Genomic DNA, 57671 nt, shown 5'->3' with positions numbered 1-57671 from the left:
ACGGCCTTCGATCAGGGGCAGGCGGCGACAACGGCGCTTAATGCAGCCAATGAAGTGACCGTTGAAGCATTCCTGAATCAGCAGATCCGCTTTACTGACATCGCCGCGTTGAATTTATCCGTGCTGGAGATAATGGATTTGCGTGAGCCGCAGAGCGTGGAAGAGGTGCTGGCCGTGGATGAACAGGCACGCATTGTTGCGCGTAAACAGGTGACACGTCTCGCAAGCTGGTGATAAAGCAAGCACTAGTCGTCGTGCTATTTGTTAGCGTTGGGCTTCAGTGATATAGTCTGCGCCACCTGATCGCAGGTATTTGGCTTTAAGTGGTCAGGTAAGCCGTGGTTTGACACGGCTTTTTTATGTATAGGCTTCAGTATTCCTGTGTACCGTTAAATCCTTTCAGGGACTAAAAACGCGTTATGTTGTCTGCGAATCAACCAATAAGCGAAAACTTGCCAGCACATGGCTGTCGCCATGTTGCAATCATCATGGATGGCAATGGCCGCTGGGCGAAAAGACAAGGGAAGATACGAGCCTTTGGGCATAAAGCTGGGGCGAAATCTGTTCGCCGCGCCGTCTCTTTTGCCGCCAATAACGGCATTGATGCGTTAACGCTCTATGCTTTTAGCAGTGAGAACTGGAATCGACCTGCGCAGGAAGTGACTGCGTTGATGGAACTGTTCGTGTGGGCGCTCGATAGTGAAGTAAAAAGCCTGCACCGCCACAACGTCCGCTTGCGTATTATTGGCGAAACCAGTCGTTTTAACTCACGTTTGCAGGAACGGATTCGCAAAGCAGAAGCGCTGACGGAAAATAATACCGGCCTGACGCTCAATATCGCGGCGAATTACGGCGGACGCTGGGATATTATCCAGGGGGTTCGGCATTTGGCTGAGCAGGTTCAGGAAGGGCTGTTAAGACCCGACCAGATTGATGAAGAGGCGCTGAGTCAGCAAATCTGCATGAATGAACTGGCACCCGTGGATTTGGTTATAAGGACAGGGGGGGAACATCGCATAAGTAACTTTTTGCTGTGGCAAATTGCCTACGCCGAACTTTACTTTACGGATGTTCTTTGGCCAGATTTTGATGAACAAGACTTTGAAGGTGCGCTGCATGCCTTTGCCAATCGAGAGCGTCGTTTCGGCGGCACCGAGCCTGGTGGCGATAACGCCTGATGGGGGTAGCTTTTGCTGAAGTATCGCCTGATTTCCGCTTTTGTATTAATACCCGTCGTCATCGCAGCGCTGTTTTTACTGCCTCCGGTGGGATTCGCTATTGTTACGCTGGTGGTGTGTATGCTCGCCGCGTGGGAATGGGGGCAGCTTAGCGGCTTTACCTCGCGCACTCAGCGGGTATGGCTGGCGGTACTCTGTGGTTTTTTACTGGCCCTGATGCTGTATACCTTGCCTGAATATCATCATGATGTTCACCAGCCGCTGGTTGCCGGATCCTTATGGATATCGCTGGCCTGGTGGATTGCTGCGCTTGTTTTAGTGCTTTTCTATCCGGGCTCTGCGGCGATCTGGCGTAACTCTAAAGTGTTGCGCCTTATTTTTGGTCTGCTCACGATTGTTCCGTTTTTCTGGGGGATGGTTGCGTTGCGCGCCTGGCACTATGACGAAAACCACTACAGCGGCGCGATATGGCTGCTTTATGTGATGATTCTCGTCTGGGGGGCTGACTCCGGGGCCTATATGTTTGGTAAACTGTTCGGCAAACATAAACTGGCGCCAAAGGTTTCTCCGGGCAAAACCTGGCAAGGCTTCATCGGCGGCCTGTTTACGGCAGCGATTATCTCCTGGGGCTATGGCGTCTGGGCGAATCTTGAGGTTGCCCCCTCGACGCTGCTGGTATGTTCGATTTTCGCGGCGCTGGCATCGGTGCTGGGTGATTTAACCGAGAGTATGTTTAAGCGTGAAGCAGGGATTAAGGACAGTGGTCACCTGATTCCAGGACATGGCGGAATACTGGATCGCATTGACAGCCTTACCGCGGCTGTTCCCGTATTTGCTTGCCTGCTTTTACTGGTGTTTGGGACGATATAACGGAAGGTTTTATGCTGAGCATTCTCTGGAATCTGGCGGCGTTCATTGTTGCACTGGGTGTACTGATTACCGTGCATGAATTTGGCCATTTCTGGGTTGCCCGGCGCTGTGGTGTGCGGGTGGAGCGATTCTCGATTGGCTTTGGCAAATCGCTCTGGAAGCGCACCGATAAGCATGGCACCGAGTTTGTCATTGCTCTGATTCCCCTGGGCGGCTATGTCAAAATGCTCGACGAACGCGTTGAGCCTGTCGCCCCGGAACTTCGCCATAGCGCGTTTAACAATAAAACTGTTGGACAACGTGCTGCCATCATCGCTGCCGGCCCGGTAGCCAATTTCATCTTCGCTATCTTCGCTTACTGGCTGGTGTTTATCATCGGTGTGCCTGGCGTGCGCCCGGTCGTGGGCGAAATCACTACGGGTTCTATTGCGGCAACGGCGCAAATTACACCGGGAATGGAACTTAAAGCGATTGATGGTATCGAAACCCCTGATTGGGATGCCGTGAGGTTACAACTGGTTGCCAAAATTGGTGATGAGCAGACAACCGTCAGCGTATCACCTTTTGGTTCCGACCAGCGGCAGGAAAAAGTGCTGGATTTACGCCACTGGCGCTTTGAGCCAGACAAAGAGGACCCTGTCGCCGCACTCGGGATTCGACCGCGCGGCGCGCAGATCGAGCCGGTATTAGCCGAAGTACAGGCCAAATCGGCAGCGAGTAAAGCAGGTTTACAAGCGGGTGACAGGATCGTTAAAGTCGATGGTCAGCCATTAACACAATGGATGACCTTTGTTACTCTGGTGCGCGATAATCCAGGCAAGCCGCTCGCGCTGGAAGTGGAAAGGCAGGGGAGTTCGCTCTCACTGACTCTCACCCCGGATACCAAATCGGGCGGCGGTAAGGCGGAAGGGTTTGCAGGCGTTGTGCCGAAAGTGATCCCACTGCCAGATGAGTACAAGACAATACGCCAGTATGGGCCGTTTAGCGCCATCGTTGAGGCCACGGATAAAACATGGCAGCTGATGAAGCTTACGGTCAACATGTTGGGGAAATTGATAACCGGTGATGTGAAACTGAACAACCTCAGTGGGCCAATTTCGATTGCTCAGGGGGCTGGGATGTCAGCGGAGTTCGGGGTGATTTACTATCTCATGTTCCTTGCGCTGATTAGCGTGAACCTGGGGATAATCAACCTGTTCCCGCTTCCCGTATTAGATGGGGGCCATCTGCTGTTTTTAGCGATTGAAAAGCTAAAAGGCGGACCGGTATCCGAGCGAGTTCAAGACTTTAGTTATCGCATTGGCTCGATTTTGCTGGTGCTGTTAATGGGGCTTGCACTTTTCAATGATTTCTCTCGGTTGTAAGAGAGTTAGTTAGGAAGAACGCATAATAACGATGGCGATGAAAAAGTTGCTCATAGCGTCGCTGCTGTTTAGCAGCGCGACCGTATACGGTGCTGACGGGTTCGTAGTGAAAGATATTCATTTCGAAGGCCTTCAGCGTGTCGCCGTTGGTGCGGCCCTCCTCAGTATGCCTGTGCGCCCCGGCGATACGGTTAATGATGAAGATATCAGTAACACCATCCGTGCTCTGTTTGCCACTGGCAACTTTGAGGATGTCCGCGTCCTGCGCGATGGTGATACGCTGGTGGTTCAGGTAAAAGAACGTCCAACGATTGCCAGCATCACTTTCTCCGGTAACAAATCGGTGAAAGATGACATGCTCAAGCAGAACCTTGAGGCATCGGGTGTTCGTGTGGGGGAATCTCTGGACCGCACAACCCTTGCAGACATTGAAAAAGGTCTGGAAGATTTCTACTACAGCGTCGGTAAATACAGCGCGAGCGTTAAAGCGGTTGTTACACCGCTGCCACGTAACCGTGTTGACCTGAAACTGGTCTTCCAGGAAGGTGTTTCTGCGAAGATCCAGCAGATCAACATCGTGGGTAACCACGCGTTCAGCACCGACGAACTGATCTCCAACTTCCAGCTGCGTGACGAAGTGCCGTGGTGGAATGTGGTAGGCGATCGTAAATACCAGAAACAGAAACTGGCGGGTGACCTTGAAACCCTGCGCAGCTACTATCTGGATCGCGGTTACGCCCGTTTCAACATCGATTCAACTCAGGTGAGTCTGACTCCGGACAAGAAAGGTATCTACATTACCGTTAACATCACAGAAGGCGATAAGTACACGCTTTCGGGTGTTGAAGTCAGCGGCAACCTGGCAGGACATTCAGCTGAAATTGAATCTCTGACCAAAATTCAGCCGGGCGATCTGTACAGCGGATCTAAAGTCACCAAAATGGAAGACAGCATTAAGAAGCTGCTCGGCCGTTATGGTTATGCGTATCCGCGTGTGCAAACGCAGCCGGAAATTAACGACACGGATAAAACCGTTAAGCTGCACGTTAACGTTGATGCGGGCAACCGCTTCTACGTGCGTAAGATCCGCTTCGAAGGTAACGATACCTCTAAAGACTCCGTTCTGCGCCGTGAAATGCGCCAGATGGAAGGGGCATGGCTGGGAAGCGATCTGGTAGATCAGGGTAAAGAGCGTCTGAACCGTCTGGGCTACTTCGAAACGGTCGATACCGATACTCAGCGTGTACCAGGTCGTCCGGATCAGGTTGATGTTGTTTATAAAGTTAAAGAACGTAATACCGGTAGCTTCAACTTCGGTATTGGTTACGGTACTGAAAGTGGCGTGAGCTTCCAGGTCGGTGTTCAGCAGGATAACTGGCTGGGTACGGGCTACTCTGTCGGTATCAACGGGACGAAAAACGACTACCAGACCTACTCTGAGTTCTCCGTTACCAACCCATACTTCACCGTTGACGGTGTAAGCCTGGGCGGTCGTATCTTCTATAACGACTTTAAAGCGGACGATGCGGACCTCTCCTCGTATACCAACAAGAGTTACGGTCTGGATGGTACGCTTGGCTTCCCGGTTAACGAATACAACACCTTGCGCGCAGGTTTAGGGTACGTGCATAACGACCTGTCCAACATGCAACCGCAGGTGGCGATGTGGCGTTACCTGGACTCCATCGGTCAGTCGGCGAGTACGTCCAGCGATGACAACGGTTTCGCCGCGGATGACTTCACCTTCAACTACGGTTGGACCTACAACCGTCTTGACCGTGGCTACTTCCCGACGGAAGGTTCACGCGTCAATCTGAACGGTAAAGTGACTATCCCGGGCTCGGATAACGAGTTCTACAAGGTCACGCTGGATACGGCGTCCTACTTCCCAATTGATGAAGATCACAAGTGGGTTGTTCTGGGTCGTACCCGTTGGGGTTATGGTGACGGTATTGGAAGCAAAGAACTGCCGTTCTATGAAAACTTCTACGCCGGTGGTTCAAGCACCGTGCGTGGCTTCCAGTCCAATAACATTGGTCCGAAAGCGGTTTATTACGGCGGTAATGACGAAGATAACTGCGCAAGCCGTGATCCTAAGCAAGTATGTAGCTCTGATGACGCAGTAGGTGGTAACGCTATGGCCGTGGCGAGCCTCGAGTTCATCACGCCTACGCCGTTTATCAGTGATAAGTATGCGAACTCCGTGCGTACCTCCTTCTTTATGGATGCAGGTACGGTGTGGGACACCAACTGGGAGAACACCGCCCAGATGCGTGCGGCGGGGGTTCCGGACTACAGCGATCCGAGCAACATTCGCATGTCCGCAGGTATCGCATTACAATGGATGTCACCGCTGGGGCCGTTGGTCTTCTCTTACGCCCAGCCGTTTAAGAAATACGATGGAGACAAAGCGGAGCAGTTCCAGTTTAACATTGGTAAAACCTGGTAATAATCCGCTGCAATGGAATGCGTTGGCAGTGTAGCGCTGACAACCGGCGATCGGTAACACGGTCGCCTTGCCACGCAAAGAACGGTACCCCTCGGGTGCCAATGGGATGGTAAGGAGTTAATTGTGAAAAAGTGGTTATTAGCTGCAGGTCTCGGTTTAGCGATGGCAACTTCTGCTCAGGCAGCGGATAAAATTGCAATCGTCAACATGGGTAATTTGTTCCAGCAGGTTGCACAGAAAACCGGTGTTTCTGCAACGCTGGAAAACGAATTCAAAGGCCGTGCGAGCGAACTGCAACGTATGGAAGGTGATCTTCAGTCCAAGATGCAGCGTCTTCAGCGTGATGGTTCTACCATGAAAGCGAGCGAGCGCAGCAAACTGGAAAAAGACGTCATGTCTCAGCGCCAGACCTTCTCTCAGAAAGCACAGGCTTTCGAGCAGGATCGTCAGCGTCGTTCTAACGAAGAGCGTGGCAAACTGGTGACGCGTATTCAGTCTGCCGTTAAAGCAGTAGCAGCCGATCAGAGCATCGATCTGGTTGTTGATGCGAACGCCGTTGCATTCAACAGCAGCGATGTTAAAGACATCACCGCTGATGTTCTGAAACAGGTTAAATAAGTAATGCCTTCAATTCGACTGGCTGATTTAGCTCAGCAGTTGGATGCAGAATTACACGGTGATGGCGATATCGTCATCACCGCTGTTGCGTCCATGCAATCTGCTAAAGCAGGCACTATTACCTTCATGGTAAGCCCTAAGTACCGTGAACACCTGGCCCAGTGCCAGGCGTCTGCCGTTGTGCTGACGCAGGACGATCTTCCGTTTGCCACTAGCGCTGCACTGGTAGTGAAAAATCCCTACCTGACCTATGCGCGCATGGCCCAAATTCTTGATACCACGCCGCAGCCGGCACAGAACATTGCAGCCAGTGCTGCGATTGATCCGACGGCTCAGCTGGGTAACAACGTATCAGTCGGCGCAAACGCCGTTATCGAATCCGGCGTTGTTTTGGGTGATAACGTGGTGATTGGCCCTGGCTGCTTTGTTGGAAAAAATACGAAAATTGGCGCAGGGACTCGTCTGTGGGCCAATGTCTCTGTCTACCATGAGGTTGAGATTGGCGAGAATTGTCTCGTTCAGTCCAGCACGGTGATTGGTTCTGACGGATTTGGTTACGCCAACGATCGGGGTAACTGGGTTAAGATCCCTCAGCTGGGTCGCGTGATTATCGGCGATCGTGTGGAGATCGGCGCTTGTACAACTATCGACCGCGGTGCGCTTGACGACACCATTATTGGTAACGGTGTTATCATAGACAACCAGTGCCAGATTGCACATAACGTTGTGATTGGCGACAATACCGCAGTTGCGGGTGGTGTTATCATGGCAGGCAGCCTGAAAATTGGCCGTTACTGCATGATTGGCGGTGCCAGCGTGATCAATGGCCATATGGAAATATGCGACAAAGTCACGGTGACGGGGATGGGTATGGTGATGCGTCCAATCACTGAGCCTGGCGTTTATTCCTCAGGTATTCCGCTGCAACCGAACAAGGTCTGGCGTAAAACAGCTGCACTGGTGATGAATATTGATGATATGAGCAAGCGACTCAAAGCGATTGAGCGCAAAATCGATCAACAAGACTAAGCGTTCATCCGTTTAACGCTAAATTTCCCGGCCTGTCGGCTTTGTTTATAAACCGGCAGGCCGTGTTATTATTGCTACTTAGTACATTTGACAGGAAGAGTATTTTGACTACTGACACTCATACTCTGCATATTGAAGAGATTTTAGAACTTCTGCCGCACCGCTATCCGTTTTTACTGGTAGACCGTGTGCTGGATTTTGAAGAAGGTCGTTTTCTGCGCGCAGTGAAAAATGTCTCCGTTAACGAGCCGTTCTTCCAGGGGCACTTCCCTGGTAAGCCTATCTTCCCGGGTGTATTGATCCTGGAAGCGATGGCACAGGCTACCGGTATTCTGGCGTTTAAAAGCGTAGGTAAACTGGAACCGGGTGAACTCTATTACTTCGCGGGTATCGATGAAGCGCGCTTCAAGCGTCCGGTCGTGCCTGGTGATCAAATGATCATGGAAGTCACTTTTGAAAAAACGCGTCGCGGCCTGACTCGCTTCAAAGGCGTAGCTATGGTTGACGGCAAAGTTGTTTGCGAAGCGACAATGATGTGTGCGCGTAGCCGGGAGGCCTGATACGTGATTGATAAATCCGCCTTTATTCATCCTACCGCCATTGTGGAAACGGGTGCCATCATTGGTGCCAATGTCCACATTGGCCCGTTTTGTATTGTTGGACCCCATGTCGAAATTGGTGAGGGTACAGTACTGAAATCTCACGTTGTCGTGAATGGTCATACCACCATTGGCTGCAACAATGAGATCTATCAGTTCGCCTCCATCGGCGAAGTTAACCAGGATCTCAAGTATGCTGGCGAACCGACCCGCGTGGAAATCGGCGATCGTAACCGCATTCGCGAAAGCGTCACCATTCATCGTGGTACAACGCAAGGCGGTGGATTGACGAAGGTGGGCAGCGACAACCTGTTTATGGTTAATGCGCATATTGCGCACGACTGTACCGTGGGTAGCCGCTGTATTCTCGCCAACAACGCAACGCTGGCGGGACACGTATCGGTTGATGATTTCGCCATTATTGGCGGCATGACCGCAGTCCATCAGTTCTGCATCATTGGTGCACACGTGATGGTCGGCGGATGCTCCGGTGTGGCGCAGGATGTCCCACCGTTTGTGATTGCGCAGGGCAACCATGCCACGCCGTTTGGCGTGAACATCGAAGGTCTCAAGCGTCGTGGTTTTAGTCGCGAAGCGATTACTGCCATCCGCAACGCGTACAAACTGCTGTACCGTAGCGGTAAAACGCTGGAAGAGGCTAAGCCGGAAATTGCCGAGCTGGCGAATAAGCACCCTGAAGTGAAAACGTTCATGGAATTCTTTGAACGTTCAACCCGTGGTCTGATTCGTTAATGGTCGACAGTCGTCCGCTTACCATCGCCCTGGTCGCCGGAGAAACCTCCGGCGATATTCTTGGTGCAGGTCTTATCCGCGCGCTTAAAGCCCGTGTACCCAATGCCCGCTTTGTGGGCGTGGCTGGGCCGCTGATGCAGGCCGAAGGCTGTGAAGCCTGGTATGAAATGGAAGAGCTGGCTGTGATGGGCATCGTCGAGGTGTTGGGGCGCTTGCGTCGCCTGCTGCATATTCGCGCCGACCTTACCCGCCGCTTTACCGACCTTAAGCCCGATGTATTTGTCGGCATTGATGCGCCTGATTTCAATATTACCCTTGAAGGGAACCTGAAAAAGCAGGGGATCAAAACTATCCATTACGTCAGTCCGTCCGTATGGGCGTGGCGACAGAAACGCGTTTTCAAAATCGGACGATCCACTAATCTGGTGCTGGCTTTTCTGCCTTTCGAAAAAGCGTTTTACGACAGATTTAATGTCCCGTGCCGTTTTATCGGTCATACCATGGCGGATGCCATGCCGCTGGATCCGGATAAAAACGCGGCGCGTGACGAACTGGGCATCCCGCATGATGTGCACTGTCTGGCGCTGCTGCCAGGGAGCCGGGGTGCGGAAGTTGAAATGCTCAGTGCCGATTTCCTGAAAACGGCGCAAATTCTTCGCAAGACTTATCCCGATCTTGAAGTGGTCGTGCCGCTGGTGAATGCCAAACGCCGCGAGCAGTTTGAGCGTATCAAAGCCGACGTCGCCCCGGATCTTCACGTCCGCCTGCTGGACGGAAAAGGGCGGCAAGCCATGTTTGCGAGTGATGCCGCACTACTGGCTTCCGGCACGGCTGCGCTGGAGTGTATGCTGGCAAAATGCCCAATGGTGGTCGGTTATCGCATGAAGCCGTTTACCTTCTGGCTGGCAAAACGTCTGGTAAAAACAGATTACGTATCCCTGCCAAACCTGCTTGCGGGTCGCGAACTGGTGAAAGAGCTCTTGCAGGATGAATGCCAGCCGCAGGCACTGGCTGATGCATTACTGCCGCTGCTGGCCAACGGTAAAACCAGCCACCAGATGCATGATACCTTCCGTGAACTGCATCAACTGATCCGCTGTAATGCTGATGAGCAGGCGGCCGATGCGGTGCTGGAGTTAGCACAATGATGGAATTTATTTATCCCCATACCCACCTCGTTGCAGGTGTGGATGAAGTCGGTCGTGGCCCGTTAGTGGGTGCCGTTGTGACCGCGGCGGTGATCCTCGATCCAGCCCGCCCGATCGTTGGCCTGAACGACTCGAAAAAACTGAGTGAAAAGCGTCGCCTGGCGCTGTTCGATGAAATTAAAGAAAAGGCACTGGCCTGGAGTCTCGGGCGCGCAGAGCCGGATGAGATCGACGATCTGAACATTCTGCACGCCACCATGCTGGCGATGCAGCGTGCCGTTGCTGGCCTGAAGATTGTGCCTGAGTATGTGCTGATCGACGGTAACCGTTGCCCGGCGCTGCCGATGCCTTCCATGGCTGTTGTTAAAGGCGATAGCCGCGTCGCAGAAATCAGTGCGGCGTCAATCATTGCCAAAGTGACGCGCGATGCCGAAATGGCCGCGCTGGACCTCACTTATCCCGCGTATGGTTTCGCCCAGCACAAGGGATATCCAACGGCTTTCCATCTGGAAAAGCTGGCTGAACATGGCGCAACTGAACATCATCGGCGCAGCTTTGGCCCGGTGAAACGCGCGCTTGGACTGGTGTCCTGAATCAAGACGCAAGCAATTAAGTAACGCGGGATCTGAAGATGGCTGAACCACGTTTCGTACACCTGCGGGTGCATAGCGACTACTCCATGATCGATGGGCTGGCAAAGACCGGGCCGCTGGTAAAAAAGGCGGCCTCGCTTGGCATGCCTGCGCTGGCGATCACCGATTTTACCAACCTGTGTGGCCTGGTGAAGTTCTACGGAACGGCGCATGGCGCAGGATTAAAGCCCATCGTCGGCGCGGATTTTCATGTGCAGAGCGACCTGCTCGGCGATGAGATGACGCAAATTTCCGTGTTAGCCATGAATAACACGGGTTATCAGAACCTCACTCTGCTGATCTCAAAAGCCTACCAGCGCGGTTACGGCGCACTGGGTCCATGGATTGACCGCGACTGGCTGGCGGAGCTGAACGAAGGTTTGCTGCTGATCTCCGGTGGCCGTATGGGAGATGTCGGCAAATGTCTGCTACGCGGTAATAACGCGCTGGTGGATCAGTGCGTCTCGTTCTACGAAGAGTATTTCCCGGATCGTTATTACCTGGAGCTGATCCGTACCGGGCGTGCGGATGAAGAGAGCTACCTGCATGCGGCCGTCGCCCTGGCGGAAGCGCGTGGCCTGCCTGTGGTGGCCACCAACGATGTGCGCTTCCTTGAGGCGGGTGATTTTGACGCGCATGAAATTCGCGTCGCCATCCACGACGGCTTCACCCTCGACGATCCGAAACGTCCGCGCAACTACTCATCGCAGCAGTACATGCGCAGCGAAGAGGAGATGTGTGAGCTCTTCTCGGACATCCCGGAAGCGCTGGAAAACAGCGTAGAGATTGCCAAGCGCTGTAACGTCACCGTGCGTCTCGGCGAATACTTCCTGCCGCAGTTCCCGACGGGCGACATGACCACCGAAGATTTCCTGGTCATGAAATCGAAAGAGGGTCTGGAAGAGCGTCTGGAATTCCTCTTCCCGGATGAAGCGGTCCGTAAAGAGAAGCGTCCTGAATATGACGAGCGCCTGGATATTGAACTCCAGGTGATCAACCAGATGGGGTTCCCAGGCTACTTCCTGATCGTGATGGAGTTCATCCAGTGGTCGAAAGATAACGGCGTGCCGGTAGGTCCGGGCCGTGGTTCTGGTGCCGGCTCGCTGGTGGCGTATGCCCTGAAAATCACCGATCTCGATCCGCTGGAATTTGACCTGCTGTTCGAACGTTTCCTCAACCCGGAACGTGTCTCCATGCCCGACTTTGACGTCGACTTCTGCATGGAAAAACGCGACCAGGTGATTGAGCACGTGGCCGATATGTACGGTCGTGATGCGGTTTCGCAGATCATCACCTTCGGTACGATGGCCGCGAAAGCGGTTATCCGCGACGTGGGCCGCGTTCTGGGCCACCCGTACGGTTTTGTCGATCGTATCTCTAAGCTGGTGCCGCCCGATCCGGGCATGACGCTGGCGAAAGCCTTTGAAGCTGAACCTCAGCTGCCGGAAATCTACGAAGCCGACGAAGAGGTCAAAGCGCTGATCGACATGGCGCGCAAGCTGGAAGGCGTCACGCGTAACGCCGGTAAGCATGCGGGGGGTGTGGTTATCGCCCCGACCAAAATCACCGACTTTGCGCCGCTGTACTGCGACGAAGCGGGTCAGCATCCGGTCACCCAGTTCGACAAGAACGACGTAGAATACGCCGGGCTGGTGAAGTTCGACTTCCTCGGTCTGCGTACGCTGACCATCATCAACTGGGCGCTGGAGATGATCAACGCCCGTCGCGAGAAGAACGGCGAGCCTCCGCTGGATATCGCGGCTATCCCGCTTGATGACAAGAAAAGTTTCGACATGCTGCAACGCTCGGAGACGACAGCCGTCTTCCAGCTTGAATCCCGCGGCATGAAAGATTTGATTAAGCGTCTGCAACCAGACTGCTTCGAAGATATGATCGCGCTGGTGGCCCTGTTCCGTCCGGGGCCGTTGCAGTCGGGGATGGTAGATAACTTTATCGACCGTAAACACGGGCGCGAAGAGATTTCCTACCCGGACGTGCAGTGGCAGCATGAAAGCCTGAAACCGGTACTGGAGCCAACCTATGGCATCATCTTGTATCAGGAACAGGTCATGCAGATCGCCCAGGTGCTTTCTGGTTATACCCTTGGCGGCGCAGACATGCTGCGTCGTGCGATGGGTAAGAAAAAGCCGGAAGAGATGGCCAAGCAACGTTCCATCTTTGAGGATGGGGCGAAGAAAAACGGCGTCGATGGCGAACTGGCGATGAAAATCTTCGACCTGGTGGAGAAATTCGCCGGGTACGGATTTAACAAATCCCACTCCGCCGCCTATGCTTTGGTTTCGTATCAAACGCTGTGGCTGAAGGCTCACTATCCCGCTGAGTTTATGGCGGCGGTAATGACCGCCGATATGGACAACACCGAGAAGGTGGTTGGCCTGGTGGACGAGTGCTGGCGCATGGGGCTGAAGATCCTGCCGCCGGATATTAACTCTGGCCTGTACCATTTCCACGTTAACGATGACGGGGAAATCGTCTATGGGATCGGCGCGATCAAGGGCGTGGGTGAGGGGCCGATCGAGGCGATCATCGAAGCGCGTAACAACGGCGGCTATTTCCGCGAGCTGTTCGATCTGTGCGCCCGCACCGATACCAAAAAACTGAACCGCCGCGTGCTGGAAAAACTGATCATGTCCGGCGCGTTTGACCGGCTGGGGCCACACCGCGCCGCGCTGATGAACTCGCTCGGCGATGCGCTGAAAGCAGCCGATCAGCACGCGAAAGCGGAAGCCATTGGCCAGGCTGATATGTTCGGCGTGCTGGCGGAAGAGCCAGAGCAGATTGAGCAGTCTTATTCCAACTGCCAGCCCTGGCCAGAACAGGTGGTGCTGGATGGGGAGCGTGAGACGTTAGGCCTGTACCTGACGGGGCACCCGATCAACCAGTATCTGAAAGAAATTGAGCGCTATGTCGGCGGCCACAGGCTTAAAGACATGCATCCGACAGAACGTGGTAAAATCACCACGGCTGCGGGGCTCGTGATTGCTGCAAGGGTAATGGTCACCAAGCGCGGCAATCGTATCGGCATCTGTACCCTGGATGACCGTTCCGGGCGTCTGGAGGTGATGTTGTTCACCGACGCGCTGGATAAATACCAGCAATTGCTGGAAAAAGACCGCATACTTATCGTCAGCGGACAGGTCAGCTTTGATGACTTCAGCGGGGGGCTTAAAATGACCGCCCGCGAAGTGATGGACATTGACGAAGCCCGGGAAAAATATGCTCGCGGGCTTGCTATCTCGCTGACGGACAGGCAAATTGATGACCAGCTTTTAAACCGACTCCGTCAGTCTCTGGAACCCCACCGCTCGGGGACCATTCCAGTACATCTCTACTATCAGAGGGCGGATGCACGTGCGCGGTTGCGCTTTGGTGCAACGTGGCGTGTCTCTCCGAGCGATCGTTTACTGAACGATCTCCGTGGCCTCATTGGTTCGGAGCAGGTGGAACTGGAGTTTGACTAATACAGGAATACTATGAGTCTGAATTTCCTTGATTTCGAACAGCCGATTGCAGAGCTGGAAGCGAAAATCGATTCTCTGACAGCCGTGAGCCGTCAGGATGAAAAACTGGATATTAACATCGACGAAGAAGTGCATCGTCTGCGCGAAAAAAGCGTAGAACTGACGCGCAAAATCTTTGCCGATCTCGGCGCATGGCAGATCGCCCAGCTGGCGCGTCATCCACAGCGTCCGTACACCCTGGATTATGTCCGCCTGGCGTTTGACGAATTTGACGAACTGGCAGGCGACCGCGCATACGCTGACGATAAAGCTATCGTCGGCGGTATCGCGCGTCTGGATGGACGTCCGGTGATGATTATTGGTCATCAGAAAGGCCGTGAAACCAAAGAGAAAATCCGTCGTAACTTCGGTATGCCAGCGCCAGAAGGCTACCGTAAGGCCCTGCGTCTGATGGAGATGGCTGAGCGTTTCAATATGCCTATCATCACCTTCATCGACACGCCGGGTGCTTACCCGGGTGTTGGCGCTGAAGAGCGCGGTCAGTCTGAAGCCATCGCACGCAACCTGCGTGAGATGTCTCGCCTGAAAGTGCCGGTCATCTGTACCGTTATCGGTGAAGGTGGGTCCGGCGGTGCGCTGGCAATTGGCGTGGGCGATAAAGTGAATATGCTACAGTACAGTACCTATTCCGTTATCTCTCCGGAAGGCTGTGCCTCCATTCTGTGGAAAAGTGCCGATAAAGCGCCGCTGGCTGCTGAAGCGATGGGCATCATTGCCCCACGTCTGAAAGAGCTGAAGCTGATCGACACCGTTATCCCTGAACCGCTGGGCGGCGCGCACCGTAAGCCGGAAGTGATGGCTGCTTCCCTGAAAGCGCAGCTGCTGGCAGATCTGGCGGACCTGGACGTGCTGAGCACAGAAGATCTGCTCAACCGTCGTTATCAGCGTCTGATGACCTACGGTTACGCGTAAACCTCACAATTATCCTAAAAGCCGCACATTGTTGCGGCTTTTTTTATACCTGCCGTTTACCTTAACTATGCTTATCTGATGTTTTTCAAGGAGGTAAACCATGAACATCATTGCCATCATGGGGCCACACGGCGTCTTTTATAAAGACGAACCCATCAAGGAGCTGGAGCAAGCCCTTAAAGCACGCGGATACCAGCTGATCTGGCCGCAAAACAGCGCCGACCTGCTGAAATTTATCGAACACAATCCGCGCATCTGTGGCGTGATATTCGACTGGGACGAATACGACATGGAGTTGTGCAGCGATATCAATAAGCTCAACGAATATCTTCCGCTGTACGCGTTTATCAACACTCACTCGACCATGGACGTGAGCGCGCATGATATGCGTATGGCGCTGTGGTTCTTCGAATACTCACTCGGCGTTGCCGAGGACATTGCGACCCGCATTCAGCAGTACACCGGTGAATACCTCGATAACATCACACCGCCGTTCACGCGCGCGCTGTTCACCTATGTGAATGAAGGGAAGTACACCTTCTGTACGCCAGGCCACATGGCGGGAACAGCCTATCAAAAAAGCCCGGTGGGATGTCTGTTCTACGATTTCTTTGGCGGTAACACGCTGAAGGCGGATGTGTCGATTTCGGTCACCGAGTTAGGCTCTCTGCTGGATCATACCGGCCCGCATCTGGAAGCCGAAGAGTACATCGCCCGGACCTTTGGCGCCGAGCAAAGCTACATGGTGACCAACGGTACCTCAACCTCGAACAAAATCGTCGGGATGTACGCCGCGCCTGCCGGCAGTACGCTGCTGATTGACCGCAACTGCCATAAATCACTGGCGCATTTGCTGATGATGAGCGACGTGGTGCCGCTCTGGCTGTCGCCTACGCGTAATGCGCTGGGTATTCTCGGCGGCATTCCTCGCCGTGAATTCGCGCATGAAGCCATTGAAAATAAGATCGCGGCGATCCCCGAGGCAAGCTGGCCTGTGCACGCGGTGATCACCAACTCCACCTATGACGGGCTGCTTTACAACACGAACTGGATCAAGCAGACGCTCGACGTGCCGTCGATCCACTTTGACTCCGCGTGGGTGCCTTACACCAATTTCCACCCGATTTACTCGGGTAAAAGTGGGATGAGCGGCGAGCGGGTGCCGGGCAAGGTGTTCTTCGAAACGCAGTCGACGCACAAAATGCTGGCCGCGTTTTCCCAGGCGTCTCTTATTCACATCAAGGGCGAGTACGACGAGGACACCTTCAACGAAGCCTTTATGATGCACACGACCACGTCGCCGAGCTACCCGCTGGTGGCGTCCATCGAAACGGCGGCGGCGATGCTGCGCGGTAATCCGGGTAAACGCCTGATCAATCGTTCGGTGGAACGGGCGCTGCATTTCCGAAAAGAGGTTCAGCGACTTAAAGATGAAGCGGACGGCTGGTTCTTTGATATCTGGCAGCCGGAAGAGATTGATGAGGCAGAATGCTGGCCCGTCGCGCCGGGGGAGAGCTGGCACGGTTTTCGGGATGCCGATGCGGACCACATGTTCCTCGATCCGGTTAAGGTGACGATCCTGACGCCGGGCATGGATGAGCAGGGCGTGATGGGTGAGGAAGGGATCCCGGCTGCGCTGGTGGCGAAGTTCCTTGATGAGCGCGGCGTGGTGGTGGAGAAAACCGGCCCCTATAATTTGCTGTTCCTGTTCAGCATCGGGATCGATAAAACCCGCGCGATGGGGCTGTTGCGCGGACTGATGGAGTTTAAGCGCGCATATGATCTGAACCTGCGGGTAAAGAATATGCTGCCGGATCTCTACGCGGAAGATCCTGACTTCTATCGCAATATGCGTATTCAGGATCTGGCCCAGGGGATCCACAGGCTGATCCGCCAGCACGATCTGCCGCGCCTGATGTTGCAGGCATTTGATGTTCTGCCTGAAATGAAGCTGACGCCGCACAGGGCGTGGCAACGCCAGGTGAAAGGGGAGGTTGAAACCGTTGAGCTGGAGAATCTGGTCGGGCGGGTATCGGCCAACATGATCCTGCCTTATCCGCCGGGCGTGCCGCTGCTGATGCCGGGTGAAATGATCACCGAGGAGAGCCGGGCGGTGCTCGATTTCCTGCTGATGCTCTGTTCGGTAGGGCGCCACTATCCGGGCTTTGAAACGGACATTCATGGCGCGAAACGCGATGATAACGGCGTGTACTGGGTGAGAGTCCTAAAATAAAAGGGTCTGCTTGCCAGGGGCGGGTTGTCGGTTGTAACGTTCAGAGCATCATAAAAAGGAGAAACTATGCTGGGTTTAAAAGCGGTTCATCATATTGCGATCATTGCCACCGATTACGCGAAAAGTAAGGCATTCTACTGCGACGTTCTCGGCTTTACGCTGTTGAGCGAGGCTTACCGTGAGGAGCGCGACTCCTGGAAAGGCGATCTGGCGTTAAACGGACAATATGTGATTGAACTGTTCTCTTTTCCTTTCCCGCCAGCGCGTCCTTCACGCCCGGAAGCCTGCGGCCTGCGCCACCTGGCCTTCAGCGTCGATGACCTGGACAGCGCGGTAAAACATCTGGATGCCCACGGCGTGGCCTGCGAAGCGATTCGTGTCGATCCCTTTACCGATAAACGTTTCACTTTTTTCAACGATCCGGACGGCCTGCCGCTGGAGCTTTACCAGCAGTAATCGCCGTCATGTGTGATAATGCCCGTTCAGTTCGGGCATTTTTTATGTGTAATTTCCTATGACCTTACCTGCTATCGCGCACGCCGTTTCACCCTATCGCCAGCTGCTGGTGGGGTTCAGCGGTGGCCTGGATTCCACCGTTTTGCTGCACCGCCTTAAGCTCTGGCGCGACCGTGAGCCTGACGTCCAGCTGCGGGCGATGCATATCCATCACGGCTTAAGCCCCCATGCCGACGACTGGGTAGCGCACTGCGAAGCGGTGTGTTCAGGGTGGGCGATCCCGCTGATCGTTGAACGCGTCACGCTTGAGGATGAGGGGCTGGGTATTGAGGCGCAGGCGCGGAAAGCCCGCTACGCCGCGTTTTCCGGCGCATTACAGCAAGGGGAAGCGTTGGTCACCGCGCAGCATCTGGACGATCAGTGCGAGACGTTTTTACTGGCGCTCAAGCGGGGCAGCGGGCCTGCGGGTTTATCCGCCATGCCTGAGCGCGCTGATTTTGCTGAAACAGAGCTCATCCGCCCGCTACTGGGTGAGACGCGCGCATCACTGGAAGCCTGGGCGCAGCAGCATCATCTGTGCTGGATTGAAGACGAGAGCAATCAGGACGACAGTTACGACCGTAACTTCCTGCGCCTGCGCGTCTTACCGCTGCTGAGTGAGCGCTGGGCGCATTTTTCCGAAGCGGCGGCCAGAAGCGCCATGCTGTGTGCTGAACAGGAAAGCTTGCTGGATGAGTTGCTGAGCGGGGAGCTGGATACGCTGATTACCGCTGACGGTGCCCTGAACATTGCGCCGTTGATGGTGATGAGCCCCGTGCGTCGGGCTGCTCTGATTCGCCGCTGGCTGGCTTCCCAGCGTGCGGTTATGCCGTCCCGGGCGATGCTCAACCGTATCTGGGAGGAAGTTGCACAGGCGAGGGAAGATGCCGCCCCGTGTATACACCTGAATGGTTATGACGTCAGGCGCTATAAAGGGCAACTCTGGTGGGTAAAATCTGTGCCGTCGCTGGCTGACGTTGTGCTCGACTGGCCGTCGCCGGAAAAAGCATTAACGCTACCGATGAATGCCGGTGTCGTTGCGTTAAGCCATTCGGGCAATGTGCGTCTACCTGAGCCGGACGAGAACGTTACCATACGCTTCAGGGCCAGCGGCATGCTGCATATCGTCGGGCGTAACGGCGGGCGTAAGCTGAAGAAAATCTGGCAGGAACAGAACGTTCCGCCCTGGCGACGTGATACCACGCCGCTTCTGTTTTACGGCGACACGCTCATCGCGGCGGCAGGGGTTTTCATCACTGAAGAGGGATGGGCTGAAGCGGGAGTTAATTTTGAATGGAAAGCGTAACGGGCAGCCTGGCTGCCCGTTGGTTATCAGGATTCGCTCACCACAACGGTGCCGATTTCCGGATGGCTGAAACTGGCAATTTTGTCGAGGCGTAGCTCACGCGTTGCACCTGCATCTTCCACAACCAGGTATTCCACATTTTTACGGGAAACCAGATCGCTGGCCTTTGCCTTTAGCACTTCGCCATCTTTTAGCTCCAGCGTCAGTATTAAATGATGCTGGCAGGCGAGTTCGAGGTTGTCATAGTCATCACAATTGATGGGTTGATAGGTATCATTCATCGACATAATCGCTCACCAGTAAATTCGCCGCAGCATACGCTGCTTTTTCCCTGACCGATTCAGAAAGGCTCTCATCAGAGGCCACTTCATTTAGCACGTTCAATACACAGCCCAACGCATCCGGAATGTACCCCAGATCTCCGCTGGCGATCTCCGCATACCGTCTGCGAATCAACTCACAATAATTATTCACATCACCTCCTGCCAGCGTACTGACTTACTGTGAGATATCATTAAGCCTACGAAGTTAAACTCGGTTTAGCAAGGTGACTATACCATACTCATTTAAGCAATATCAGCGCCTTGATAAGAGGGAGCCACCACCTCGTAACAGCCTTTTGCCGCGGTTTTCGCTACAATGTATGCCTGATTCGAAAGGAGTTCTCTCATGGCGCTGAAAGCGACAATTTATAAAGCTGTGGTCAATGTGGCGGATCTTGACCGTAACCAGTTTCTGGATGCGTCATTGACGCTGGCGCGTCACCCTTCTGAAACCCAGGAGCGCATGATGCTGCGCCTGCTGGCGTGGATTAAGTATGCCGACGAGCGTCTGCAATTTACCCGTGGTTTAAGCGCGGAAGATGAACCGGAAGCCTGGCTGCGCAACGATCATCTGGGTATCGATTTATGGATTGAGCTTGGCCTGCCGGATGAACGCCGGATCAAAAAGGCCTGCACCCAGTCTGCTGAAGTGGCGTTGTTTGCCTACAACCAGAGAGCGGCGGAGATCTGGTGGCAACAAAATAAAAATAAATGTGCGCAGTTCAAAAATCTTACCGTCTGGTATCTGGATGATGAACAGCTGGCGCAGCTGAGTGCGTTCGCCAGCCGGACGATGGCGCTACAGGCGACGATTCAGGACGGCGCCATCTGGCTTTCCGGTTCTCAGAATAATCTGGAAATTCATCTCGCGGCCTGGCAGCCCGCATCATGATTGTATTGTCCCGAAACGTCAGCATCCCTGATAACGAGCTGGAGATCACCGCCATCCGGGCCCAGGGAGCAGGGGGACAGCACGTTAACAAGGCCTCAACGGCTATCCATTTGCGCTTTGACATTCGGGCCTCCAGCCTGCCAGAGTATTATAAAGAAAGCCTGCTTGCCGCCAGCCATCACCTGATCACCAGCGAGGGTGTGATGGTGATTAAAGCGCAGGAGTATCGCAGCCAGGAGCTTAACCGGGAAGCGGCAATAGCCCGGCTGGTCGCGGTCATTAAAGAGCTGACGGCTGTACAAAAAAGTCGCCGGGCAACACGTCCAACGCGGGCATCGAAAGAACGTCGGTTGTCATCGAAGGCGCAGAAATCCACTGTAAAATCACTGCGTGGCAAAGTCCGTCACCCATAATGTGACGAAAGGGATACCCTTTTTCATAAGGAAAGTATTGTGAAAAAAGCATTATTATCAGCGCTGGCCGTGACAAGCCTGTTCGCGCTTTTTGGCTGTAATAACCGTTCAGAAACGCAGGTACTACAGCCAACGCAAAATGAAGAATTAAAGCCGATGCAGCAAAGCTGGCGCGGCGTATTACCGTGTGCAGATTGCGAGGGCATCGAAACCTCTCTGTTCCTGCAAAAAGATGGCACCTGGGTCATGAACCAGCGTTACCAGGGGGCGAAAGAACCGTCTTCTTTTGCATCTTACGGAACATGGGCGCGTACGGCTGAGAAGCTGGTATTGACGGATACCACGGGCGATAAAACCTTCTTCCGCGCCAAAGGCGAGGGGATGGAGATGCTCGATCGCGAAGGCAATCCGATTGAATCCCAGTTCAACTACACGTTGGCCCCGGTGAAAGCGACCCTGCCAGCCACCCCAATGGCGATGCGAGGGATGTATTTCTACATGGCGGATGCGGCGATCTTCACTGACTGTGCAACCGGGAAGAAAGTCAGCGTGGCGAACAATGCCCAGCTGGAGCGAGACTATGCCGTCGCGCGCGGCAACGACAGTAAGCCAGTGTTGCTGACGGTTGAAGGGCACTTTACGCTGGAGCCAAACCCGGATAGCGGCGAGCTGGTGAAAACGCTGGTGGCAGATAAAGATGCGAAGTTTGCTGCGGGGAAAGACTGCGAAAGCAAATAAGATATAGCCATTAAAAAACCCCGCACTGGCGGGGTTTTTTGTTTCTTAACCTTTGATGGCTTTCACCAGGTAATCAAGAATATCTCCCGTCTTGATCATCTGTTTTTCGCCGTCGCGACGGTATTTGTATTCAATCTCGTCGCTGTCGAGGTTACGGTCGCCAATGACGATGGTGTGTGGAATACCGATCAGTTCCATGTCAGCAAACATCACGCCAGGACGCTCTTTACGGTCATCCATCAGCACGTCGATACCTTTCGCACTCAGCTCAGCGTAGAGTTTCTCAGCCAGCTCCTGCACGCGGTAAGACTTGTGCATGTTCATTGGCAGGATCGCCACCTGGAACGGCGCGATGTTATCCGGCCAGACGATTCCGCGTTCGTCATAGTTCTGCTCGATAGCGGCAGCAACAACGCGCGTTACGCCAATGCCGTAGCAGCCCATGGTCAGAACCTGGTTACGGCCATCTTCGCCCTGAACGGCAGCGTTCATTGCGCGCGAGTACTTATCGCCCAGCTGGAAGATGTGGCCTACTTCGATACCGCGTTTGATCATCAGGATACCCTTGCCGTCCGGGCTTGGATCGCCTGCGACCACGTTACGGATGTCAGCCACTTCCGGCGTCGCCACGTCACGATCCCAGTTGATGCCGAAGTAGTGTTTACCGTCGATGTTTGCGCCCGCAGCGAAGTCGCTCATCGCCGCAACGGTGCGGTCAATGACCACCGGAACAGGCATGTTCACCGGACCCAGAGAACCAGGACCTGCATTCACCACGGCGCGGATCTCCGCTTCCGTTGCGAAGGTCAGCGGGCTGGCAACCTGCGGCAGCTTCTCGGCTTTCACTTCGTTCAGCTCGTGATCGCCTCGTACCAGCAGGGCAACCAGTGGATAAGCGCTACCTTCAGCCGATTTCACCAGCAGGGTTTTCACGGTTTTTTCGATCGGCAGATTAAACTGCTCAACCAGCTCGGCGATAGTTTTCGCGTTTGGCGTATCAACCAGCGTCATCTCTTGCGTTGCCGCGCCGCGTGGTTCTTTCGGTGCCAGCGCTTCTGCAAATTCGATGTTCGCGGCGTAATCAGAGGAGTCAGAGAAGATCACATCGTCTTCGCCGCTCTGCGCCAGAACCTGGAATTCATGGGAGGCGCTACCGCCGATTGAACCGGTATCAGCCTGTACAGCACGGAAATCCAGCCCCATGCGGGAGAAGATTTTACTGTAGGCCGCGTACATTTTGTCGTAGGTCTCTTGCAGCGATTCCTGAGAAGTATGGAAAGAGTAAGCATCTTTCATCAGGAATTCACGAGAACGCATGACGCCAAAGCGTGGACGCACTTCGTCACGGAACTTGGTCTGGATCTGGAAGAAGTTCAGCGGCAGCTGTTTGTAAGAGCTCAGCTCATTACGGATCAGATCGGTGATCACTTCTTCATGCGTTGGGCCGAGGACGAATGGACGATCGCCACGATCGGCAATACGCAGCAGTTCAGGACCGTACTGCTCCCAGCGACCGCTCTCCTGCCACAGTTCAGAGGGCTGAACGACCGGCATTAACACCTCGATAGCACCGGCGTTGTTCATCTCTTCACGCACGATGTTTTCGACTTTTTTCAGGACGCGCACGCCGGTCGGCAGCCAGGTGTATAACCCGGAGGCCAGCTTGCGGATCATCCCGGCGCGCAGCATCAGCTGGTGGCTGATCACCTCGGCGTCGGCAGGTGTCTCCTTCAGAGTGGAGAGCAGATATTGGCTAGTACGCATGTTGTTACGGTTCCATTTCGACGATTGGAACAGGCTGAAACACCAGCCTGACACAAAAAAAGTGGTTTAGTTTACCAGTGTGGCAAAGATGCCAAAAGAGAGGAGAACAAAATTACCTGGGTTCCAGGGCAAACACTTCAAAACCCGCCGCAGTCACGCGCCAGCGCACGTTAAAGTCCAGCAGCCAGACGGCGTACGTATTCCCGGCTTCCTCTTCTTTGCGGTAGGCGGGACGGGGGTCCTGGGCCAGCACTTCAACGATAAAGTCACGCAGGCGAGGATAACGCTTTTCCAGCTCGCTGATTTGCGTCGTTATTTCAGACGTGAAGTGAACCGGCATATCTGCCTGCGGTGCGTCCTGAGCATAGCTTGCCCGGGCATCCGGCAGCGCTTCGGCGAAGGGCAGGTAAGGCTTAATATCTATGACCGGCGTGCCATCAACCAGGTCAAGGCTACCTAACTCCAGGATCACCTGATCTTTCTGACAACGTATGCCTTTCAGCTCGACCAGCGACATCCCGATGGGGTTGGGACGAAAGGTTGAGCGGGTGGCAAAGACACCCATTCTAGCATTTCCGCCCAGACGAGGCGGACGCACGGTAGGACGCCAGCCGCCTTCCATGGTCTGGTGAAATACAAAGACCACCCATAAATGGCTGAACGCCTCAAGCCCGCGCACTGCATCGGCCTGATTATACGGCGCGACAAGATGAAGCTCGCCGCCGCCGTTAATGACCAGACCCGGCTGACGTGGAACGGCGAACTTTTCTTTATAAGGGGAGCGGATAACGCCTATCTGCTCGAACTGAAATGAACTCATTTCGCCGTAATGTTAAGCGCAGAACCGATACATACCGCCTGGCGATAGCAACCAGGTGTGCCGCTGGTGACTTCGCAGCTGTGCAGCAGCACCGCGTTGGCTTTCATTTTCGACGCGTTGATTTGCATACGCTTGCGGGCTGTCGGAATATTGGGTGGGGAGTCCTGATTCGTTGCCTGGCAGGATTCGCCGCTCACTTCGCCCAGTTCACGGAATGGCTTACCGACCAGCTCGTCGGCTTTGGTAATAATACGTACCGGCGCAGCGCGAGGCGCTTTCGGTTTTGCTGGCTCCGCTTTTGGCGGGGTTGCAGTGCTTTGAACAGGTTCAACAGGAGATCTGCTTAGCATAGAACAGCCGCTCAGCATCAGTGCTAAAAAACAGATCGGTAAAGCACGCATAATAATTCCTCAGTGGATAATCAAAACGTCAGATATTGAAGCAGTTGACCGCACAAATGACAAGACGGGCAAATGCCCGTCTTGATGATATTACACTGCCGGGAGATTACCAGCCTTTAACCGCGCCGCCGTTAAACACCTTATTGGCTTCCTGGTACACTTCTTCAGACTGATATGCCTGTATGAATTTCTTCACATTCTCCGCGTCTTTGTTGTCTTCGCGAGTCACGATCAGGTTGACGTACGGGGAATCTTTATCTTCAACGAAGATGCCATCTTTCGCTGGGGTCAGGCCGATCTGGCTGGCGTAAGTGGTGTTGATCACGGCCAGGGCGATCTGCGCATCATCCAGAGAACGTGGCAGCTGTGGTGCTTCCAGCTCAACAATTTTCAGATTTTTCGGGTTTTCGGTTACGTCCAGAACGGTCGGTAACAGGCCAACGCCTTCTTTCAGTTTAATCAGGCCCACTTTCTGTAGCAGAAGCAGGGAACGGCCAAGGTTGGTTGGGTCGTTAGGGACGGCAACCTGTGAACCCGGCTGGAGTTCATCCAGAGATTTAATTTTCTTGGAGTAACCGGCAATCGGGTAAACGAAGGTGTTACCGACAGCAACCAGTTTGTAGCCGCGATCTTTGATCTGCTGATCCAGGTACGGTTTATGCTGGAAGGCGTTAGCGTCAATGTCGCCTTTGCTCAGCGCTTCGTTCGGCAGAACGTAATCGTTGAAGGTCACCAGTTCAACGTCCAGGCCATATTTCTCTTTAGCGATTTTCTGCGCGGCCTCAGCAACCTGCTGTTCTGCACCGACGATAACGCCTACTTTGATGTGGTTTGGATCTTTTTCGTCCTGACCGCAACCCACCAGTGCCAGCGAGCCAATCAGTGCGCCTACTGCTGCGAAGGTCTTAAATTTAAACGCCATGTTATATCCTTAACTCGTCGAGTTTGTGTTGTTTGTAACGTTATTTATGCGTAACAGCCCGGACGATACGATCGCCAGAGAATTGAATTAAGTAAACCAGCACAACCAGCAATACCAGAACGGTATTCATTACGGTAGCGTTATAGCCAATATAGCCGTACTGATATCCAATCTGGCCTAAACCGCCAGCACCTACGGCACCTCCCATTGCGGAATAACCGACCAGGGTGATAAGCGTGATGGTTGCTGCGTTCACCAGCCCAGGCAGCGCCTCTGGCAGCAGAACTTTGCGAACGATCTGCATTGGCGTCGCACCCATAGCGCGGGAAGCTTCGATCAGGCCGGTTGGGATTTCCAGCAGGGCGTTTTCCACCATACGGGCGATAAACGGTGCCGCGCCTACGGTCAGCGGGACAATAGCTGCCTGCAAACCAATCGACGTCCCGACGATCACGCGCGTAAACGGAATCATCCACACCAGCAGAATAATGAACGGAATAGACCGGAAAATGTTCACCAGCGCAGAGAGCGTGCGATACAGCTTCGCGTTTTCAATAATTTGACCCGGTCGCGTAACGTACAGCAGCACGCCGACCGGCAGCCCAATCACAAAACCAAAGAAGCCCGATACGAAGGTCATTGCCAGCGTTTCCCAAACGCCGCGAACCAGTAGCCACATCATCGGCTCAGACATAACCCAGTACCTCTACTTTTACGTGATGTTCTTGCAGCCAGGCAATTGCCGCCTGGGTTTCTTCCTGTGTGCCGTGCATTTCCGTCAGCATAATGCCGAACTTCACGCCACCGGCGTAGTCCATCTGCGCGCTAATAATGTTGTTATTCACGTTAAAGCGACGCGCGGTTTCGGACAGCAGCGGTGCGTCAACGGACTGGCCCGTGAACTCCATGCGCAGCATCGGGACGCTGTCAGGCGTTGCGTCTGTTTTTAAACGTTCCAGATAATCTTCCGGAATATCCAGATGCAGTGTGGACTGAATGAACTGCTGAGCCAGCGGCGTTTTCGGGTGCGAGAAGACTTCACTCACCGTGTCCTGCTCAATCAGCTCACCGTTGCTGATGACCGCCACGCAGTCGCAGATGCGTTTCACTACATCCATTTCATGCGTAATAAGGAGAATCGTCAGGCCCAGGCGACGGTTAATGTCTTTTAACAGTTCCAGAATAGAGCGCGTAGTGGCCGGGTCTAACGCGCTGGTGGCTTCATCGCACAGCAGCACCTTAGGATTGCTTGCCAGCGCGCGGGCAATGGCCACACGCTGTTTTTGCCCACCGGACAGATTTGCCGGGTAGCTATCATGCTTGTCGCCCAGACCAACAAGGTCGAGCAGTTCGGTGACGCGACGCGTAACTTCTTCTTTCGGCGTGTTATCCAGCTCAAGCGGCAGGGCAACGTTGCCGAACACGGTGCGGGATGCCAGCAGGTTAAAGTGCTGGAAAATCATGCCAATCTGGCGACGCGCTTTGGTGAGTTCTTTTTCTGAGAGAGCGGTAAGCTCCTGGCCGCCAACTTCTACGCTGCCCTGGGTTGGGCGCTCAAGCAGGTTAACACAACGGATCAGCGTACTTTTACCCGCACCCGATGCGCCAATGACGCCATAAATCTGACCAGCAGGCACATGCAGGCTGACGTTGTTCAGTGCCTGAATGGTTCGGTTCCCCTGCTGGAACACTTTGGTGATATTGGAAAGTTTAATCATTAGATTATTTTTATCGTAAGTAAGTTAGCCGTGGCATTTTCTTCTGCCAGATACGGGGAATGACCGTAAACAAAATGGATGTTAAGGCATCCAGACGTCTAAATCAATCCACCTCTGTGCGATGAGCACTTTATTGCGCTGCGATTCATGAGATACTAGCTGAACAAGACTTTTTCAGGAGCAAACCGGTGGCAAAATCTGTACCCGCAATTTTTCTCGATCGTGACGGCACTATTAATGTGGATCACGGTTACGTCCATGAGATTGATGAGTTCGAGTTTATCGAGGGCGTAATAGATGCCATGCGCCAGTTGAAAGAGATGGGCTATGCGCTGGTGGTGGTGACTAACCAGTCCGGTATCGCCCGGGGTAAATTCACCGAAGCGCAATTCGAGACGCTGACGGAATGGATGGACTGGTCTCTGGCCGATCGTGGCGTCGATCTTGATGGCATCTATTATTGTCCGCATCACCCGCAGGGAAGTGTAGAGGCGTATCGTCAGACCTGTGATTGCCGTAAGCCACACCCGGGCATGTTTATCTCTGCACAGGAATTCCTGCACATTGATATGGCCGCATCTTATATGGTGGGCGATAAACTGGAAGATATGCAGGCAGCAGCGGCGGCAGGTGTAGGTACCAAGGTATTAGTGCGTACCGGTAAACCGGTCACCACAGAAGCAGAAAATGCAGCCGACTGGGTGATAACTAGTCTGGCAGAACTGCCAAAAGAGATTAAAAAGCACCAAAAATAAGGCGTTTTGGCGAAAAGGTGAGCGGTTGAAATAAAAATGCATTTTTCCGCTTGTCATTCCTCGGCGGCTCCCTATAATGCGCCTCCATCGACACGGCGGATGTGAATCACTTCACAGATAACCCGGTCGGTTGAAGAGAAAAAATCCTGAAAATCAGGGTTGACTCTGAAAGAGGAAAGCGTAATATACGCCACCTCGCGACAGAGCGCTGAAGCGCGTCGCAACTGCTCTTTAACAATTTATCAGACAATCTGTGTGGGCACTCAAAGTGACATGGATTCTTAATGTCCTCGGACACTAAATGAATACCAAGTCTCAACGAGTGAACACGTAATTCATTACGAAGTTTAATTCATTGAGCATCAAACTTTTAAATTGAAGAGTTTGATCATGGCTCAGATTGAACGCTGGCGGCAGGCCTAACACATGCAAGTCGAACGGTAACAGGAAGCAGCTTGCTGCTTCGCTGACGAGTGGCGGACGGGTGAGTAATGTCTGGGAAACTGCCTGATGGAGGGGGATAACTACTGGAAACGGTAGCTAATACCGCATAACGTCGCAAGACCAAAGAGGGGGACCTTCGGGCCTCTTGCCATCGGATGTGCCCAGATGGGATTAGCTAGTAGGTGGGGTAACGGCTCACCTAGGCGACGATCCCTAGCTGGTCTGAGAGGATGACCAGCCACACTGGAACTGAGACACGGTCCAGACTCCTACGGGAGGCAGCAGTGGGGAATATTGCACAATGGGCGCAAGCCTGATGCAGCCATGCCGCGTGTATGAAGAAGGCCTTCGGGTTGTAAAGTACTTTCAGCGGGGAGGAAGGCGATAAGGTTAATAACCTTGTCGATTGACGTTACCCGCAGAAGAAGCACCGGCTAACTCCGTGCCAGCAGCCGCGGTAATACGGAGGGTGCAAGCGTTAATCGGAATTACTGGGCGTAAAGCGCACGCAGGCGGTCTGTCAAGTCGGATGTGAAATCCCCGGGCTCAACCTGGGAACTGCATTCGAAACTGGCAGGCTAGAGTCTTGTAGAGGGGGGTAGAATTCCAGGTGTAGCGGTGAAATGCGTAGAGATCTGGAGGAATACCGGTGGCGAAGGCGGCCCCCTGGACAAAGACTGACGCTCAGGTGCGAAAGCGTGGGGAGCAAACAGGATTAGATACCCTGGTAGTCCACGCCGTAAACGATGTCGACTTGGAGGTTGTGCCCTTGAGGCGTGGCTTCCGGAGCTAACGCGTTAAGTCGACCGCCTGGGGAGTACGGCCGCAAGGTTAAAACTCAAATGAATTGACGGGGGCCCGCACAAGCGGTGGAGCATGTGGTTTAATTCGATGCAACGCGAAGAACCTTACCTACTCTTGACATCCAGAGAACTTAGCAGAGATGCTTTGGTGCCTTCGGGAACTCTGAGACAGGTGCTGCATGGCTGTCGTCAGCTCGTGTTGTGAAATGTTGGGTTAAGTCCCGCAACGAGCGCAACCCTTATCCTTTGTTGCCAGCGGTCCGGCCGGGAACTCAAAGGAGACTGCCAGTGATAAACTGGAGGAAGGTGGGGATGACGTCAAGTCATCATGGCCCTTACGAGTAGGGCTACACACGTGCTACAATGGCGCATACAAAGAGAAGCGACCTCGCGAGAGCAAGCGGACCTCATAAAGTGCGTCGTAGTCCGGATTGGAGTCTGCAACTCGACTCCATGAAGTCGGAATCGCTAGTAATCGTGGATCAGAATGCCACGGTGAATACGTTCCCGGGCCTTGTACACACCGCCCGTCACACCATGGGAGTGGGTTGCAAAAGAAGTAGGTAGCTTAACCTTCGGGAGGGCGCTTACCACTTTGTGATTCATGACTGGGGTGAAGTCGTAACAAGGTAACCGTAGGGGAACCTGCGGTTGGATCACCTCCTTACCTTAAAGAACCTGCCTTTGTAGTGTCCACACAGATTGTCTGATGAAAAACAGCAGTAAAAAACCTCTACAGGCTTGTAGCTCAGGTGGTTAGAGCGCACCCCTGATAAGGGTGAGGTCGGTGGTTCAAGTCCACTCAGGCCTACCAAATTTTTGCTGATGCTGCGTTGCGGCGACACTCACATACATAAGTATGCTTCGTGTCACCACGCCTTGCCTCAACAAAAATTACCGGTACAGAGGTGACTACGATGGGGCTATAGCTCAGCTGGGAGAGCGCCTGCCTTGCACGCAGGAGGTCTGCGGTTCGATCCCGCATAGCTCCACCATCTTTTACTGCGAACACAAGAAAACTTCAGAGTGAACCTGAAAAGGTGCACTGCGAAGTTTTGCTCTTTAAAAATCTGGATCAAGCTGAAAATTGAAACGACACACAGCTCATGTGTGTTCGAGTCTCTCAAATTTTCGCAATCAGAAGTGAAACATCTTCGGGTTGTGAGGTTAAGCGACTAAGCGTACACGGTGGATGCCCTGGCAGTCAGAGGCGATGAAGGACGTGCTAATCTGCGAAAAGCGCCGGCGAGGTGATATGAACCCTTGACCCGGCGATGTCCGAATGGGGAAACCCAGTGCAATTCGTTGCACTATCGTTAACTGAATACATAGGTTAACGAGGCGAACCGGGGGAACTGAAACATCTAAGTACCCCGAGGAAAAGAAATCAACCGAGATTCCCCCAGTAGCGGCGAGCGAACGGGGAGCAGCCCGGAGTCTGAATCAGCTTGTGTGTTAGTGGAACGGTCTGGAAAGTCCGACGGTACAGGGTGATAGTCCCGTACACGAAAGCACACTTGCTGTGAACTCGAAGAGTAGGGCGGGACACGTGGTATCCTGTCTGAATATGGGGGGACCATCCTCCAAGGCTAAATACTCCTGACTGACCGATAGTGAACCAGTACCGTGAGGGAAAGGCGAAAAGAACCCCGGCGAGGGGAGTGAAAAAGAACCTGAAACCGTGTACGTACAAGCAGTGGGAGCCTCTTTATGGGGTGACTGCGTACCTTTTGTATAATGGGTCAGCGACTTATATTCTGTAGCAAGGTTAACCGTATAGGGGAGCCGAAGGGAAACCGAGTCTTAACTGGGCGTTAAGTTGCAGGGTATAGACCCGAAACCCGGTGATCTAGCCATGGGCAGGTTGAAGGTTGGGTAACACTAACTGGAGGACCGAACCGACTAATGTTGAAAAATTAGCGGATGACCTGTGGCTGGGGGTGAAAGGCCAATCAAACCGGGAGATAGCTGGTTCTCCCCGAAAGCTATTTAGGTAGCGCCTCGTGAACTCATCTTCGGGGGTAGAGCACTGTTTCGGCTAGGGGGCCATCCCGGCTTACCAACCCGATGCAAACTACGAATACCGAAGAATGTTATCACGGGAGACACACGGCGGGTGCTAACGTCCGTCGTGAAGAGGGAAACAACCCAGACCGCCAGCTAAGGTCCCAAAGTCATGGTTAAGTGGGAAACGATGTGGGAAGGCACAGACAGCCAGGATGTTGGCTTAGAAGCAGCCATCATTTAAAGAAAGCGTAATAGCTCACTGGTCGAGTCGGCCTGCGCGGAAGATGTAACGGGGCTAAACCATGCACCGAAGCTGCGGCAGCGACACTATGTGTTGTTGGGTAGGGGAGCGTTCTGTAAGCCGTTGAAGGTGTGCTGTGAGGCATGCTGGAGGTATCAGAAGTGCGAATGCTGACATAAGTAACGATAAAGCGGGTGAAAAGCCCGCTCGCCGGAAGACCAAGGGTTCCTGTCCAACGTTAATCGGGGCAGGGTGAGTCGACCCCTAAGGCGAGGCCGAAAGGCGTAGTCGATGGGAAACAGGTTAATATTCCTGTACTTGGTGTTACTGCGAAGGGGGGACGGAGAAGGCTATGTCAGCCGGGCGACGGTTGTCCCGGTTTAAGCATGTAGGCGGAGGTTCCAGGTAAATCCGGTACCTTATTAACGCTGAGGTGTGATGACGAGGCACTACGGTGCTGAAGTGATAAATGCCCTGCTTCCAGGAAAAGCCTCTAAGCATCAGGTAACACGAAATCGTACCCCAAACCGACACAGGTGGTCAGGTAGAGAATACCAAGGCGCTTGAGAGAACTCGGGTGAAGGAACTAGGCAAAATGGTGCCGTAACTTCGGGAGAAGGCACGCTGATGTGTAGGTGAAGCCCCTGCGGGCGGAGCTGAAATCAGTCGAAGATACCAGCTGGCTGCAACTGTTTATTAAAAACACAGCACTGTGCAAACACGAAAGTGGACGTATACGGTGTGACGCCTGCCCGGTGCCGGAAGGTTAATTGATGGGGTTAGCGGCAACGCGAAGCTCTTGATCGAAGCCCCGGTAAACGGCGGCCGTAACTATAACGGTCCTAAGGTAGCGAAATTCCTTGTCGGGTAAGTTCCGACCTGCACGAATGGCGTAATGATGGCCAGGCTGTCTCCACCCGAGACTCAGTGAAATTGAACTCGCTGTGAAGATGCAGTGTACCCGCGGCAAGACGGAAAGACCCCGTGAACCTTTACTATAGCTTGACACTGAACACTGGTCCTTGATGTGTAGGATAGGTGGGAGGCTTTGAAGCGTGGACGCCAGTCTGCGTGGAGCCAACCTTGAAATACCACCCTTTAATGGCTGGTGTTCTAACGTAGACCCGTAATCCGGGTTGCGGACAGTGTCTGGTGGGTAGTTTGACTGGGGCGGTCTCCTCCCAAAGAGTAACGGAGGAGCACGAAGGTTGGCTAATCCTGGTCGGACATCAGGAGGTTAGTGCAATGGCATAAGCCAGCTTGACTGCGAGCGTGACGGCGCGAGCAGGTGCGAAAGCAGGTCATAGTGATCCGGTGGTTCTGAATGGAAGGGCCATCGCTCAACGGATAAAAGGTACTCCGGGGATAACAGGCTGATACCGCCCAAGAGTTCATATCGACGGCGGTGTTTGGCACCTCGATGTCGGCTCATCACATCCTGGGGCTGAAGTAGGTCCCAAGGGTATGGCTGTTCGCCATTTAAAGTGGTACGCGAGCTGGGTTTAGAACGTCGTGAGACAGTTCGGTCCCTATCTGCCGTGGGCGCTGGAGAATTGAGGGGGGCTGCTCCTAGTACGAGAGGACCGGAGTGGACGCATCACTGGTGTTCGGGTTGTCATGCCAATGGCACTGCCCGGTAGCTAAATGCGGAAGAGATAAGTGCTGAAAGCATCTAAGCACGAAACTTGCCCCGAGATGAGTTCTCCCTGAGACTTTAAGTCTCCTGAAGGAACGTTGAAGACGACGACGTTGATAGGTCGGGTGTGTAAGCGCAGCGATGCGTTGAGCTAACCGATACTAATGAACCGTGAGGCTTAACCTTACAACGCCGAAGGTGTTTCGGCGAAGAGACGAAATTTTCAGCCTGATACAGATTAAACAGAATTTGCCTGGCGGCTTTAGCGCGGTGGTCCCACCTGACCCCATGCCGAACTCAGAAGTGAAACGCCGTAGCGCCGATGGTAGTGTGGGGTCTCCCCATGTGAGAGTAGGGAACTGCCAGGCATCAAATTAAGTAGTAAGCCGGTGCATTAATCCGGTGGTTACAGAAGTATTCGGTGGAGCGGTAGTTCAGTCGGTTAGAATACCTGCCTGTCACGCAGGGGGTCGCGGGTTCGAGTCCCGTCCGTTCCGCCACTTATTAAAAGCCCTGAGCTAACGCTCAGGGCTTTTTTCTTATCTGTCGTTTGATTGTTGCGAAATTAACAAAAATCCTCTGCGTTTCACGATCTTTTTCGTCATAACAACTACAGCGATAATTCTCCTCAGTTTATGAACATAACGATTGAGGAATCATATGACTATCCCTGCACTGGGTCTGGGCACTTTCCGCCTGAAAGACGATGTTGTTATTGCATCTGTTAAAACCGCACTCGAGTTGGGCTATCGTGCTATTGATACGGCGCAGATTTATGATAACGAAGCTGCCGTAGGCCAGGCCATCGAAGAGAGTGGCGTACCGCGCGACGAACTTTTCATCACCACTAAAATCTGGATTGAGAATCTCGGCCAAGACAAGCTGATCCCAAGCCTGAAGGAAAGTCTGAAAAAGCTGCGTACTGACTATGTTGATCTTACGCTGATCCACTGGCCATCACCTGACGATGCCGTCTCTGTGGAGGAGTTCATGCAGGTGCTGCTGGAAGCGAAAGAGCAGGGCTTAACGCGTGAAATTGGCATCTCTAACTTCACCATCCCGTTGATGGAAAGGGCGATTGCCGCAGTGGGTAAAGAGAATATTGCCACCAACCAGGTTGAACTCTCTCCTTACCTGCAAAACCGCAAAGTCGTGGACTGGGCGAAACAGCATGGTATTCACATCACCTCGTACATGACGCTGGCATATGGTAAGGCGCTGAAAGATGAAGTGATTGCACGCATCGCTGAAAAACACAATGCGACAGCCGCACAGGTGATCCTGGCATGGGCGATGGGTGAGGGCTATGCCGTGATCCCGTCTTCAACCAAACGTGAAAACCTGGCAAGTAACCTGTTAGCGCGGGATCTCCAGCTTGATGATGAAGATAAAAACGCGATCGCTGCACTGGAATGCAACGATCGTCTGGTCAGCCCGGAAGGGTTAGCACCAGACTGGGATTAATAAAAGCCCTTCCTCTGTACCCTTAAACCCTCACACAGCTCCTCCGGGAGCTGTTTTTATATGTTCGCTAAGGAAGTCGATAAAAGCGCGTATGCGCGTACTTACCGCTCTGTCACTGTAATACACTGCGCTAAAAGGCATCTCTACAGGTAAGTGTTTGTCAGCCATCAGTTCTACAAGCTGACCCGCAGCTATTTCCTTATCGATCATATAGTCTGATAAACAGGCGATCCCATTTCCTTCAAGACAAAGCTGTTTCAGCGTTTCTCCGCTATTAGACGAAAGTCCGCAAGTGATCTCATGAAGTTGTCCGTCATGACAGGCCACGGGCCAGGTGTTCAGCGAGACAGGTTCCGTAAAGCCCAGGCACAGGTGCTGCTTCAGCTCCTCAACGGTCTCCGGTTTGCCATGCTCTGCAATATATTGCGGTGACGCGATAATTTTGCGGTAGCTGGTGAACAGAGGGCGAGCGCGTAAACTTGAATCCGTCAGGGTTCCCGCGCGGATCGCCACATCAACTTTACGCTCAATCAGGTTAATAAACGTCTCTGAAGAGACCAGGGACAGAGTCATCTCCGGATAACGTTCCCGGAATGGCTTGATTAACGGCATCAGAAAATGAAGCACGACCGGCGTCGCCGCATCAATGCGTAGCAATCCACGCGGAGTGCTACGCGACTCCATTATTTCCGTCTCAGCTGCCGCCATCTCCTGCAAAACGGATTGTACGCGGCGAAAATAACGTTCACCTTCTTCCGTCAGGCTGAGCTGCCGCGTTGTTCTGTTGAGCAGACTTACCCCGAGCTTCATCTCCAGCTTTTTCACCGAGCGGCTGATGGCGGAGTTCGCCTGCCCGAGCTGTTCGGCCGCACGGCTGAAGCTGCCGCTTTCAACAACGGCAACAAAGATAGTCAGTTCTTCCGATGTGGCTTTCATTATTGCATCATCCGCAAAATTCTATTGAGATTCTAACCATTTTTGTTATTTAAACACTGGCGCATACTGCCTGTCATCTTAATCCTGAAGAGACGGAGTATTTATGCCACTGGCGCTTCTTGCCCTGACGATCAGTGCCTTCGCAATTGGCACGACCGAATTTGTTATTGTAGGACTTGTTCCCACTATTGCTGAACAACTCGCCATTTCGCTGCCTTCTGCCGGGCTGCTGGTATCTATTTACGCGTTAGGCGTCGCTGTTGGGGCGCCTGTGCTGACCGCACTGACTGGACGCTTTCCACGTAAACAACTGTTAGTTGCCCTGATGGTGCTCTTCACCGCCGGCAATATTCTGGCGTGGCAGGCTCCGGACTACACCACTCTGGTCATTGCCCGTTTGCTGACTGGCCTCGCACACGGTGTCTTCTTCTCCATCGGCTCCACGATTGCAACCAGCCTGGTGCCAAAAGAGAAAGCGGCGTCAGCCATTGCGATTATGTTTGGCGGCTTAACCGTCGCGCTGGTCACCGGCGTACCGTTAGGAACGTTTATTGGGCAACATTTTGGCTGGCGAGAAACCTTCCTCGCGGTATCGCTGTTGGGCGTGATTGCTCTGGTAGCCAGCCTGCTGCTGGTGCCCTCCAGTATTCCGGGGCGCGCGAGCGCCAGCCTGAGCGATCAGGTTAAGGTTCTGACACACCCGCGCCTGCTGCTGATCTATGCCGTTACGGCTCTGGGTTATGGAGGTGTGTTCACTGCGTTCACTTTCCTTGCACCGATGATGCAGGAGCTGGCTGGTTTTTCTCCGGGCGCAGTGAGCTGGATTTTACTGGGCTACGGTATCTCCGTTGCAATCGGCAATATCTGGGGCGGCAAGCTTGCGGATAAGCATGGTGCGGTACCGGCGCTAAAATTTATCTTCGCCGCGCTGGTTGTCCTGCTGATGATTTTCCAGTTCACCGCGTCGATACAATACGCAGCGCTGGTAACTGTGTTGGTTATGGGAATATTCGCGTTTGGTAACGTACCGGGATTGCAGGTCTATGTTGTACAGAAAGCCGAACGCTATACGCCCAATGCGGTGGATGTCGCATCCGGCCTGAATATCGCCGCATTCAATATCGGTATCGCACTCGGATCGGTTATCGGCGGGCAGACGGTTGAACACGTTGGATTAACCCAAACGCCATGGATTGGTGCGGTAATTGTGCTTGTCGCTTTCCTGCTTATTGGTCTGAGTGGACGGCTTGATAAACCCGCTCGTATCGCGCTTGGATAAGTATCAGTAAGTGCTTGCTTACAAAACTGGAAAGCGGTTTCTCAGTAATTGCGTTGAAAGTGTGACCTAAAATCCCTATAACATTAGAACCAGTCCGTTTTCCGGGCTGGTTCATGTTACAGAGGTCGTTTCCAAAAGTGCGAAAAAATACCTATGCCATGCGTTATGTTGCCGGAATGCCCGCGGAGAGGATCTTGCCTCCGGGGTCGTTTGCGAGCCTGGGTCAGGCATTACCAGCGGGCACGCCATTAAGCAGTGACGAAAAAATTCGCGTACTGGTGTGGAACATCTTTAAACAACAGCGTGCGGAGTGGTTATCCGTACTTAAAAATTTTGGTAAAGATGCGCATCTGGTTCTGTTACAGGAGGCGCAAACCACGCCTGAGCTGGTCAGGTTTGCAACGACAAACTATCTTGCAGCCGATCAGGTGCCTGCCTTTGTTCTGCCACAGCATCCTTCTGGGGTGATGACCCTTTCAGCCGCACATCCGGTCTATTGCTGCCCGCTGCGTGAACGTGAGCCAATCCTGCGTCTGGCAAAATCGGCGCTGGTCACGGTCTATCCGTTGCCCGACACCCGTCTGCTGATGGTGGTAAACATTCATGCGGTGAACTTCAGCCTGGGTGTTGATGTGTACAGTAAGCAGTTACTACCCATTGGCGATCAGATTGCTCATCACAGTGGGCCGATCATTATGGCCGGGGACTTCAATGCCTGGAGCCGTCCACGTATGAACGCGTTGTACCGCTTCGCGCGTGAAATGTCGCTGCGTGAAGTTCGTTTTAACGATGACCAGCGCAAGAAAGCGTTTGGTCGTCCTCTCGATTTTGTCTTCTATCGGGGTTTAAGCGTGCACGACGCCTCCGTTCTGGTGACGCGCGCCTCCGATCATAATCCTCTACTAGTTGAATTCAGTCCCGGCAAACCTGATAAATAATGGTGCGTCAGGTCTGCCGTGGGGCAGGCCTGTGCGGGTGCTGCCCTTTATTTTTTAACCCATAAAAGGACAGCAACATGACAACAACACACTCCCATCATGACAACGTCGAAAAACAGTTTGGTTCTCAGGCAAGTGCCTACCTGAGCAGCGCCGTGCACGCCTCTGGCCGCGATCTGGTACGTCTCGGCGAACGGCTCGCCGCGTTTCCTGACGCGCACGTGCTGGACTTAGGCTGCGGGGCGGGGCACGCCAGTTTTACCGCCGCACAGCAGGTTGCTCAGGTGACGGCATATGACTTATCGAGCCAGATGCTGGATGTGGTTGCTGAAGCGGCGAAAGCGAAAGGGCTGAATAACGTCACGACGCGCCAGGGCTACGCTGAATCTTTACCCTTTGAGGATGCGTCGTTTGAGGTTGTGATTAGCCGTTACTCTGCACACCACTGGCATGATGTGGGGCAGGCATTACGGGAAGTGAAACGCGTGCTCAAACCGGGCGGAATCTTCATCATCATGGACGTGATGTCTCCCGGACATCCAGTACGAAATATCTGGCTCCAGACGGTTGAAGCGCTGCGTGATACCTCGCACGTGCAAAACTACTCCAGTGGAGAGTGGCTTACGTTTATCACCGAAGCCGGCTTGATTTCACGCTCATTGATAACCGACCGTTTGCCGCTGGAGTTCACATCATGGATTGCACGGATGCGCACACCCGAGGCATTGACTCAGGCGATCCGATTGTATCAGGAGAGCGCCTCTGCTGACGTGAAGGCGTACTTTGAACTGCATGATGATGGTTCGTTTACCAGCGACACCATTATGGCTGAAGCGCAAAAAGCGGGATAAATAAAAAAGGCACCGAGGGGAATCGGTGCCTTTTTAACAAGCGATCGTACTATCAGGAATCTGGCGTAGCGCTGTTTTTCACAAACAACGTCAGCTGGTCGCCAGGTTGCAGGTTGTCAGTATCGTTGTTCCAGCGCATCACATCTTTGATGTTTACGCCGTGACGCTTAGCAATACTGGACAGCGAGTCGCCTTTACGTACGCGATAGGTAATGCTATCGCTGTTCTTAGCGAGACGCTGTGCGCTGCTACCTGCACCTACGGTCAGCGTTTGACCCACTTTCAGACCAGATCCGCGCAGATTATTCCACTGCTGGAGATCTTTCGCATTCACGCCAAGACGTGATGCAATACCTGAAAGCGTATCACCTGAACGCACCTTATAGCTGCGGCTGCTTACAGGCGACGTATCAGCGATCAGCGTGGACTGAACGGCTGCAATTTCACCCGAAGCTAAAGACTCTCGTAACTGTTCCGCATGTTTCTGCGGAACCATCACATAGCCAGGGCCACTAGCGCCCAGCGTGGAGCCTTTAACACCTGCATTAAAGGTTTTAAGCTTACTTACCGACATACCCGTCATATCGGCAACCTGTTGAATATCAACCGGGCTGCTGAGGCGGACACGCGCCAGTGCACGACTTTCGTCTGGTGTTGGCAGTTGTACACCGTAACGTTTGCTGTTCTTGAGAATATCGCCCAGTGCCAGCATTTTCGGTACGTAAATCTTTGTTTCCTGTGGCAGTGAGAGCGACCAGAAGTCTGTGGATTTTCCACGCGCTTTATTCGCTTTCATTGCCTTCAGTACACGACCTTCACCACTGTTATACGCCGCGACGGTCAATAACCAGTCGCCGTCAAACATCTTGTTCAGACGTTGCATCATGTCGAGAGCGGCTGTCGTTGAAGCGACAACATCACGACGCGCATCGTAGTTGCGGGTCTGCTTTAAACCATAATTTCGCCCTGTGCTCGGAATGATCTGCCAGATGCCTGCTGCATTGGCGCCAGACGTCGCGTGCGGGTCAAAAGCGCTCTCCACTATGGGTAGTAGTACCAGTTCCATAGGCATGTTACGTTTCTTAACTTGCCCGGCTATCCAGTACATATACGGCTCTGCCCGTAATGTTACATCGTGGAGATAGCTCTTATTTCTCAAATACTTCTGTTTCTGTTCGCGAATCCGGCTGTTTTCCGGAATTCCCATCTTTAGCTCGTCGCCAATAGAGGCCCACAAGTCTTGTTCCTGCGCGAAGGATGTCCCATCGTCCAACCATCGCGCCTGACTCGTAAACTTCCCTGCTTCCCCTTGACCAGCCGCAGAAAGGCTCTGTGCGTGCTGTTGTACGTTGCTGCCGTTTTGTGACTGGCAACCTACAAGCAGGACAGAGGCGAGTAATATCGCTTTTGCCTTCATGTGTGTGTCAATAGTTGCTTAAAAGACGAGCGATGATAACGGCGAAATTTTGAAAAGGCAACCCGCAATTATCTGAAGTTATCTTTCTTTGACCTTAACCATGCAAATCGCGCTTCAGGTTGTAACAAATTTGTTTCTTGATTAATTTTATTAATTAAATCAACATCATCAGTTCTTAAAAATAAATTTATTTGTCGCTCATTTTTCAGAATTACGGGGAGTGTTTTTTGGTTTTTTGCACGTAACTCCTTCACTTTCTGGTAATAATCCTGAATCGCCCGATCCTCAGGCAGCACGCTTGCAGCAAACTTCATATTCCCTAATGTATACTCATGTGCGCAACAAATTACGGTTTCGGCTGGCAGCGCATTAATTTTTTGTAAAGATTGATACATCTGTTCTGGCGTGCCTTCAAACAGCCTTCCACAGCCGCCAGAAAACAGCGTGTCGCCACAAAACAGATAAGGTTTGCTGTAGAAACAGAGATGACCGGAAGTGTGACCTGGCGTAGCAAATACGGAAAACTCCCACCCGAGGATGAGGATACTTTCGCCTTCTTCAACAACTTGCGTCGTACCCTTATCCTGTGTCTCTGCTGGTCCGTAGACGAGTAGATGGGGATAGCGTGCAAGGAGATCGGGAACACCGCCGACATGATCGTGATGGTGATGGGTAAGGAGGATCGCCTCCGGCTGCCAGCCGTTTTCTTTAATCGCGTGCAGGATCGGTGCGGATTCGCCTGGATCAACAATGATGCATCTGCGATCGTCGTCGACTAAAACCCAGATGTAATTGTCCTGAAAGGCGGAAATACTGATAAGATTCATGCATTACCTCTTATAGCGTGGCGGGTGTTTTGATGAAACCGGCAAGGATACCTCAGACTGTCGCACCACCGGAACGTTGGGCAGAGTTGCCCTGGGGTGAATATTATCGCGAGGCCTTAGAACTTCAGCTTAAACCCTGGCTCGCGAAAATGTATGGTTTTCACCTGCTTAAGATTGGCAATCTGAGCGCAGAAATCAATACCGAAAGCTGCGCTATCTCGCATCAGGTTAGCGTATCGCTTAATGGCTCCCCGGTTCAGGTGAAAGCGGATCCGCTGCATTTGCCGTTTGCGGAAAAATCCATTGATGCCTGTCTGCTCGCCCACACGCTGCCCTGGTGCAGCGATCCCCATCGTCTGCTGCGGGAAGCCGACCGCGTTTTGATTGATGACGGCTGGCTGATCCTGAGCGGTTTTAATCCGCTGAGTCTGATGGGGCTACGTAAACTGACGCCCGTTCTGCGTCGCACGCCGCCTTATAACAGCAGGATGTTTACCATGATGCGCCAGCTGGACTGGCTTTCACTGTTAAATTTCGAAGTGCTAAGCTACGGGGGTTTTCAGGTCATCCCCTGGACGCGTAAAGGCGGGGTCTTATTAAGCACCCATTTACCCGCGCTGGGCTGCATGCAATTTATTGTCGCGCGTAAGAGGACGATCCCCCTTACGCTCAACCCGATGAAGCAAAGCAAATCAAAAACGCGGATCCGCCAGACCGTGGGGGCCACGCGGCAGTACAAAAAACCGTGATCAGGATTCAGGTTGATAACCTGCATCCTCATGGGTCGGGTTGGATGCCGCCGCGCGAGCCAGCTCGTCACAGCGTTCGTTTTCAGGATGACCGGCGTGCCCCTTTACCCACTCCCATTTGATTTCGTGCTGACCGAGGGCGGCATCAAGACGCTTCCAGAGATCGACATTCTTGACGGGTTTTTTCTCTGCCGTTTTCCAGCCCCGCTTTTTCCAGTTGTGGATCCATTGGGTAATGCCCTGGCGGACATACTGGCTGTCGGTACTCAGCACCACGTCACAATGTTCTTTTAACGCTTCCAGCGCCACGATGGCCGCCATCAACTCCATGCGGTTGTTGGTGGTCAGGAAATAGCCTTCACTAAATGTTTTTTCATGCTGGCGATAGCGCATAATGGCGCCATAGCCGCCGGGCCCTGGGTTACCGAGACAAGATCCATCGGTGAAAATTTCTACCTGTTTACGCATCTCTGGTAGACTTCCTGTATTTGAAACGTTCAGTAAAACGATAAGTCTGACATAAATGACCGCTATGAGCACTGCAATTACTCGCCAGATTGTTCTTGATACCGAAACCACCGGTATGAACCAGATTGGCGCCCACTACGAAGGGCACAAAATCATTGAGATTGGTGCCGTTGAAGTGGTGAACCGTCGCCTTACGGGCAACAACTTCCACGTTTACCTTAAACCCGATCGGCTGGTGGACCCGGAAGCGTTCGGCGTTCACGGAATTGCCGATGAGTTTTTGCTGGATAAGCCCACCTTTGCCGACGTCGCAGATGAATTTCTCGACTACATCAGAGGTGCGGAACTTGTCATTCATAACGCGTCGTTCGATATCGGCTTTATGGACTATGAGTTCAGCAAGCTCAACCGTGATATTCCGAAGACGAATACGTTCTGTAAAGTCACGGATAGCCTGGCGCTGGCAAGGAAGATGTTCCCCGGCAAGCGTAACAGCCTTGATGCCCTGTGCTCTCGCTATGAGATAGACAACACCAAGCGAACGCTGCACGGCGCGTTGCTCGATGCCCAGATCCTGGCCGATGTCTACCTGACCATGACCGGCGGGCAAACGTCGATGAAATTCAGTATGGAAAATGAATCCCAGCAGACGCGGGATGAAGGGGGAATTCAGCGCATTGTGCGTCAGACGAATCGCCTGCGGGTTGTTTTAGCCAGTGATGAAGAACTGATGAACCATGAATCTCGTCTCGATTTAGTGCAGAAGAAGGGCGGAAGCTGTCTGTGGCGCACGTGAAAATGTGCTGAGACGTTTGTTAAATCACCGTTTGGGTGAATTTTGCAGCAAACGATTCAAAACCTGAGAAAAAGCGTTGACGAGTTCAGAGGCAAACCGTAATATTCGCCTCGTTCCCCAAACGGGAACAGTGGAGCGGTAGTTCAGTCGGTTAGAATACCTGCCTGTCACGCAGGGGGTCGCGGGTTCGAGTCCCGTCCGTTCCGCCACTATTCAGAAAGCCTGAGTCAGAAATGATTCAGGCTTTCGTCGTTTTATAGTCCCTCGAATATTGTTTATTCCTCTTTTTATTTTTATTAACAAAAGGTTAATAAAAACGGTGCATTTTATTAACAATTGCACGATTTTAGTGCGTTATTTGCACTGTTTTTGTGCGTTTCTTGCCCATTCTCACCTTCGCGCCCATCTTCTTATGTAATGATTATGTAAAATAATTGGTAAGAAATCATTCGGTTACCGATCATTTTTCAGAAAATTAACGAACCAATACGCTATTGGTTCGTTAATTGCTTAATTACTAGCACGTTAAGTTCTGCGTCATATCAATAACTTATTATTAATAAAAATAAAGCAATGATGAAAGCGAGCGAACCAATATGGAAAAGCCTTCACGGTTTTTAGCTAATTCCAGTACCGCGCTTGAGCAGCTGCGCGGGCTTATCAACCAGCACGAGTCAACACCAGGCATTCCGCTGCCCACTGAACGTGAGCTGTCGGACACTCTCGGCGTAGGCCGACGTGAAGTGCGTCGCGCGCTGGACGTGCTGGAAGAGGAAGGGCGTATCTGGCGCAAGCAGGGCAAGGGTACCTTCATTGGTCCATCTGCCCCGGTTGAGCCGTTGGCGCTTCAGGGATTGGTTCAGCAAACCAACCTGTTGGAAGTCATGGAAGCTCGACTACAGCTCGAACCCGGCTTAGCCCGACTTGCGGCACTGCGTGCCACCAGGGAAAACCTCGCGCTCATGCAGCGTATGCTGGAACGCATTAATAAGGTCAGCCCGGATGACCGCGATCTCAACGAACTGTGGGATAGCGCCTTCCACCGCGCCATTGCGGAGGCAGCAGGTAACCGCCTGATGCTTGGGCTTTTTGATGCGATAGATGCCGTCCGCCGGGAGCCTGGCTGGCAGCATTTACGCGAACTTGCCCGCACCCCTGAACGTGTCGATAGCTACAACGACCACCATCACAAAATCATGTCAGCGATTATTCATCGCCAGCCTAATGAAGCAGCTGCCGCCATGCGCGAACACCTGCTCAGCCTGCAAACCGCCCTGATTCAGGCTATCCACCTTGAGGACGATTCCACGCTATGACGACGATACCCTTTAAGGACTCCACGCCCGTACTGCGGCTGCAAAACCTCAACGTTAAATTCGCGGGCTCGCCGGTGAGCGTGCTCGACGATATCTCGCTGACGGTCAGGGCGGGAGAAACGCTGGCGCTGGTAGGCGAGTCCGGCTGCGGTAAAAGCATCACTTCCCTGGCGCTGATGGGGTTATTACCTGCCAGCGCCCGGATCGTCAGCGGAGAGATGAATTTCCGCCGCCAGGATCTGCGCAAGCTCTCGCCGCGGGAGTATGCCGATCTGCGCGGCAGCGAGCTGGCGATGATATTCCAGGAGCCCATGACCTCGCTCAACCCGGCCTTCACGCTTGGCGATCAGCTCAGTGAAGCGGTGATGCGCCATCAAACGATCTCCCGGGCTGAGGCGATGACGGTTGCGCTACAGATCCTGGAGAAGGTGCAGATCCCGGCAGCAGAGATGCGCCTTAAGGCTTACCCGCATCAGCTTTCCGGCGGTATGCGCCAGCGCGTGATGATTGCGATGGCGCTGATAAACCATCCCAAACTACTCATTGCTGACGAACCCACTACCGCTCTGGACGTGACCATTCAGGCGCAAATTCTCTCCCTGCTCAATACTTTAAAAGAAGAAACGGGCACGGCGGTGCTGATGATCACCCACGATTTAGGCGTGGTGGCTGAAGTCGCGCAGCAGGTGGCGGTGATGTATGCCGGACAGGTAGTGGAGCAGGGGTGTGTTGAAGCCCTGTTTGCCGATCCGCAGCACCCCTATACCATTGGCCTTATGGGTTCCCTTCCTTCTATGGGTGCGCGTAAAGACCAGCTATCAACTATTCCCGGATCGGTCCCGCTGCCGGAATCCATGCCTCAAGGCTGCCGCTTTGCCACCCGATGTCCCTTCGCGCAGACGCGCTGTCATGCTGAAAAACCACCGCTCACTACGCTCGGTACGGGCCATCAGGTTGCCTGCTTCCGCGTGCCGCTCGAACACCACATTGCCCTGGGAGAGACCGCATGACTATGCCCATTCTTGAAGCCCGCGATCTGAGCAAGCTTTTCCCCGGCCCGAAAAAACTGTTTACGCCGGCCCGCTTTGTCACCGCTGTCGACCGAGTTTCGATGTCGGTGATGCCTGGCGAAACGCTGGCAATTGTCGGCGAGTCGGGTTCCGGGAAATCCACCCTTGGTCGTCTGCTGCTGCGCCTGCTGGGCGCCAGCGAAGGGCGGGTATTTTATCAGGGTGAGGAGATCACCCACGCCTCGGGCGCCCGTCTGAACCAGCTCCGGCGTGAGCTACAGATCATCTTTCAGGATCCCTTCGCTTCGCTGAACCCGCGCATGACGGTGGAGCAAATTGTCGGTGAGCCGCTGTGGCTGCATCAGAACATGAAAAAAACGGATCGCCAGTACCGCGTCTCCGAGCTACTCAGGACGGTCGGCTTGCCCTCAGCCTGGGCCGGGCGTTATCCACACGAATTTTCCGGCGGGCAGCGCCAGCGTATCGGCATTGCGCGCGCGCTGGCATCAGGCCCAAAGCTGCTGCTGGGTGATGAGCCGGTTTCTGCGCTGGACGTTTCCGTTCAGGCACAGGTGGTTAATTTACTGGAAAGCCTGAAGCACCAGTTGGGGCTAACGATGGTGATCGTCGCCCACGGGCTGGCGGTTATCCGTCATATGAGCGACCGCGTGGCGGTAATGTATCTTGGGCAAATCGTCGAGCTGGCCACCGTCGACGACATCTTCGACGCACCGTTGCATCCTTATACCCAGGCGTTGATTGCCTCAGCGCCGCAAATGCAGCCAGGCGTAGCGCGGGATACGCCGCTGTTGCAGGGTGATTTACCGAACCCGGCTAACCCGCCGTCCGGCTGCCGTTTCCACACCCGTTGCCCCTACGTTACAGATGAATGCCGCCAGATCGAGCCGATTAATCAGGTGCTCGACGGCGGACGTCAGGTTGCCTGCCATCGCTGGCAGGAGATCAATCGCGATCGCAGCGTTATCCAGATCGCACCGCCATCCGCCGCTTTTCTGCGCCGCCGCGCGCTGTTTGAACACGCGGCCACTCACTCCTCCCTTCCTTCAAGGAACTCATGATAATGACAATGCGTAATTCTCTTTTGACCGTACTGGGAAGTGTTATGTTGCTTGGCGCGGCGCTGCCCGCCCATTCTGAAAGCGTGCTGCGGATCGGCCTGGGGGCCGACCCGGATATGCTCGACCCGCATCTGGCGCGCACCTACTATGGCCGTTTCGTGTTTGCCTCCCTGTGCGACAGGCTGGTGGACGTCGACGAGCACCTGAAAGTGGTGCCGGGTCTGGCAAAATCCTGGGCCTGGAGCGAAGATGGCAAAACGCTGACTATGGATCTACGCAAAGGTGTGACCTTCCACGACGGTGAAAAATTTGATGCCGCTGCGGCAAAATACAACCTCGACCGCGCCCTGACCCTCAAAGGCTCCCTGCGTAAAAGCGAGATCTCATCCGTTGAATCGGTCGAGGTCACCGGCCCGATGCAGATTGCGCTGCACCTGAAAACACCGGATGCCGCGCTGCTAATGCAGCTCACCGACCGCGCGGGCGCGATGATGGCACCCGATGCGGCGAAAAAGCCTGACTTTGCCGCCCATCCCGTCTGCTCCGGTCCATACAAATTCGACAGCCGCGTGTCGCAGGACCGCATCGTTCTGACCCGCTTCGACAACTACTGGAACAAAGACGCCTATCACTTCGACAAAATCATCTATCTGCCGATCCCGGATGCCTCCGTGCGTCTCGCGAACCTGCGCGCGGGCGATCTTGACCTGACCGAGGGCATTGCCGCCAGCGACGTCAAAACCGTCGAAGCCGACAGCAAGCTGGCGCTGGCGAAGGTCACCGGTCTGGGCTATCAGGGGATCACCTTCAATATTAACAACGGCAAGGTGCCGGCCAACGATCCGTTCAAAGATGCCCGCGTGCGCGAGGCATTTTCTCAGGCAATCGATCGCGATGCCTTAAACCAGGTGGTCTTTGAAGGGCTCTACACCCCGGCAAATCAGGCGTTTTCACCGGTCAGCCCGTACCACGTTAACCTGCCGGTCCCGCCGCGCGACGTCGATAAAGCCAAAGCGCTGCTGAAAGCCGCCGGTGTGACCACGCCGCTGAGCGTCAATCTGCTGGTGCCAAACAACCCAACCTCGCAGCAGGTGGGACAGGTATTGCAGGCGATGGTGGCAGAGGCGGGCTTTAACCTGAACCTGCAAATGACCGAGTTCGCCACGCTGCTGGATCGCCAGCAGAGCGGTGACTACCAGTTGAGCTTCTCCGGCTGGTCGGGGCGCCCGGATCCGGATGGCAGCATTTACGGCTTTATCAACAGTAAAGGCACCCTGAACGACGGCCGCTACAGTAACGCGCAGATCGATGAATGGCTGACTCAGGCGCGTCAGAGCACCGACCAGGCCGCACGCCAGCCGCTGTACGACAAGGTGGTGAAGCAACTCCAGACCGACATGCCGATTGCCTACCTCTACTTCGAGCCGCGCATTTTTGGCCTGAACAAAAGCGTGCAGGGCTTTAAGCCGTACCCGGACGGCATCGTGCGTCTGGCCGGTTTGACGCTGGCAAAATAAACGTCCTGAGGAGAACCCATGCTGGAACTGATTTGCAAACGTCTGCTGCTGGCCGTCCCGACGCTATTGCTGGTGAGCATGATGGTGTTCGGGCTGCAAAAGCTGCTGCCCGGCGACCCGCTGATCGCCATGGCCGGGGAGGAGCGCGATCCGGCGGTCATTGCCCAACTGCGTGCTGAGCTTAATCTGGATGCGCCGATCCCCGTGCAGTATTTCCATTGGCTAACGCGCGCGCTGCAGGGCGATCTGGGCGTCTCCTTGCGCACGCATGAACCGGTCACGCAGCTGATTGCCAGCAAGCTGCCGGTCACGCTGGAGCTCTCTCTGCTGGCGATGATCATCGCGCTGGTGTTTGGCATCAGCATGGGGATCCTTGCGGCGGTGAATAAAAACAGCTGGGTCGATCATGGGGCGAACTTTGTGGCGATCTCGGGGATATCAATTCCGCACTTCTGGCTGGGGATCCTGCTGATTCTGGTCTTTTCGGTGAACTTGCAATGGTTACCTGCGTCCGGTTATGTGCCATTCAGTGAAGATCCGATCCAGAACCTGCGCACGCTGCTGCTACCCGCGTCCGTGCTCGGAACCGGACTGGCGGCGACGCTGATGCGCCATACCCGTGCGTCGATGATTGCAGTGCTGAAAGCGGATTACATCCGCACCGCGCGCGCTAAGGGGCTGCTGCCGAAAGCAGTGATCCTGAAGCACGCCTTTCGCAACGCGCTGGTGCCTGTAATCACCCTCACCACGCTTCTGTTCGGCGAGCTACTGGGCGGCGCGGTGCTGACCGAGCAGGTCTTCACCATTCCGGGCTTTGGCAAAATGATCGTCGACTCGGTGTTCAATCGTGACTATGCGGTGGTGCAGGGCGTGGTGCTGATCGTGGCGATCGGCTTCCTGATGCTCAATCTGCTGGCCGACGTGCTCTACGTCCTTATCAACCCGAAAATGCGAGGTTAACCATGGCGGAACTGACGACGCAAACCGTTGCCCCCACGCTGCCGCGCGCGCAGAACCGGGTGCTGAAGAAATTTCTCGGCAATAAAAGCGCGGTGATTGGCGCGCTTGTGGTGGGCTTTTTTGTCCTGGTGGCGCTGCTGGCGCCGTGGATCGCCCCCTTCGACCCGGTCAAAGCCAACTTCCTGGCGGTGCGCAAAGCGCCGTCGGCGATGTACTGGTTCGGCACCGACGAGCTGGGGCGTGACATCTTATCCCGCATTATTTGGGGGGCGCGCACCTCGCTGATGGCGGGCTGTATGTCGGTCATTATTGCCGTGGTCATCGGCGTGCCGCTGGGGCTGGTGGCGGGCTACTTCCAGAAGATGTGGGACGGCGTGATCTCGCGCTTTATTGAGGCCTTGCTGGCCTGTCCGTTCCTGATCATGGCGATCGCGCTGGGGGCATTTTTGGGCCCAAGCCTGACGAATGCGATGATCGCCATTGGTCTCTCGGCAATGCCGATTTTCGCCCGGCTGACGCGCGGCCAGGTGATCGCCATTCGCAACGAAGAGTATATCGACGGCGCGCGGGCGATTGGCCTGCCGGATCGCTGGATCATCATTAAATATGTCCTGCCAAACGTGATGTCGCCGATCCTCGTGCAGGCCACGCTGGCGATCGCCTCGGCGATTATCGCCGAAGCCAGCCTGTCGTTTTTGGGGCTGGGACAGCAGCCGCCAAATCCGTCCTGGGGCTCCATGCTCAACACCGCGAAAGGGTTTCTGGAGCAGGCTCCGTGGATGTCCATTTTCCCCGGCGTGGCGATTTTCCTTGCCGTGCAGGGCTTTAATCTACTCGGCGACGGGCTGCGCGATGCGCTCGATCCGCGCCACGACTAAGGAGTCATGATGACCAAAGCGCTTGATTTTACGTCCGGTTACGATTCACGCCGCCCGCCGATGCTGGGCCATAACGCGGTTGCCACGTCGCAGCCGCTGGCGGCGCAGGCGGGGATGAAGATGCTGCAACTGGGCGGCAATGCCGTCGATGCAGCCATTGCCACCGCGATGGCGCTGACGGTGGTTGAGCCGACCGGCAACGGGATCGGCAGCGACGCCTTTGCCATCGTCTGGGACGGTGAAAAGCTTCACGGCCTCAACGCATCAGGCCGCTCGCCGGCCAGCTGGCATGCGGATCTGTTTGCCGGAAAAAGCGCAGTGCCGGAAATTGGCTGGGACGCGGTGACCGTGCCGGGAGCGGTATCCGGCTGGGTCGCGCTGGCGGAGCGCTTCGGCACGCTGCCGCTGACCACGCTGGCGCAGCCTGCCATTGACTACGCGCGCAACGGCTTTCCCGTCTCGCCGCTGATTGGTCATCTCTGGCAGCGAGGCTATAGCAAGCTGAAAGATCAGCCGGGCTTCAGCGCCTGCTTCGCGCCGGAAGGCCGCGCCCCGCGCGTGGGGGAAATCTTCCGTAACCCGGCGCAGGCCAGCTCGCTGGAGCTGATTGCGAAAACTAACGGTGACGCGTTTTACCGCGGCGAGCTGGCGCAGAAAATTGCCGCCTTTGCCAAAGAACACGGTGCGCATCTGACGGCAGAGGATCTGGCAAACCACCGCGTGGACTGGGTAGACCTGCTGTCGCGCGACTTCGCGGGCGGTTCGGTGCAGGAGCTGCCGCCTAACGGTCAGGGGATCGCCACGCTGATTGCGCTCGGCATTCTTGAGCAGTGCGGCATTGAGAAGCATCACCCGGATTCCGTGCAGTCTCTTCATCTCTCCATCGAGGCGATGAAGCTGGCGCTGGCGGATCTCGACCGCTACGTTGCGGATGAAGAACATATGGCGTTCGCGGCAAAAGAGCTGCTGAGTGACCATTACCTGAAGTCGCGCGCCGCGCTTATCAACCACGATAGCGCCTCTGATTTTGTGTACGGATCGCCGACGCAGAGCGGGACTGTTTACGTCAGCACCGCGGATGCGAGTGGGATGATGGTCTCGTTTATTCAGTCCAACTATATGGGATTCGGTTCAGGGATCGTGGTGCCGGATACCGGGATCAGCCTGCAAAACCGGGGCTGCGGCTTTGTGCTGGATCCTGCGCACCCGAACGCGCTGGCGGGCAGCAAGCGCCCGTTCCACACCATCATTCCGGGATTTGCGATGGACGGCAACGGCAAGCCGCTGATGTCCTTCGGCGTGATGGGCGGCCCGATGCAGGCGCAGGGGCACATGCAGATGGCGCTGCGCATTATGCTGCACGGGCAAAACCCGCAGGCGGCAATCGATGCACCGCGCTGGCGCGTGGTGCAGGGCAGGGAGGTGATCGTCGAATCAACGTTCGATCGCAATACTATCGCGGCGCTGCGCGAGCGCGGGCATCAGATCGTGGTGGAAGATCCGCTTCAGGATTATAACTTCGGCGGTGCGCAGGTGATTTACCGTATGCCGGAAGGGCACTACGTGGCCGCGACGGAAAGCCGCAAAGACGGGCAGGCGCTGGTGAGTTAATTAACGCCCGGTGGCGCTGCGCTTACCGTGCCTACGCTGTGCTTTTTGTAGGCCGGGTAAGGCGCAGCCGTCACCCGGCTTTTTTTCAACCAATGCTAAACGGATCTGCATCCTGCCAGGCCGGAAACTTCTCCCGATACTCCTTTAACGCCGTTAACGAGATCTCAGCGTCAATTCGTGTTGCCTGATGCGGCTCGGCGGTGGCAATAATCTCACCCTGCGGACTTATCACCCGGCTGTCACCGCGATAGTGATGCCCGTTGCCGTCCGTTCCCACGCGGTTACAGCCAACGACATAAGCCTGATTTTCAATCGCGCGCGCGGTCAGTAAAGCCTGCCAGTGCAGGGAGCGTGGGGCGGGCCAGTTGGCGACGTACAACGCCAGGTCATAATCGTTGCGGTTGCGCGACCACACCGGGAAGCGCAGGTCATAGCAGACCAGCGGCAGAATACGCCAGCCGCGCCATTCAAATACCACGCGTTCGCTTCCGGCTTCATAATGTTGATGTTCATCCGCCATGCGGAACAGGTGGCGCTTATCGTAGAAATGGACTTTTCCTTCCGGCTCAACCAGCAGGAAGCGGTTGACCGGTCCGCGCCCGGTCTGGAGTGCGACGCTACCGGCAATCAGCGCATTTGTTTCCTGCGCCCTGGCGTGCATCCAGGCCACCACCTCGTCCTGCGGCATGGACTGTTTTGCTGCCTCCATCGCGAAACCTGTGGTAAACATCTCCGGCAGGACAATCACATCGCGTCCGGTAATCTCTTCCAGCTGGCGATCAAAATGGCGAAGGTTGGCGGGGCCGTCCATCCACACTAAAGGTTGCTGCAAAACAGAAATCTTTAAACCAGGCACGATACAGGCTCCTTAATAAACACTTTTTGACACTGTAGCACGTCATTACCAGAAAATGTGGCAATAAAAAACCCCGCGCGGGGCGGGGTTTGTGGGAGCAAAAGGCCTTATGCCGCTTCAGGTTTGCGGTGCTTCTCTGGCAGCTTTACCGGCTGTGTCGCCAGCTCTTCAGGTTCGAAATCATCCACATTAATACTGCGCAGACGGCTCTCTTCGGCTTTCACCAGAATCGCAGCTTCGCTGTTGTCGATGATGCCACCCGCCAGCGCCTGTTTTGCCAGCTCATCCAGTCGTGTAAACGGCAGGTTTTTGCCCAGCTGTTTGCAGATCTTCTGGTGAATCGGGTCGGCGGCCATCACGTCAAGCAGCGCCTCTTCCAGCAAACCTACCGGGTTATGCGGGGTAGGTGCCAGATATTGACCCCGACCAATACGAGAGCGGGTTGCGCTTGGTACCTGGAGGATTTTTGCCACTTTGTGATCCAGCTTGTCGGACGGCGCCAGGTGATGACGACCGGTCGGGAAGATCACCGCGCGCAGGGCACCCGCTACGAAGCGGTTCGGGAAGTTCGCCAGCAGATCGTCAATCGCCTGTTCGGCCTGATACATCGCATCCTGAACGCCCCAGTGCACCAGCGGCAGATCCGCTTCCTGACGGCCTTCATCGTCGTAGCGTTTCAGCACCGCAGAGGCCAGGAAGATCTGGCTCAGCACATCACCCAGACGGGCGGAGATGCGTTCGCGACGCTTCAGGCTACCGCCCAGCACCGCCATGGAAACGTCAGACAGCAGAGCCAGGTTGGCGCTCAGACGGTTCAGGTGCTGGTAGTAACGTTTGGTCGCATCGCCGGTTGGCGTCGCGCTGGTCAGCCCGCGCGTCAGGCCCAGCCAGAAGCTGCGCACCTTGTTGCTGCCGACGTGACCGATATGTTTGAACAGCAGTTTGTCGAAGGCATCCACATCATTATTCTGCGCGGCAGCCATCTCTTCCAGCACGTACGGATGGCAACGAATCGCACCCTGGCCGAAGATCATCATGCTGCGGGTCAGGATGTTTGCCCCTTCCACGGTGATGGCAATCGGCGCACCCTGATAGCCGCGCGCCAGGAAGTTGCCTTCGCCGAGCATGATACCTTTACCGCCTGCGATATCCATTGCATCAATAATTGACTGCTGTGCGCGGTGGGTACAGTGATACTTCACAATCGCTGACAGCACGGCGGGTTTTTCGCCCAGCATAATGCCGTAGGTAATCAGCGAGGCTGCGGCGTCCATCACGTAGGCATTGCCCGCAATACGCGCCAGCGGCTCTTCGATACCTTCCATCTTGCCGATGGAGATTTTGAACTGACGGCGGATATGCGCGTAAGCCCCAATCCCCATCGCCACCGATTTCAGACCGCCTGTTGAGTTCGACGGCAGGGTAATGCCGCGGCCCACAGACAGACATTCCACCAGCATACGCCAGCCCTGCCCGGCCATTTTCGGGCCACCGATGATGTAGTCAATCGGGACAAAGATATCCTGACCGCGGGTAGGACCGTTCTGGAAGGGTACGTTCAGCGGGAAGTGACGGCGACCAATTTCAACGCCCGGAGTCGAGGTTGGGATCAGCGCACAGGTAATACCCAGCTCTTCTTCACCGCCCAGCAGTTTTTCCGGGTCAGAGAGTTTGAACGCCAGGCCCAGCACCGTGGCGATAGGTGCGAGGGTGATATAACGTTTGTTCCAGGTCAGGCGCATGCCCAGCACCTGCTGGCCCTGCCATTCGCCCATGCAAACCACGCCGGTATCAGGGATTGCGCCGGCATCGGAGCCCGCTTCGGGGCTGGTCAGCGCGAAGCACGGAATTTCCTGACCACGCGCCAGACGCGGCAGGTAGTGATCTTTCTGCTCTTCTGTACCGTAATGCTGTAACAGCTCGCCCGGGCCTAAGGAGTTTGGCACGCCAACGGTGATCGCCAGGATCCCGGAGACACCCGCCAGTTTTTGCAGCACACGAGCCTGAGCGTAAGCGGAGAATTCCAGACCGCCGTACTCTTTCTTAATGATCATCGCGAAGAAGCGATGCTCTTTAAGGTATGCCCACAGCTCAGGCGGCAGGTCGGCCATTTCGTGAGTGATGGCAAAGTCGTTTGCCATGCGGCACGCTTCTTCTACCGGACCATCAATAAAGGCTTGTTCTTCGGCGGTCAGACGCGGCTGCGGATAGTTGTGAAGCTTTTTCCAGTCCGGGTTGCCCTGGAACAGATCGCCTTCCCACCAGGTCGTACCGGCGTCAATCGCTTCTTTCTCTGTACGCGACATCGGCGGCATCACTTTACGGAATCCCCTGAACACCGGCGCAGAGATCATCGACTTACGCATCGGCGTCAGGTTGAACGGCAGCAAAATGATGGCCAGGGGAACAAGGACCCAGATATTCCACAGGCCAGCGACGCCAAGTGCAGCCGTCCAGGCCAGAAGAATCAGGCTACTCAGGAATAAACTGACACGGTGATAGAACAACACACCGAGCAGCACAACGGTTGCGAGAATGCTCAAAATCATCATAAAGAAAAGCTCCCTTGCTTGTAGGAGGTCTGACCACTTGTGATGATATGGTTGTAGTTGATGTCATTTCCTTTAGCAATGTGTTTACAAAATAATTACAACCTGGTTCACATTGTTCGCGTTTTAGCCGGCACAAAAAATCAAAACGCCGGACGATTCGCATGGCTTTAGCTTCTCGCTTTTACTGCTATCCGGTACACTCCACTGTGTTATTTCATCAATACTGAAGGATTATCCTCATGTACCAGGATCTTATTCGTAACGAACTGAACGAAGCGGCGGAAACGCTGGCGAATTTTCTGAAAGATGATGCCAATATTCACGCTATTCAGCGCGCGGCGGTCCTGCTTGCCGACAGCTTCAAAGCCGGCGGTAAAGTGCTCTCCTGCGGTAACGGCGGTTCCCACTGTGACGCCATGCACTTCGCCGAAGAGCTGACCGGACGCTATCGTGAAAACCGTCCGGGCTACCCGGCGATTGCGATTTCCGACGTGAGCCACATCTCCTGTGTAGGCAACGACTTCGGTTACGACCATATCTTTTCCCGCTACGTTGAAGCCGTAGGCCGTGAAGGCGACGTGCTGCTGGGTATCTCCACGTCCGGTAACTCTGCTAACGTGATCAAAGCGATCGCCGCCGCGCGTGAGAAGGGCATGAAAGTGATCACCCTGACCGGGAAAGATGGCGGTAAGATGGACGGTACAGCGGACATTGAAATCCGTGTACCACACTTCGGTTATGCGGATCGCGTTCAGGAAATTCATATCAAAGTGATCCACATCCTGATCCAACTGATCGAAAAAGAGATGGTTAAGTAAGACTTCGCTGGGGGGCGCCGGTGCCCCCCGCTGTTGTGGAGGTGATCTATGTGCGAACTGCTCGGGATGAGCGCCAATGTGCCAACCGATATCTGCTTTAGTTTTACCGGGCTGGTTCAGCGCGGTGGAGGAACCGGGCCGCATAAAGACGGCTGGGGTATTACCTTCTACGAAGGCAAAGGATGTCGCACGTTTAAAGATCCACAACCCAGCTTTAACTCACCCATTGCCAGACTGGTGCAGGACTATCCTATTAAATCCTGTTCGGTGATCGCCCATATCCGCCAGGCAAATCGCGGCGAAGTGGCGCTGGAAAATACCCATCCGTTTACCCGTGAACTGTGGGGCCGTAACTGGACCTATGCGCACAACGGGCAGCTTTCGGGCTATAAGTCGCTGGAAACCGGCAATTTCCGTCCTGTCGGTGAAACGGACAGCGAAAAAGCATTTTGCTGGCTGCTGCACAAGCTGACCGAGCGCTACCCCCGTACGCCCGGCAACATGACCGCCGTTTTTAAGTACATAGCGTCACTGGCGTCTGAGTTACGCGAGAAGGGCGTCTTTAATATGCTGCTGTCTGACGGGCGCTACGTGATGGCGTTCTGCTCGACGAATCTGTTCTGGATCACCCGACGTGCACCGTTTGGCGTCGCCACGCTGCTCGATCAGGATGTGGAAATTGATTTTCAGAAGGAGACCACACCGAACGATGTGGTCACTGTCATTGCAACGCAGCCGCTGACCGGCAACGAAACCTGGCAAAAGATCATGCCAGGCGAGTGGGCGCTATTTTGTCTCGGGGACCGCGTAATTTGACGCCAGCTGCGGCTGAACCACTTCATGGCTGAGCGGTTTACTCACCACGTAACGGCCATTGACGATGGACACCACCGGCGGCTTATGGGTCTGCTCGAAGTAGTCATAGCCCGGTTTTAGCTGTTTCCAGAAATCTGTGTAAACAGAGTACTTATGGCGCGCCATGTTCGCATCCGTCATACGGAACGGATAGATGCTGACCTGAACATTCGGCTGGCCGAAGACCAGTGCGCCCGTGACAAACTGGAAGATTTCATCAATGCCGGAATCCGTCATCGCATAACAACCGACTGACACGCAGGCACCGTGAATCATCAGGTATTTCCCTTCGTAACCGTGCGCACGGTCGAAGGCATTGGGGAAACCGATGTTAATCGCTTTATAGAACCGGCTGTCCGGTTTTAGCTGGTTACGCTGAACGTTGTAAAACCCTTCCGGACTTTTGAAGTCACCCTGGCGCTGTTTCGGCCCCAGCCCGCCAGAATAGTTACAGATTTTGTAGCTATCGAGCAGCTGATACGTCTCGCCCATTTTGACAAACAGATCGAGTGTGCGCTCTTCCTTGAAGATTTGAATATAAACCGGGGATCCCATCAACTGCTGTTTATACTCTTTGCTGACCGGCGTCGTTGAACTATTACTGCCAAGCAGCCCGGCAAACGACATGCACGGTATCAGAAGCATCGCAATGAACAATGCGATTTTACGCATACTACTGGTTCCTTGATAAAACAATGACCAACTTGCCAGAACGGCAAAAGACACCCGAAATCAGACTAATCTGGACAGGAGCGCTCACATTAGCACCGATGGAGATTTTCGCAAGAGCCAACCTTTGCGTTTACAAATTAGTTTTACTTTATAACCCATTCATAATGTCCTGACTCCAGGAACTTTGCGCAATAGCTCGCATTTCGGCGCGCCAGACGGCGGATTTGCTGCCCCTGGCAGGGCCGAAAATGGTACACTCCGGCCTCTCTGGATTGTTGTTCATGGATACCTGCTAACCACATGTTTAGAATCAGAAAAGGACTCGATCTGCCAATCTCTGGCGTGCCTGAACAGCACGTCACCACCGGCGCCAGTATTCATCATGTCGCTATTGTAGGTGATGATTACGTGGGCATGCGTCCCGCGATGCTGGTACAGGAAGGCGATCGCGTAATAAAAGGTCAGGCGCTCTTCGAGGATAAAAAAAATCCTGGCGTTATGTTTACAGCCCCAGCCAGCGGCACCGTTGTCGCCATCCATCGTGGTGAGCGTCGCGTCCTGCAATCGGTTGTTATTCAAATTGAAGGCGATGAGAAACGCGAATTTGCGCGTTTTGACGCCGCCGATCTTGTCACCCTCAGCCACGACGCGGTGCAGACGCAACTGCTGGAGTCGGGACTGTGGACGGCGCTTCGCACGCGCCCCTATAGCAAAACGCCCGTGCCTGGCACTGTGCCGGCCGCTATCTTCGTCACGGCCATCGACACCAACCCGCTCAGCGCAGATCCGCAGCCTCTTATCCTGGCGGAACGAAACG

General features: G+C 54.3%; 51 protein-coding genes, 4 tRNA genes and 3 rRNA genes (2 of these 58 only partly in view). 43 read left to right on the top strand and 15 right to left on the bottom strand.

Features of this window, described 5'->3' with window-relative positions; all coding sequences use genetic code 11:
• From ispC to tilS, 16 genes are all read left to right on the top strand, one after another.
• Nucleotides 1–234 carry the end of a 1-deoxy-D-xylulose-5-phosphate reductoisomerase gene (gene ispC / locus O1722_RS19000; protein WP_015572723.1) on the top strand. 966 nt of this gene lie to the left of the window's left edge, so 234 of the gene's 1200 nt are visible here — the last part of the coding sequence; the start codon falls outside the window, past its left edge; the stop codon is at nt 232–234.
• A 185-nt stretch (nt 235–419) separates the two neighbouring features.
• A complete protein-coding gene (gene ispU, locus O1722_RS18995) occupies nt 420–1178 on the top strand; it encodes a (2E,6E)-farnesyl-diphosphate-specific ditrans,polycis-undecaprenyl-diphosphate synthase (RefSeq protein WP_003856176.1) in 759 nt (252 codons plus the stop codon).
• Nucleotides 1179–1190: 12 nt separating this feature from the next.
• Nucleotides 1191–2048: a phosphatidate cytidylyltransferase gene (gene cdsA / locus O1722_RS18990; protein ID WP_003856175.1), complete on the top strand. Its 858-nt coding sequence runs from the start codon at nt 1191–1193 to the stop codon at nt 2046–2048.
• A gap of 11 nt (nt 2049–2059) precedes the next feature.
• Nucleotides 2060–3412: a sigma E protease regulator RseP gene (gene rseP, locus O1722_RS18985; RefSeq protein WP_023303108.1), complete on the top strand. Its 1353-nt coding sequence runs from the start codon at nt 2060–2062 to the stop codon at nt 3410–3412.
• Nucleotides 3413–3443: 31 nt separating this feature from the next.
• A complete protein-coding gene (gene bamA, locus O1722_RS18980; RefSeq protein WP_003856172.1) occupies nt 3444–5861 on the top strand; it encodes an outer membrane protein assembly factor BamA in 2418 nt (805 codons plus the stop codon).
• A gap of 123 nt (nt 5862–5984) precedes the next feature.
• Nucleotides 5985–6479: a molecular chaperone Skp gene (gene skp, locus O1722_RS18975; RefSeq protein WP_006810039.1), complete on the top strand. Its 495-nt coding sequence runs from the start codon at nt 5985–5987 to the stop codon at nt 6477–6479.
• A gap of 3 nt (nt 6480–6482) precedes the next feature.
• Nucleotides 6483–7508, top strand: coding sequence for a UDP-3-O-(3-hydroxymyristoyl)glucosamine N-acyltransferase (gene lpxD, locus O1722_RS18970; RefSeq protein WP_003856168.1), 1026 nt, complete (start codon nt 6483–6485; stop codon nt 7506–7508).
• 104 nt (nt 7509–7612) lie between these two features.
• Nucleotides 7613–8068 carry a 3-hydroxyacyl-ACP dehydratase FabZ gene (gene fabZ, locus O1722_RS18965; RefSeq protein ID WP_003856165.1) on the top strand — a complete coding sequence of 152 codons (456 nt, stop codon included), beginning with the start codon at nt 7613–7615 and terminating at the stop codon, nt 8066–8068.
• Between the two features lie 3 nt (nt 8069–8071).
• On the top strand, nt 8072–8860 hold the full coding sequence (gene lpxA / locus O1722_RS18960; RefSeq protein WP_003856164.1) for an acyl-ACP--UDP-N-acetylglucosamine O-acyltransferase: 789 nt from the start codon (nt 8072–8074) through the stop codon (nt 8858–8860).
• Nucleotides 8860–10008: a lipid-A-disaccharide synthase gene (gene lpxB / locus O1722_RS18955; RefSeq protein ID WP_003856161.1), complete on the top strand. Its 1149-nt coding sequence runs from the start codon at nt 8860–8862 to the stop codon at nt 10006–10008. The genes lpxA and lpxB overlap by 1 nt, the downstream gene beginning before the upstream one ends.
• A complete protein-coding gene (rnhB, locus tag O1722_RS18950; protein ID WP_015572727.1) occupies nt 10005–10601 on the top strand; it encodes a ribonuclease HII in 597 nt (198 codons plus the stop codon). The genes lpxB and rnhB overlap by 4 nt, the downstream gene beginning before the upstream one ends.
• A gap of 38 nt (nt 10602–10639) precedes the next feature.
• Nucleotides 10640–14122, top strand: coding sequence for a DNA polymerase III subunit alpha (gene dnaE, locus O1722_RS18945; protein ID WP_017694479.1), 3483 nt, complete (start codon nt 10640–10642; stop codon nt 14120–14122).
• A 12-nt stretch (nt 14123–14134) separates the two neighbouring features.
• A complete protein-coding gene (accA, locus tag O1722_RS18940; RefSeq protein WP_003856154.1) occupies nt 14135–15094 on the top strand; it encodes an acetyl-CoA carboxylase carboxyl transferase subunit alpha in 960 nt (319 codons plus the stop codon).
• A gap of 100 nt (nt 15095–15194) precedes the next feature.
• Complete coding sequence (locus tag O1722_RS18935; protein ID WP_015572729.1) at nt 15195–17327, top strand: lysine decarboxylase LdcC; 2133 nt, start codon at nt 15195–15197, stop codon at nt 17325–17327.
• 66 nt (nt 17328–17393) lie between these two features.
• Nucleotides 17394–17783 (top strand): VOC family protein, encoded by a 390-nt coding sequence (locus O1722_RS18930; RefSeq protein ID WP_033486498.1) that lies wholly within the window; start codon nt 17394–17396, stop codon nt 17781–17783.
• A 58-nt stretch (nt 17784–17841) separates the two neighbouring features.
• The gene (tilS, locus tag O1722_RS18925; RefSeq protein ID WP_033486499.1) at nt 17842–19128 is read left to right on the top strand and encodes a tRNA lysidine(34) synthetase TilS; all 1287 of its coding nucleotides are present in this window, start codon (nt 17842–17844) and stop codon (nt 19126–19128) included.
• A gap of 26 nt (nt 19129–19154) precedes the next feature.
• Here the strand turns inward: tilS and rof are convergent, their stop codons facing one another.
• Together rof and O1722_RS18915 are read right to left on the bottom strand one after the other, a co-directional pair.
• The gene (rof, locus tag O1722_RS18920; protein WP_003856148.1) at nt 19155–19415 is read right to left on the bottom strand and encodes a Rho-binding antiterminator; all 261 of its coding nucleotides are present in this window, start codon (nt 19413–19415) and stop codon (nt 19155–19157) included.
• Nucleotides 19402–19602 carry a YaeP family protein gene (locus tag O1722_RS18915; RefSeq protein WP_003856146.1) on the bottom strand — a complete coding sequence of 67 codons (201 nt, stop codon included), beginning with the start codon at nt 19600–19602 and terminating at the stop codon, nt 19402–19404. Before O1722_RS18915 ends, rof begins: the two co-directional genes overlap by 14 nt.
• A gap of 195 nt (nt 19603–19797) precedes the next feature.
• Here O1722_RS18915 and O1722_RS18910 point away from each other — a divergent pair, with 195 nt between their 5' ends.
• Genes O1722_RS18910 through nlpE form a run of 3 tightly spaced genes read left to right on the top strand, consistent with a single transcriptional unit; the run spans nt 19798 to nt 21494 of the window.
• A complete protein-coding gene (locus O1722_RS18910; RefSeq protein WP_033486501.1) occupies nt 19798–20343 on the top strand; it encodes a YaeQ family protein in 546 nt (181 codons plus the stop codon).
• Nucleotides 20340–20756: an alternative ribosome rescue aminoacyl-tRNA hydrolase ArfB gene (gene arfB, locus O1722_RS18905; RefSeq protein WP_006810027.1), complete on the top strand. Its 417-nt coding sequence runs from the start codon at nt 20340–20342 to the stop codon at nt 20754–20756. The genes O1722_RS18910 and arfB overlap by 4 nt, the downstream gene beginning before the upstream one ends.
• A gap of 39 nt (nt 20757–20795) precedes the next feature.
• Entirely contained in the window at nt 20796–21494 is a 699-nt protein-coding gene (nlpE, locus tag O1722_RS18900) for an envelope stress response activation lipoprotein NlpE (protein ID WP_017383734.1), read from the top strand.
• Between the two features lie 45 nt (nt 21495–21539).
• Here the strand turns inward: nlpE and proS are convergent, their stop codons facing one another.
• The 6 genes from proS to metN form a co-directional block, all read right to left on the bottom strand.
• Nucleotides 21540–23258 carry a proline--tRNA ligase gene (gene proS / locus O1722_RS18895; protein WP_033486502.1) on the bottom strand — a complete coding sequence of 573 codons (1719 nt, stop codon included), beginning with the start codon at nt 23256–23258 and terminating at the stop codon, nt 21540–21542.
• Nucleotides 23259–23370: 112 nt separating this feature from the next.
• Nucleotides 23371–24078, bottom strand: a complete 708-nt coding sequence (tsaA, locus tag O1722_RS18890) for a tRNA (N6-threonylcarbamoyladenosine(37)-N6)-methyltransferase TrmO (protein WP_015572734.1) — start codon at nt 24076–24078, stop codon at nt 23371–23373.
• Nucleotides 24075–24479, bottom strand: coding sequence for an Rcs stress response system protein RcsF (gene rcsF / locus O1722_RS18885; protein ID WP_015572735.1), 405 nt, complete (start codon nt 24477–24479; stop codon nt 24075–24077). The genes tsaA and rcsF overlap by 4 nt, the downstream gene beginning before the upstream one ends.
• A gap of 106 nt (nt 24480–24585) precedes the next feature.
• Complete coding sequence (gene metQ, locus O1722_RS18880; RefSeq protein ID WP_003856132.1) at nt 24586–25401, bottom strand: methionine ABC transporter substrate-binding lipoprotein MetQ; 816 nt, start codon at nt 25399–25401, stop codon at nt 24586–24588.
• Nucleotides 25402–25441: 40 nt separating this feature from the next.
• Complete coding sequence (locus tag O1722_RS18875; RefSeq protein WP_003856130.1) at nt 25442–26095, bottom strand: methionine ABC transporter permease MetI; 654 nt, start codon at nt 26093–26095, stop codon at nt 25442–25444.
• Nucleotides 26088–27119 (bottom strand): methionine ABC transporter ATP-binding protein MetN, encoded by a 1032-nt coding sequence (gene metN / locus O1722_RS18870; RefSeq protein ID WP_006810022.1) that lies wholly within the window; start codon nt 27117–27119, stop codon nt 26088–26090. The genes O1722_RS18875 and metN overlap by 8 nt, the downstream gene beginning before the upstream one ends.
• Nucleotides 27120–27307: 188 nt before the next feature.
• Here metN and gmhB point away from each other — a divergent pair, with 188 nt between their 5' ends.
• From gmhB to dkgB, 8 genes are all read left to right on the top strand, one after another.
• Entirely contained in the window at nt 27308–27874 is a 567-nt protein-coding gene (gene gmhB / locus O1722_RS18865) for a D-glycero-beta-D-manno-heptose 1,7-bisphosphate 7-phosphatase (RefSeq protein ID WP_017694475.1), read from the top strand.
• 372 nt (nt 27875–28246) lie between these two features.
• A 16S ribosomal RNA gene (locus O1722_RS18860) occupies nt 28247–29788 on the top strand.
• A 70-nt stretch (nt 29789–29858) separates the two neighbouring features.
• Nucleotides 29859–29935: transfer RNA gene (locus O1722_RS18855), tRNA-Ile, on the top strand.
• A gap of 105 nt (nt 29936–30040) precedes the next feature.
• A tRNA-Ala gene (locus tag O1722_RS18850) sits at nt 30041–30116 on the top strand.
• Between the two features lie 170 nt (nt 30117–30286).
• Nucleotides 30287–33191 (top strand): 23S ribosomal RNA (locus tag O1722_RS18845).
• 66 nt (nt 33192–33257) lie between these two features.
• A 5S ribosomal RNA gene (gene rrf / locus O1722_RS18840) occupies nt 33258–33373 on the top strand.
• The 16S, 23S and 5S rRNA genes sit together here with 3 tRNA genes alongside, the layout of an rRNA operon.
• A gap of 55 nt (nt 33374–33428) precedes the next feature.
• Nucleotides 33429–33505, top strand: a tRNA-Asp gene (locus O1722_RS18835).
• A gap of 160 nt (nt 33506–33665) precedes the next feature.
• Nucleotides 33666–34469 carry a 2,5-didehydrogluconate reductase DkgB gene (dkgB, locus tag O1722_RS18830; protein WP_017694474.1) on the top strand — a complete coding sequence of 268 codons (804 nt, stop codon included), beginning with the start codon at nt 33666–33668 and terminating at the stop codon, nt 34467–34469.
• 30 nt (nt 34470–34499) lie between these two features.
• On the opposite strand, the gene yafC is transcribed toward dkgB, so the two are convergent.
• On the bottom strand, nt 34500–35405 hold the full coding sequence (yafC, locus tag O1722_RS18825; protein ID WP_033487745.1) for a DNA-binding transcriptional regulator YafC: 906 nt from the start codon (nt 35403–35405) through the stop codon (nt 34500–34502).
• A 103-nt stretch (nt 35406–35508) separates the two neighbouring features.
• Here yafC and O1722_RS18820 point away from each other — a divergent pair, with 103 nt between their 5' ends.
• The 3 genes from O1722_RS18820 (at nt 35509) to O1722_RS18810 (ending at nt 38473) form a co-directional block, all read left to right on the top strand.
• On the top strand, nt 35509–36684 hold the full coding sequence (locus O1722_RS18820) for an MFS transporter (protein WP_017383719.1): 1176 nt from the start codon (nt 35509–35511) through the stop codon (nt 36682–36684).
• A 137-nt stretch (nt 36685–36821) separates the two neighbouring features.
• A complete protein-coding gene (locus O1722_RS18815) occupies nt 36822–37622 on the top strand; it encodes an endonuclease/exonuclease/phosphatase family protein (RefSeq protein WP_026080641.1) in 801 nt (266 codons plus the stop codon).
• 77 nt (nt 37623–37699) lie between these two features.
• Nucleotides 37700–38473 (top strand): class I SAM-dependent methyltransferase, encoded by a 774-nt coding sequence (locus O1722_RS18810; RefSeq protein ID WP_015571390.1) that lies wholly within the window; start codon nt 37700–37702, stop codon nt 38471–38473.
• 52 nt (nt 38474–38525) lie between these two features.
• Here the strand turns inward: O1722_RS18810 and mltD are convergent, their stop codons facing one another.
• Nucleotides 38526–39890 (bottom strand): murein transglycosylase D, encoded by a 1365-nt coding sequence (gene mltD / locus O1722_RS18805; protein ID WP_032671409.1) that lies wholly within the window; start codon nt 39888–39890, stop codon nt 38526–38528.
• 68 nt (nt 39891–39958) lie between these two features.
• Nucleotides 39959–40717, bottom strand: a complete 759-nt coding sequence (gene gloB / locus O1722_RS18800; protein ID WP_033487742.1) for a hydroxyacylglutathione hydrolase — start codon at nt 40715–40717, stop codon at nt 39959–39961.
• 32 nt (nt 40718–40749) lie between these two features.
• On the opposite strand from gloB, the gene O1722_RS18795 reads away from it, so the two are divergent.
• Nucleotides 40750–41466, top strand: coding sequence for a class I SAM-dependent methyltransferase (locus O1722_RS18795; protein ID WP_017383714.1), 717 nt, complete (start codon nt 40750–40752; stop codon nt 41464–41466).
• On the opposite strand, the gene rnhA is transcribed toward O1722_RS18795, so the two are convergent.
• Nucleotides 41467–42045, bottom strand: coding sequence for a ribonuclease HI (rnhA, locus tag O1722_RS18790; protein ID WP_160840538.1), 579 nt, complete (start codon nt 42043–42045; stop codon nt 41467–41469).
• Here rnhA and dnaQ point away from each other — a divergent pair.
• From dnaQ to O1722_RS18745, 9 genes are all read left to right on the top strand, one after another.
• Entirely contained in the window at nt 41999–42730 is a 732-nt protein-coding gene (gene dnaQ, locus O1722_RS18785; protein ID WP_072203252.1) for a DNA polymerase III subunit epsilon, read from the top strand. The genes rnhA and dnaQ overlap by 47 nt on opposite strands.
• Nucleotides 42731–42862: 132 nt before the next feature.
• Nucleotides 42863–42939: transfer RNA gene (locus tag O1722_RS18780), tRNA-Asp, on the top strand.
• A gap of 387 nt (nt 42940–43326) precedes the next feature.
• Nucleotides 43327–44046: a FadR/GntR family transcriptional regulator gene (locus O1722_RS18775; RefSeq protein ID WP_015571386.1), complete on the top strand. Its 720-nt coding sequence runs from the start codon at nt 43327–43329 to the stop codon at nt 44044–44046.
• Nucleotides 44043–45056, top strand: coding sequence for an ABC transporter ATP-binding protein (locus tag O1722_RS18770; RefSeq protein ID WP_033487740.1), 1014 nt, complete (start codon nt 44043–44045; stop codon nt 45054–45056). Before O1722_RS18775 ends, O1722_RS18770 begins: the two co-directional genes overlap by 4 nt.
• On the top strand, nt 45053–46135 hold the full coding sequence (locus O1722_RS18765; protein ID WP_015571384.1) for an ABC transporter ATP-binding protein: 1083 nt from the start codon (nt 45053–45055) through the stop codon (nt 46133–46135). The genes O1722_RS18770 and O1722_RS18765 overlap by 4 nt, the downstream gene beginning before the upstream one ends.
• Nucleotides 46136–46137: 2 nt before the next feature.
• A complete protein-coding gene (locus O1722_RS18760; RefSeq protein WP_072203255.1) occupies nt 46138–47652 on the top strand; it encodes an ABC transporter substrate-binding protein in 1515 nt (504 codons plus the stop codon).
• 18 nt (nt 47653–47670) lie between these two features.
• Nucleotides 47671–48612: an ABC transporter permease gene (locus O1722_RS18755; protein WP_015571382.1), complete on the top strand. Its 942-nt coding sequence runs from the start codon at nt 47671–47673 to the stop codon at nt 48610–48612.
• A gap of 2 nt (nt 48613–48614) precedes the next feature.
• Entirely contained in the window at nt 48615–49490 is an 876-nt protein-coding gene (locus O1722_RS18750; protein ID WP_032671407.1) for an ABC transporter permease, read from the top strand.
• Nucleotides 49491–49499: 9 nt separating this feature from the next.
• Complete coding sequence (locus O1722_RS18745) at nt 49500–51101, top strand: gamma-glutamyltransferase family protein (protein WP_033487738.1); 1602 nt, start codon at nt 49500–49502, stop codon at nt 51099–51101.
• 85 nt (nt 51102–51186) lie between these two features.
• Here O1722_RS18745 and O1722_RS18740 read toward each other — a convergent pair whose 3' ends face one another.
• Complete coding sequence (locus O1722_RS18740) at nt 51187–51957, bottom strand: amidohydrolase (RefSeq protein WP_017383119.1); 771 nt, start codon at nt 51955–51957, stop codon at nt 51187–51189.
• Nucleotides 51958–52064: 107 nt separating this feature from the next.
• Nucleotides 52065–54509, bottom strand: coding sequence for an acyl-CoA dehydrogenase FadE (fadE, locus tag O1722_RS18735; protein WP_032647334.1), 2445 nt, complete (start codon nt 54507–54509; stop codon nt 52065–52067).
• A 239-nt stretch (nt 54510–54748) separates the two neighbouring features.
• Between fadE and lpcA the strand changes: the two genes are divergently transcribed.
• Both lpcA and O1722_RS18725 read left to right on the top strand, forming a co-directional pair.
• Complete coding sequence (gene lpcA, locus O1722_RS18730) at nt 54749–55327, top strand: D-sedoheptulose 7-phosphate isomerase (protein ID WP_003863232.1); 579 nt, start codon at nt 54749–54751, stop codon at nt 55325–55327.
• Nucleotides 55328–55375: 48 nt separating this feature from the next.
• Complete coding sequence (locus O1722_RS18725; RefSeq protein WP_017383120.1) at nt 55376–56143, top strand: class II glutamine amidotransferase; 768 nt, start codon at nt 55376–55378, stop codon at nt 56141–56143.
• On the opposite strand, the gene dpaA is transcribed toward O1722_RS18725, so the two are convergent.
• Entirely contained in the window at nt 56114–56854 is a 741-nt protein-coding gene (gene dpaA, locus O1722_RS18720) for a peptidoglycan meso-diaminopimelic acid protein amidase (RefSeq protein WP_006810008.1), read from the bottom strand. The genes O1722_RS18725 and dpaA overlap by 30 nt on opposite strands.
• 300 nt (nt 56855–57154) lie before the next feature.
• On the opposite strand from dpaA, the gene O1722_RS18715 reads away from it, so the two are divergent.
• Nucleotides 57155–57671 carry the start of a Na(+)-translocating NADH-quinone reductase subunit A gene (locus O1722_RS18715; RefSeq protein WP_033487736.1) on the top strand. It continues 827 nt past the right edge of the window, so the window shows 517 of its 1344 coding nt (coding positions 1–517); its start codon is at nt 57155–57157; its stop codon lies beyond the right edge, outside the window.

This window comes from Enterobacter cloacae complex sp. HYC003_NIDB, from assembly GCF_056673375.1.
Note: the sequence above shows the minus strand (reverse complement) of the source record. Positions and strands in the feature narration are given on the sequence as shown.

Excerpts from the sequence above, each read along its gene's own strand:
- ispU (WP_003856176.1), top strand. The coding sequence starts at position 420 with ATGTTGTCTGCGAATCAACCAATAAGCGAAAACTTGCCAGCACATGGC.
- rseP (WP_023303108.1), top strand. The coding sequence starts at position 2,060 with ATGCTGAGCATTCTCTGGAATCTGGCGGCGTTCATTGTTGCACTGGGT.
- bamA (WP_003856172.1), top strand. The coding sequence starts at position 3,444 with ATGGCGATGAAAAAGTTGCTCATAGCGTCGCTGCTGTTTAGCAGCGCG.
- lpxD (WP_003856168.1), top strand. The coding sequence starts at position 6,483 with ATGCCTTCAATTCGACTGGCTGATTTAGCTCAGCAGTTGGATGCAGAA.
- lpxB (WP_003856161.1), top strand. The coding sequence starts at position 8,860 with ATGGTCGACAGTCGTCCGCTTACCATCGCCCTGGTCGCCGGAGAAACC.
- rnhB (WP_015572727.1), top strand. The coding sequence starts at position 10,005 with ATGATGGAATTTATTTATCCCCATACCCACCTCGTTGCAGGTGTGGAT.
- dnaE (WP_017694479.1), top strand. The coding sequence starts at position 10,640 with ATGGCTGAACCACGTTTCGTACACCTGCGGGTGCATAGCGACTACTCC.
- accA (WP_003856154.1), top strand. The coding sequence starts at position 14,135 with ATGAGTCTGAATTTCCTTGATTTCGAACAGCCGATTGCAGAGCTGGAA.
- O1722_RS18935 (WP_015572729.1), top strand. The coding sequence starts at position 15,195 with ATGAACATCATTGCCATCATGGGGCCACACGGCGTCTTTTATAAAGAC.
- O1722_RS18930 (WP_033486498.1), top strand. The coding sequence starts at position 17,394 with ATGCTGGGTTTAAAAGCGGTTCATCATATTGCGATCATTGCCACCGAT.
- tilS (WP_033486499.1), top strand. The coding sequence starts at position 17,842 with ATGACCTTACCTGCTATCGCGCACGCCGTTTCACCCTATCGCCAGCTG.
- rof (WP_003856148.1), bottom strand. The coding sequence starts at position 19,415 with ATGTCGATGAATGATACCTATCAACCCATCAATTGTGATGACTATGAC.
- O1722_RS18910 (WP_033486501.1), top strand. The coding sequence starts at position 19,798 with ATGGCGCTGAAAGCGACAATTTATAAAGCTGTGGTCAATGTGGCGGAT.
- arfB (WP_006810027.1), top strand. The coding sequence starts at position 20,340 with ATGATTGTATTGTCCCGAAACGTCAGCATCCCTGATAACGAGCTGGAG.
- proS (WP_033486502.1), bottom strand. The coding sequence starts at position 23,258 with ATGCGTACTAGCCAATATCTGCTCTCCACTCTGAAGGAGACACCTGCC.
- tsaA (WP_015572734.1), bottom strand. The coding sequence starts at position 24,078 with ATGAGTTCATTTCAGTTCGAGCAGATAGGCGTTATCCGCTCCCCTTAT.
- rcsF (WP_015572735.1), bottom strand. The coding sequence starts at position 24,479 with ATGCGTGCTTTACCGATCTGTTTTTTAGCACTGATGCTGAGCGGCTGT.
- metQ (WP_003856132.1), bottom strand. The coding sequence starts at position 25,401 with ATGGCGTTTAAATTTAAGACCTTCGCAGCAGTAGGCGCACTGATTGGC.
- O1722_RS18875 (WP_003856130.1), bottom strand. The coding sequence starts at position 26,095 with ATGTCTGAGCCGATGATGTGGCTACTGGTTCGCGGCGTTTGGGAAACG.
- metN (WP_006810022.1), bottom strand. The coding sequence starts at position 27,119 with ATGATTAAACTTTCCAATATCACCAAAGTGTTCCAGCAGGGGAACCGA.
- dkgB (WP_017694474.1), top strand. The coding sequence starts at position 33,666 with ATGACTATCCCTGCACTGGGTCTGGGCACTTTCCGCCTGAAAGACGAT.
- yafC (WP_033487745.1), bottom strand. The coding sequence starts at position 35,405 with ATGAAAGCCACATCGGAAGAACTGACTATCTTTGTTGCCGTTGTTGAA.
- O1722_RS18820 (WP_017383719.1), top strand. The coding sequence starts at position 35,509 with ATGCCACTGGCGCTTCTTGCCCTGACGATCAGTGCCTTCGCAATTGGC.
- O1722_RS18810 (WP_015571390.1), top strand. The coding sequence starts at position 37,700 with ATGACAACAACACACTCCCATCATGACAACGTCGAAAAACAGTTTGGT.
- mltD (WP_032671409.1), bottom strand. The coding sequence starts at position 39,890 with ATGAAGGCAAAAGCGATATTACTCGCCTCTGTCCTGCTTGTAGGTTGC.
- gloB (WP_033487742.1), bottom strand. The coding sequence starts at position 40,717 with ATGAATCTTATCAGTATTTCCGCCTTTCAGGACAATTACATCTGGGTT.
- O1722_RS18795 (WP_017383714.1), top strand. The coding sequence starts at position 40,750 with ATGAAACCGGCAAGGATACCTCAGACTGTCGCACCACCGGAACGTTGG.
- dnaQ (WP_072203252.1), top strand. The coding sequence starts at position 41,999 with ATGAGCACTGCAATTACTCGCCAGATTGTTCTTGATACCGAAACCACC.
- O1722_RS18775 (WP_015571386.1), top strand. The coding sequence starts at position 43,327 with ATGGAAAAGCCTTCACGGTTTTTAGCTAATTCCAGTACCGCGCTTGAG.
- O1722_RS18770 (WP_033487740.1), top strand. The coding sequence starts at position 44,043 with ATGACGACGATACCCTTTAAGGACTCCACGCCCGTACTGCGGCTGCAA.
- O1722_RS18765 (WP_015571384.1), top strand. The coding sequence starts at position 45,053 with ATGACTATGCCCATTCTTGAAGCCCGCGATCTGAGCAAGCTTTTCCCC.
- O1722_RS18760 (WP_072203255.1), top strand. The coding sequence starts at position 46,138 with ATGACAATGCGTAATTCTCTTTTGACCGTACTGGGAAGTGTTATGTTG.
- O1722_RS18755 (WP_015571382.1), top strand. The coding sequence starts at position 47,671 with ATGCTGGAACTGATTTGCAAACGTCTGCTGCTGGCCGTCCCGACGCTA.
- O1722_RS18750 (WP_032671407.1), top strand. The coding sequence starts at position 48,615 with ATGGCGGAACTGACGACGCAAACCGTTGCCCCCACGCTGCCGCGCGCG.
- O1722_RS18745 (WP_033487738.1), top strand. The coding sequence starts at position 49,500 with ATGACCAAAGCGCTTGATTTTACGTCCGGTTACGATTCACGCCGCCCG.
- fadE (WP_032647334.1), bottom strand. The coding sequence starts at position 54,509 with ATGATGATTTTGAGCATTCTCGCAACCGTTGTGCTGCTCGGTGTGTTG.
- lpcA (WP_003863232.1), top strand. The coding sequence starts at position 54,749 with ATGTACCAGGATCTTATTCGTAACGAACTGAACGAAGCGGCGGAAACG.
- O1722_RS18725 (WP_017383120.1), top strand. The coding sequence starts at position 55,376 with ATGTGCGAACTGCTCGGGATGAGCGCCAATGTGCCAACCGATATCTGC.
- dpaA (WP_006810008.1), bottom strand. The coding sequence starts at position 56,854 with ATGCGTAAAATCGCATTGTTCATTGCGATGCTTCTGATACCGTGCATG.